Origin of the sequence: Aurantibacter aestuarii (assembly GCF_003008425.1) — a bacterium.
GTDB lineage: Bacteria > Bacteroidota > Bacteroidia > Flavobacteriales > Flavobacteriaceae > Aurantibacter > Aurantibacter aestuarii.
The window spans coordinates 57,672-115,342 of the sequence record NZ_PXOQ01000006.1 but is presented as its reverse complement, the minus strand read 5'-3'; the positions used below and the strand labels follow the sequence as shown (position 1 = coordinate 115,342).

Sequence of the window (57,671 nt, the reverse complement as noted above, 5' to 3'; positions counted from 1 at the left end):
CATGTTGCTCCTGCTCTACTCCAACTTAAAGTATCTTGCCCAAAATGGCATTGCAAATGCAATAAAGATTTCCCGCTAACATCACCTAAAGCATTTAATTCATAAGGCATTAAGGACGTTTCACCTTTCTTAAAAGCCTCTAATTTATACATCTCACTCTTAGCATGTACATCGACTTTAGTGTTCCATGTCGCTTTATTGGTTTCGAAATAAGTGTTTTGTATACTCATAAATTTTACTAATGATTGCTCTAAAATAACACATAAAGTTCAATTTAGATTTCTAACTTTACATAAATTCTATTTTATGAAACTATACCTATCACTACTAACTACTATGTTTTGCTTTTTATCTTGTAAACAAAGCGAAAAACAAAACACAGAGCCTGTAAAGGAATTAACGGTTGCCGAAAAAATTGCAGAAGCTCATGGCATTAACCACTGGAATAAAGTAACCGAGTTAACATTTACTTTTAATGTCGATAAAAATTCTACACATTACGACCGTACGTGGATCTGGAAACCAAAAACCAATCAAGTCACTGCCATTTCTAAAACGGAAACGATTACTTATTTAAGAGCAGAAGTAGATAGCTTAAGCCAAAGAGCCGATCAAGGTTTTATAAACGATAAATTCTGGTTATTACCAGCATTTCAACTGGTTTGGGATTCGGGAACTTCAATTTCTGAACCTGTAAAAGTACAAGCGCCAATAAGTAAAAAGGATTTAAACAAAATCACCTTATTATACACTGGAGATGGCGGCTACACACCAGGTGATGCTTATGATATTTATTATAATGACGATTTTTTAATTGAAGAATGGATTTTTAGACAAAAAAATAATCCAGAACCAAGTATGACTACTGCTTTTGGAGATTACAAAACCATAAACAACATCACTTTCCCAACAAGTAGCACTAAAGCAGAAGGAAATTGGAAATTACACTTTACAAATCTAGAAGTTAAAACCGAATGATTTTCAATACTTTAAATAATATGCAACGCTTTAACATTTGTTAAAGCGTTTTTCTTTTATTTCAAACGTTTTATTTCTAAGCTTATAATTCTTATTTTTGAGAGAATCATAAAACCATACCTAGTGACGACATACAAATCTGGTCTAGAATACGCTAAACATTTAGACCAAAACGACACTTTAGCTCACTTTAGAAGTCAATTTCATATCCCAAAAGATAAAAACGGAAACGATTTAATTTATTTCTGCGGAAATTCTTTAGGGCTTCAACCTAAAAACACTAAAAGTTACATAGATCAAGAATTAGATGATTGGGCACGTTTAGGTGTCGAAGGTCATACCGAAGGTAAAAATCCGTGGTTACATTATCACGAGTTTTTAACCGAAACTATGGCGGACATTGTTGGTGCTAAAAACAAGGAAGTGGTTGTTATGAATTCCCTTACGGCAAACCTTCATTTTATGATGGTTAGTTTTTACCAACCAACCCCTAAACGTTATAAAATTTTAATAGAAGCCGATGCGTTTCCAAGCGATAAGTATGCGGTAGAATCGCAATTACGCCACCATGGTTATGACGATAAAGAAGGTTTAATACTGTGGAAAGCGAGAAAAGGTGAAGAATTAGCCAATTATGAGGATTTAGAACACATTCTAAACGAGCATGGCAATGAAATTGCTTTAGTAATGATTGGCGGCGTAAATTACTACACTGGTCAATTTTTCGACCTAAAACGAATTACAAATCTAGGCCACCAACATGGCTGCATGGTTGGTTTCGATTGTGCGCATGGCGCAGGAAATGTCAACTTAGATTTACACAATTCTGGAGCCGATTTTGCAGTGTGGTGTACTTACAAATACTTAAATTCTGGACCAGGAAGTTTGTCTGGTGCATTTGTGCACGAGCGTCACGCTAATAATAAAGACTTAAACCGATTTACAGGTTGGTGGAGTCATAACAAACAAACACGTTTTAGAATGCGTGATGAATTCGACCAATTACCTGGTGCCGAAGGTTGGCAATTAAGTAATCCGCCCATTTTATCTATGGCAGCAATTAGAGCGTCTTTAGATGTGGTAAAAGAAGCTGGGTTTAATAACATGCTTGAAAAATCTAAAGAGTTAACCAATTACTTTGAATTTTTAATAAATGGTTTAAATAATTCCGATATTAAAATTATAACACCAAGTCATCCAAAAGAACGCGGTTGCCAATTATCTATTCAAGTTAAAAATGCCGACAGAAGTTTACACGATAAATTAACCCAAGCTGGTGTAATTACAGATTGGCGCGAACCAGATGTCATTCGTTGTGCTCCTGTACCATTATACAATTCTTTTCAAGATGTGTATAATATGGTAGAGAAATTAAAAAATATCTTATAAAAATTTTGAACCCATATTACAAAATAATTAAAGATGAAGAAATTTTAGTTAAAATAAAGACTAAAAGCGATATTGGTTTTTGGCAATACCAATTATTTGGATGGTTAAGTTTATTTATGGAAAGAGGACATGATTTCTTTCTAATTACAGAAAAAAAAGTCCTACTTATTATAAAAGACGAACTAAAATTTAATCAAGAGTATTCAGATTTTTCTAAAATTGAATTTAATTCAAAGAGTGATATAGTAACTTTTCAAGATGTAAATTCTAATCTTCAAAAAATGTCATTAACTCAATTAAAATTAGATTATGATGATTATCAATATTTAAAACAGAAGTTAAAAAACTAAAGTTCCTTTATAATATAGAACTAAAATGTCTCCTCGAGCATTATTGAAATTCAAATATATTTGAATTGAAGATAGCAATCGCAGCTTAACGAGAGGTTTATAGTGAAGAACAATTTTTGATATTAAAACAGGTCTCGACTGCGCTCGAACAAACAACATAAAAATGGAGAACAAACAAAACATACTAATTATTGGCGCAGGACTTTGCGGAAGCTTATTAGCGCTTCGCATGGGACAACGCGGCTACAATGTTACCGTTTACGAAATGCGTCCAGATCTTAGAAAAACAGATATTTCTGCTGGTCGCTCTATTAACTTAGCGTTTTCAGATCGCGGTAATAAAGCCATGAAACTGGTAGGCATAGAAGATAAAGTAAAAGCACTTTGTATTCCTATGAATGGGCGAATGATTCATGATAAAGAAGGCAATACCTTTATGTCCAATTATAGCGGTCGAGATCATGAATACATTAACTCTATTTCTCGTGGCGGATTAAATGCCTTGCTTTTAGATGAAGCTGAAGCTTTAGAAAACGTCACCATTCATTTTAATAAAAAATGTAAGTCGGTAAACTTTGAAAATACCACAGCCCATTTTCAAGATTACAATACAAAAGAAGAATTTGTAGAAGATGCAGATATTATAATTGCTACAGATGGCGCAGGATCTGCTTTACGTAAAAGCTATTATTTAGGTAAAAAATTTCTATTTAGCTATTCGCAAAACTATTTAACGCATGGCTATAAGGAGTTAAGTATTCTTCCTTCAGAAACTGGTGACTATAAAACTTTTAAAAATGCATTACATATTTGGCCAAGAGGCGATTTTATGGTGATTGCATTACCAAATTTAGATGGTAGTTTTACGGTAACTCTATTTTTAAGTTATGATGAAGGCGAATATAACTTTAACAATTTAACGACACCGGAAATGGTCACCGAGTTCTTTAAAAAAGAATTCCCAGATGCGTTAGAACTAATGCCTAATTTAGTTGAAGACTTTTTCGAAAATCCAACAGCACCATTAGGAACCGTAAAATGTTCCCCATGGAATTTTAAAGGAAATACCTTACTTATGGGCGATTCAGCTCATGCAATTGTGCCTTTTTACGGACAAGGTATGAATGCTTCTTTTGAAGATGTTGTAGAATTTGATGCTATTTTACATCAACACAAAGATTTAAAACTAGACAAATCGGGTTGGGAAACTATTTTTAAAACCTATTCTAAAACCCGTAAAAAAGATACCGATGCTATTGCCGATTTAGCCATAGACAACTTTCACGAAATGAAAGATCATGTTGGTCAGGCTATATTTCAGGAAAAACGAAAAATTGAAATGGCTCTTGAAAAAGCCTTTCCAGAAGAGTATTCCTCTAAATATAGCTTAGTGACTTTTAATGAGCACATTGGCTACAGGGAAGCCATGTTACGTGGTAGAGCGCAAGACAAAGCTATTCTAAATATGTTAGCAGATAATGACATTACTGCAACAAATTTAGAAGATCAAACCTATTTAAAAACACTTTTAGATAAAGTGAAAAATGAAACCAATAATATATTAGATGATGATAATGTGGCAAAAACCATGCATCACTAAATTAATGTAACAATTGGATTAATTTAACAATGTGAAAATTTGACAATGTAACAATTACGTTTTTGTCACTTCGAGTGTTTTAAATTGAAGCGATAGCGGAAAATTAAAATGTATCGAGAAGTATTATGATTAAAGTTTAAAGGAAAAATTGATGAGAATCTGAAACAAGTTCAGATTTACCATGTGAAATAATATCATTGTCATGCTGAATCTATTTCAGCATCGCATAATAAGAGTAAAATAAAAAGTCTTTGAAGTGAATTCTGATTAATCTAAATACAGAATAGTCAATTATACAAACGTCATGCTGAACTTGTTTCAGCATCACATAAAATAAAAAATCATAAGAACAAGATTATGGCAGAAAAAATAGTAACACCAAGAGGCGCATATCCACACGTAAAACAAGTGGGCGATTTCATATTTGTATCAGGAACAAGTTCTAGACGACCAGACAACACCATTGCAGGCGTTGAATTAATTGACGATATGAACACCAAAAAGTTAGATGCTTATGTTCAAACACAGGAAGTGCTAAAAAACATTGAGCGCAACCTTGCTAAAGTTGGCGCAACGTTAAAAGATGTGGTCGATGTCACCTCTTTTTTAGTAAACATGAATGACTTTGCAGATTACAACAAAGCCTATGGCGAGTTTTTCGAAAAAGAAACCGGACCAACACGTACAACCGTTGCAGTTCACCAATTACCTCATCCAGATTTAGTGATTGAGATTAAGGTGATGGCGTACAAACCGGTAAAATAATTTAGCAATTAGCTAATTTGAAAATGTACCAATGAAAATGTCTCCTCGAGCATTATTGAAATTCAAATATATTTGAATTGAAAATAGCAAGCGCAGCTTAACGAGAGGTTAATTTAAAGTCTTAATTCTATTCTTGGTTCTAAAATCTGTTAATGAAATGAACATAAAAAACTACATAAACGGCGAATTTAAAAATCCAGTAAATAACACTTGGATAGACAATTACAACCCAAGTGATGGCATGATTTATAGTCAAATTCCTAATTCCTCTAGAGAAGACGTTGAGCTAGCCTATTGTTCTGCTAAATCTGCTTTTAAGCAGTGGTCAAAAACTACTTTAGAAGAACGCAGCCGTATCCTTATAAAAATTTCAGAATTAATAGAAGCCAATTTAGAGCGTTTAGCAGAAGCTGAAAGCAAAGACAACGGAAAACCCATTAGCTTAGCCAAAGCTGTAGATATTCCGCGTTCGGCAAGTAATTTTAGGTTTTTTGGTAATGCTATTACGCAATTTGCAAGCGAAAGTCACGAAAGCGTTGGTCAAGACGCTATAAATTACACCTTACGTCAATCTATTGGTGTAGTAGGTTGTATTTCACCATGGAATTTACCTTTGTATTTATTTACCTGGAAAATTGCACCTGCGTTAGCAGCAGGAAATTGTGTAGTAGCAAAACCAAGCGAAGTCACACCAATGACTGCTTATTTATTAGGCGAAATTTGCAACGAAGCTGGCTTACCAAAAGGTGTTTTAAATATTGTGCATGGTTTAGGAACCACAACAGGACAAGCCATTATAGAACATGAAGACATCAAAGCCATTAGTTTTACTGGTGGAACAGCAACTGGAGCACACATTGCACGTGTGGCAGCGCCTATGTTTAAAAAGTTATCTTTAGAATTAGGCGGAAAAAACCCAAACATCATTTTTGCAGATTGTAATTATGATGATATGTTAGAAACCACAGTACGTTCGTCGTTTGCTAATCAAGGTCAGATTTGTTTATGCGGAAGCCGAATTTTTGTGGAAGCCTCGATTTACGAAAAATTTAAAACCGATTTTGTAGCAAAAGTAAAAGCTTTAAATGTTGGTCATCCATCTAAAAAAGACACAAATATTGGCGCTTTGGTTTCTAAACCACACCTAGAAAAAGTAAAAGAATACATACAAATAGCTAAAGATGAAGGCGGAAAAATTCTTTGTGGAGGAAACGAGATCTTAGTTGAAGGTTTTGAAAATGGCTACTATTTAGAACCTACAGTTATAGAAGTCCCAACTGATGATTGCCGCGTCAACCAAGAAGAGATTTTTGGACCTGTGGTAACGATTATGCCTTTTGAGACTGAAGCCGAAGTTTTAGACATGACAAACAAAGTAAAATACGGATTATCGGCAACCTTATGGACTAACAACCTAACCAGAACCATGCAAATGAGTAACCAATTACAAGCAGGTATTGTTTGGGTAAACACTTGGATGATGCGCGATTTAAGAACACCTTTTGGTGGCGTAAAAGCATCTGGTGTTGGTCGTGAAGGTGGTTTTGAAGCTTTACGCTTTTTTACTGAGCCTAAAAATGTGTGTATAAAGTATTAAAGTAACGAAATGTCTCCTCGAGCATTATTGAAATTCAAATATATTTGAATTGAAGATAGCAAGCGCAGCTTAACGAGAGGTTAATTATGAAAACGTATTATGTTTACATTTTGAAATGTTCAGACGGGTTAACTTATACTGGAATAACAAATAACATAATTAGACGATTTGAAGAACACCAAAACGGATTAAATAAAACCTGTTTTACATACAAAAGAAGACCTTTAGAATTAATATTTCAACAAGAGTTTAACAGCGTAGAACAAGCAATATATTTTGAAAAGAAAATAAAAAAATGGAGTGCTAAAAAGAAATATGCATTAGCAAATGGGAATTTTGATTTATTACAAATTTTATCAGAATGTAGAAATGTAACTCACTCTAAATATAAACCAGAAAATGATTGAGGTCTCGACTGCGCTCGACCTGACAAAAATAAAAATTATGAACTTAGACTTAAACAATAAACACGCATTAGTTTGCGGTAGTACAGCAGGAATTGGAAAAGCAACTGCAATAGCTTTAGCCGAAGAAGGCGCTATTGTAACCCTTATTGCAAGAAACGAAGACAAATTAAAAGCGACTTTAGCCGAGTTACCTCAGCATAGAAATCATGATTATATTGTGGCAGATTTTTCTAATCCTTCGGAATTAAAAACCAAGGTTTCTGAATTTATAGCTAACAATCACGGATTTCATGTGTTGGTAAATAATACTGGCGGACCAAAAGGCGGACCTGTATTTGCAGCTGAAGTAGATGAATTTGAAAGTGCATTTACCCAACATTTAAAATGTAATCACGTATTGGCTCAAGCGGTTGTTCCGTTTATGAAAGAAGAGAAATACGGTAGAATTGTTAACGTCATTTCAACATCGGTGAAGCAACCTTTAGACGGACTTGGAGTAAGTAATACTATTCGTGGCGCTGTAGCTAATTGGAGTAAAACTTTAGCTAACGAGCTGGGCCAATTCGGAATTACAGTAAACAATATACTTCCTGGAGCTACAGGAACAGAGCGTTTAACAGAAATTATTAAAAATAAATCGGCTAAAACTAGAGTAACAGAAGATGAAGCCAGCAACGCTATGAAAAATGCAGTTCCTGCAAAGCGTTTTGCTAAGCCTGAAGAATTAGCTGCAGCCATTACATTTTTAGCGAGTGGAAAAGCAGCGTACATAAATGGTATAAATCTTCCAGTTGATGGTGGAAGAACCAAAAGTTTATAATCTTATCTTTTAAAATAAGTGTTTTAAACTATTGTTATGAGCAGTAATTAATTAATTTATTATTGCTAATTTTATTGAATTGAAGAATTTGCGTTAAGGATTGAGCAATTGTTTAAGCTCTTTTTAGGCGTCACCTTGAGCGGAGTCGAAAGGTTGCACCTAAAAAAGCGAGTTGCGAAAGCCTGACCCTTTAGGGTAACGCCCAAAATATGAAACTATGAGTAATTTAGTATCTCCTTTAAATTTTAAAGCCTGGATTGAGGAAAATCGTCATCTTTTAAAACCGCCAGTTGGAAATAAAGTGGTTTGGAAAGACGGAGAATTTATAGTTATGGTAGTTGGCGGACCAAATAACCGTAAGGATTATCACTATAATGAAACGCCAGAATTTTTCTATCAGGTTGAAGGCGATATTGTGCTTAAAATTATTGATAATGGTGTGCCAAAAGACGTGCATATTAAGGAAGGTGATATTTATTTACTGCCTTCTAAAGTACCACATTCTCCACAACGAGGCGCTAATACGGTTGGTTTGGTTATAGAATACCAGAGACCTGAAGGAATGCGTGATGCCCTACTTTGGTTTTGCGAATCTTGTACTACTAAATTGTATGAAGAAGATTTTACAGTAAAAAATATTGAAACCGACATGCCTATAATTTTTGATAAATATTATGGTGATCAACTAAAACGTACCTGCCCTAACTGCGGAGATGTTATGGAAGCACCAAATAAAGTAAAGATTGATTAGGCAGTAGGCAAAAATTAAAATAGTTTTAAACATCTTATGGAAAAACGTAAACTAAGAATAAACGGACATTCGCACTTATTACCTTATCCTGAGGAAATCCCTCAGTTTATGAAAGATAAAGGTATTTTTTGGGTTGATAAAGACCGAAAATACATGTTACAAAAGGACTGGAATCGACCTATTACAGATTCGTCGTTTTTTTTAGATGAAAAGTTAGCGTGGATGGAGCGTTTTAAAATTGACCATGCGGTGGTTTTAAACCTGTCTCAGTTATACGGAAACGGTTTACGTGTGGAAGAAATGAAGCAAGCTTTACGTTTTCAAAACGATTTTAACGCAAAAGTACAACGTGAAAACCCTAGTAAATTTACAACTGGTTTTGTGGTGCATCCGGGTTTTGTACGCGGTGCTTGTTGGGAAATTGAACGTTGTGTTGAAGAATTAGGTATGCAATTATTATGCCTGCCAACACATTACATGGATACTATTGGAACGTGGCGATGTATTTTTGATGAAGAAAATGAGCCTATTTTTGAATTGGCTAACAAGTACAATTTAGCAGTAGAAATTCACCCATACGATGGTGAGAAATTTATAAAATTAGAAAACACTTCTTGGCGTTTTCATTTAATTTGGATGTTGGCACAATGTGCAGATGCCTATCATTTTTTAACTTTAAATGGTTATCAAGATAAATATCCAAATATGCGAACTTGTTTTGCGCATGGTGGACAATTAGCACAAATAAATTTAGGACGTCGTATTCAAGGTTTTGATGGTAGACCCGATTTATTTGAAGGCAAAAGTCACCCTAGAAAAGCCGTAGGACATAAAAACATCTTTTTTGACACCTTAGTGCATGACACTGGTGGTTTACAGCTTTTAATTAAAAATCAAGGTTCTAAGCAAGTCCTTATGGGCTTAGATGATCCTTATCCTTTAGGTGAAATGGAAAGTGAAAAACAAGCTTCTTATCCTGGTAAAATTTTAGATTTAGCTATAGACCGTTCTATTATTACTAAAGTGGAGCGTGATGCTATTTGGGAAGACAACGTTATTCAATGGTTATGTGGCGATGACCAAGCTGCTAAAGATAAATTAGTGAAAAGAATTTTGGGGTAAGGTTATTTATAAAACACTTTGTTGAGTTGTCATGTCGACGTATGGAGACATCACATTATTTGATTTTTGTACAAGTAACTATATTAACATAAAATCTAAGTTATGCTTTATAATTATTTTGTCTACATCGTCACTAATGAATACAGAACAACGCTATATATTGGAGTTACAAATAATATTCAAAACAGATTAGCTCAACATTATTTTGACAGTAACAATGCCAAAAAATCGTTCGCAGGTAAATATAATTGTATCTATTTAATATATTATGAAGGCTTTAATTATCCTAAAGATGCTATATACAGAGAAAAACAATTAAAAAAATGGCGCAGAGAAAAGAAGAACTTATTAATTAGTAATTTCAATCCGAAATGGGAAACACTAAATAATGAAATTATTTAAAATTAATATACTTGTGCGATTTCTCCTAACGTCGAAATGACAACCAATATAGTTTTATAGTCATGTCGAAGTATTGAGACATCACATTCGTTGCTCTTAAAAGCTTTATTGAGATCCTGTTTTTATATGTTTTATGTGATTTATTCCGCTGATTTAACGATTCTCTACTCTTCGAAATGACTAAATAAGGTAAATTAGACTAAAGGCTTAAAAATTCTTAAATTTGAATTATTTTATTAAACTATGTACTTCCTACCAGAAAAATTAGACGAATACGTTGTGGCACATTCTGAAAATGAACCCGAATTATTGCAGCAATTAACGCGTGAAACCTACCAGAAAATATTACAACCGATTATGCTTTCTGGACCTTATCAAGGTCGTGTATTAAGTATGATTTCTAAACTAGTACGCCCAAAAACCATATTAGAATTAGGGACCTTTACCGGTTATGCTACGCTGTGTTTAGCGGAAGGTTTACAAAAAGATGGCGAAATACACACCATAGATATTAATGAAGAGTTAGAAGACTTCCAACGTAAGTATTTTGACTTGTCTGGGTTTGGTTCTCAAATCTACCAACATATTGGTAGCGCATTAGATATTATACCGAAATTGGAAAGTAAATTTGACTTGGTTTTTATTGATGCCGATAAACCCAACTATGTTAATTACTTCAATTTAATTATAGACCAACTTAATCCTAGTGGTATTATACTTTCTGATAATGTATTATGGCATGGAAAAGTGGTGGAACCTTTAAAGGATAAGGATATTTCTACCAAAGTACTTTTAGATTATAACGAGCTTCTTAAAAATGATCCACGTGTAGAGACTGTACTTTTACCTATTCGTGATGGATTAACAATAAGCCGTAAAAAATAAAAAACCACTAAACAAGATTTCTAAAGATATTGTTTTACTATAAGCAATGGGTTAATGTACAGAATTTTTAGATTTAGAAGCAGCATTATAAACTTAGATTAAATCCAAAAATTGTTAAATTAGCATTATTGCGATTATAAAGTATTAGATTTAGTATTTTTACTTTCCAACAAATTCATTTTCTTCTGTTTCATCTGATGAAAATCTTGCAATTATCATTGGTATTACCAGACAAACTATTCCGATAATTGATTTTAAATCGAAATCTTCTATGAAATTCATTACAATTAAATAAACTCCACAAATCAAAAAAATTACATTAACCAATTTTTTGTTCCAACCAAAACCTCCAACTACGTATGCGGTTCCTATTAGAGTAAACATTCCCGCGTTTAGAATTTGATTTATTTCTTCACTGTAATTCAAAAACCAATTTGATATTTTTCCTACTAAAAGAATTCCAATAAGTATCAGAAAAATTTTATGTAATTTTTTTTTCATTTCAATTGCACTCTATTTTACTTTTGTGAGAAATATTTTTCTACTTACATTTTTCGTCTTACCGAGCCTGTAAATTCTTCTAAGTCGTCTTTAACTTTGTTTAGTTCGTCGTTAATGTCTTTAGTAACATTAGTATCGCCAACTTGTTTTTCAACACTTTTAGTGATCTCATATTTAATATCGTTCGTGGCATTCTTCACCTGTTTGATCCCTTTTCCTAAACCACGAGCAATTTCAGGAATTTTATCGGCACCAAACACCATAACCACGATAAGTAAAATAAATCCTATTTCACCACCGCTTATAAATAATAATGTTGTTGCATGTATCACGCTACAAATATAGTAAGATGTTTTGATACAAATGAAAAAGCCGACAAAATTTGTCGGCTTTTAACTTATTAAGTAAACAATCAATTATTAGGTTTACTTTTTATTCTTCATTTTATCAAATTCGCTCATTTCAGCTTTTGCTGGCCATGAATTATTTGTTGTATCCACATCTGCAGTTTCCTCGTTAGGATCTACCATGATGCTTACTATTTTCTTTTCAGAAGCTATAGCTTTACTCACTTCTTTATCGTTTAATCTCCAGATTTCTGCTGGATAAGTTTCTGTCATTTTAGTACCATCTTCGTAAGTATACTCTACAATAATTGGCATTACTAATGGTCCTGGTTTTTCAAAAGTCACATTATAGAAATACTTAGGATTTTTTAAACTTTTACGCTCTGCTGGTGTAAAGTTATCCATGACGTAAGATTTTAAAGACTGAGAATTATCTAATACATTAGCTTTATTAGACATCTTATCTTCATCACTACCTTCTTCAACCATATAAACTAACGCAGGAATATCTTTTTCTGCCATATTATAACGTTGTGCCATGTTTTTCACCATATCTTTTGGCGTTTCGGCTACTTTAAAGGTTTTTACTTCTTTAATAGCAATATCTGTATAATCTGTAGTATAGAACCAACCTCTCCAGAACCAATCTAAATCTACCGCAGAAGCATCTTCCATAGTTCTAAAGAAATCTTCTGGTGTAGGATGTTTAAACATCCAACGGTTAGCATATTCTCTAAACGCATAGTCAAACAACTCACGTCCCATAATAGTTTCTCTTAAAATATTTAAACCTGTTGCTGGTTTTCCATAAGCATTATTTCCAAACTGGTAGGTATTTAAACCTTTAGACATTATTGGTGCAATATAATTTTGATCGCCACCCATATAAGACACTATTTTTGCTGCTGGACCACGACGTGATGGATACTTTGCATCGCCTTTAGATAATGCTTTTGGATACCACTCACCAAAATCCTGTTCTGCTACATATTGCACAAAAGTATTTAATCCTTCATCCATCCATGTCCACTGGCGCTCGTCACTATTTACAATCATTGGGAAAAAGTTATGTCCAACTTCATGTATTATTACACTCATCATTCCGTATTTAGTTCTATCGTCATAAGAACCATCTTTTTCCGGACGACCATAATTCCAACAAATCATTGGATACTCCATACCTTGCTGTCTTGCATGTACTGAAATAGCTTTATGGTAAGGATAATCGAATGTCATACGAGAATAAGACTTTAGAGTACTTGCAACTGCTTTAGTAGACCAGTCTTCCCATAGTGGGTTTCCTTCTTTAGGATATAATGACACTGCCATAACATCTTTGTCTCCTATTTTAACAGCCATCATGTCAAAAATAAATTTACGAGAAGTCGCAAATCCATAATCACGAACGTTTTTTGCACTAAATTTCCAAGTTTTAGTTTTAGTTGCTTTTTTCTTTTCAGCTTTTTCAGCTTCTTTTTGAGTAACAATTACAACCGGCTCATCATAAGATTTTTTAGCCTTTTCGTAACGCTCCATCATTTTATCTGAAAACACATCTTTGCGATTAGTTAACACACCTGTAGCATCTAAAATATGATCTTCTGGCACAGTAATATTAACATCAAAATCTCCAAATGGCAACGCAAACTCATCACGTCCCCAGAATTGAGAGTTTTGCCATCCTTCTACATCATTGTATACTGCCATTCTTGGATAGAATTGAGCAATAACATATAAACGGTTATCATCTTCTGGGAAATATTCAAAACCTGAACGCCCACCATCTTTAATGTAATCGTTTATATTATAATTCCATTTAATAGAAAATGAAAATTTATCACCAGTTTTCATTGGTTCTGGTAATTCAACTCGCATCATTGTTCTGTTAATAGTGTGAGGTAATGGTTTACCATTTTTATCTTTAACAAATTCAATATTAAAACCACCTTCAAAAGGTTCTCCTAAAAAGTCTTTTGCAAATGAAGAAGCTTGTTGTACTTGTCGTACACCACTACCTTCAATTAAAGGCGACTTAGAATCTTTTGCTCTAACATTCTGGTCTAATTGTACCCAAAGGTATTTTAACACGTCTGGTGAATTGTTTGTGTAAGTAATCGTTTCTTCTCCAAAAAGTTTTGCTTTTACATCATCTATAACAATATCCATTTTGTAATCTGCCTGTTGTTGGTAATAAGCATGACCTGGAGCTCCAGACGCTGCTCTATACTCGTTTGGCGTAGAAAACTCTTGGTAAAGTTGTCTAAACTTGTTGGTGTTTGAATGACTTGGTTGTGGTTCTTTCTTTTGTTGTTCGTCTTGTGCTATAGCAGTAGCAGATACGAATAAAACAGAAAGTAGTAGATACTTAAATGCTTTCATTTTATAAATTTAGTTACTTAATCGCGTGAATTTAACACTATTTAAGAGATTGGTATAATGTTAATTAAAGTTTAACATTCCTTTATCGTTTTGAGGAATTAAGATAAAAGTCTTATTACGTCCATTAATTTTAGTTCTAACAATGTTTTTTTGATCTTCAAACAAGTCAAAAAGCGTCTTATTTTCAATATGAAATGTTTTTATTTCTGAAATATTTTCAATCTCATAATAAATGTAAAGTATATCATCATCGTATTCTTTACCAATATAAATTGGTGTTTGTAATACACCATTAATTTCTATTGGCATTTTGGATAAAATGTATTTGTTAATCACTTTATCAATTTCTTTTTCATCTTTACCGCTATCTAATCTAATAGCATCATCATAACGTTCTCGTAATAAACGCTCAAAATCGTCTATAAAAATTCTTGTAATAATTTGCACCGATTTTTTTTCTTTGACATACTCAATTTCTGTTATACTTACATAATATTTGTGAAGTGCTACAGAAGTAAATAATAAAGTAAAACCTGTAATTAGGATTAGTTTGTGAAGGAATTTCATGTAAATTATTAATTAGTTTTAAACTAATAACAAAAAGTATTCCGAATACTTTCTATTTATTAATTTGCTGCAAATATAAGGCATAATACTTTTCAAGAAATAAAACAGTGTTTAGATCTAAAGTTCTGGTTTGGGCAATAAAATTGGGCTGGTCTGAGCAATACAAAAAGAACTCTTCTCTTTTATCTTCAGGTAACTCATAAGATTCAAAAAAAGTTGCAGCAAATTGAGATTTAATTTTCTCTAAAAGTGATGTTTTATTTTCTAGTAAAACGCGTTGTTTTAATTCTTTAGTTCTTCCTGTTATGGCATTAATTATGGGGTTTATTTGCAAACCAACCCCACCACCTCCAAAACCACCACCGACTGTAGGCATAAAGTTAGAGGCCTCTTTTAAACGTCTAGCACTTTGAGTTAGAGGTTTACCAGTATAGCCAGGGATACCAACATCTGCAAAATTAATTTGCTTTTTATTACCTTGGTTTGCCACATCAAGACTTAAATTTCCCGTTAAAACTTTTCCAAGGGTTACCTCATCTAGATCATTTACAAATGTCTCTAAAACAGTAGACAAGTATTTACTCTTATAGATAATAGGTGTCACAACAACTTCTTTTAATTTATATAAAATTGAAGAAAACACAATCGTGTCGTTAGTTTTTACTTTTATTTTAAAATCTCCAGTTACAGTTGTTACAGCGTAATAATTTGAAGTTTTATTAATTACATGAATACCATCAAGATCATCTTTCCCTTCTATTTTACCAGAAATTTCTATGATTTGACTACTACCTAAAATTGGTATTATAAAAAAGATAATAAAAACATATTTCATCTCTTATTTCTTTTCTTCCAAAAACATTTTACTTTTCATGTTTAGGTATTCAATTAGATGTAGTTCTTTACCTCTTAATAATAAATTATGATCCAAATCTTTTTCAGCATAAGCAATAAATTCCTGAACACTGTCTTCGGGAATATTAAAATTTGCTATGTAGTAGTTGGTAGAATATTTATTTTCAAGTTTTAAAGCTTTTATTCTTAATTCGTTAGCTTCTTGTCGTCTTTCTATTTCTTTTTTATCGCTTTTAAATAATCCAGCCACTAGTTTAACAATTGCCATACCATCTGCCATGTTGTAAAATTGTCCCTGTCTTGTTATAATATTATCTGCAGCTGTTTTATAGTCTGCAGAAAATTGATCTTTACTCATATCAATAGAATTTAAACCAACATCTATATCAGTATTAAACACCTCAATATCTTCAACATCTTTATCTAAATCTCCAGACAAGCCATCTTCTAAAACTGTAACTTCATCTAAGTTATTTACCAGTTCTACTAGAAAAACTTTAATAGACTTGTTTTTTAAATCTTTTTCGGTAATTGTTATTTTTTGATTTTGTATTAATAATGATGAAAATTCTAAAACGTCTTTTTCTGCAACCTGAATTACGAACTTTCCTTCTTCATCTGTTATAGTTCCTTTATTTGAAGATAAATTAAAAACCGTTATACCATCTTTTTCAGCTAGATTAAAAAATATCTGTCCATTAATCTCTTGACGATTTATAGATTGAGAAAAACCCAGTGTTACAGAGAAAAAGTATAATAGAATAATATAGAAGTAAGTCTGTTTCATGGTTTGGATTTTTTGGTTATATAAAGTACGCTCAAATCTTCGTATTTATTAGTGATAATGCTTGTAATTTTTTGTTAAAAGTGTAAGTTTACCTTATAAAAGACGAATTTAAGAATGAAAAATATCCTTCTGGCAAGTACCTCTACACTTTTTAATGGAGATTATTTAGACTATCTGCTACCTGTTTTAAAAACACATTTTAAAAACTGTAAAACTATTTTATTTATTCCTTATGCAAGACCTGGCGGAATTAGTTATGACGCCTATACAAAAAAAGCTTCAGACGCTTTTAAAATAATTGACATAGAGATAAAAGGTTTACATGAATTTAAACATCCTGTCGAAGCGATTAAAAATGCGGAAGGTATGTTTACTGGTGGAGGCAACACTTTTGTGTTACTTAATGAGCTCTACAAGAATAACTGTGTCGATATATTAAAAAACGTTATTTCAGATGGAACACCTTATCTAGGCACGAGTGCAGGAAGTAATATCTGTGGGCAAAACATAAAAACCACAAACGATATGCCTATTGTTTATCCACCAAGTTTTAATGCCTTACAGCTGGTACCTTTTAATATTAATCCGCACTATTTGGATCCAGAAGTTAATAGTAAGCATATGGGAGAAACCAGAGAGACAAGGATTAATGAATTTCACACTCAAAACAACCTTCCTGTTATTGGTTTAAGAGAAGGAAGCTGGTTAGAAGTTAAAAATGAGACTATACTTTTAAAAGGAAATTTAGAAGCGCGGATTTTTGAAAAAGACCAAAAACCTTACGAAATAAAACCAGATACTCTAATAACATTTTAAATAAAAAAAGCCTCACCATTAAGTGAAGCTTTTAGAGCGAGAGACCGGGTTTACTTCGGCTACGCTCTGTATAAACTTCTCATCCTAAATTTTAATCACATCAAAATTAAAGCATAAAAAAAGCTTCACCGTAAAGTGAAGCTTTTTTGAGCGAGAGACCGGGTTCGAACCGGCGACATTCAGCTTGGAAGGCTGACGCTCTACCAACTGAGCTACTCTCGCATTTCCGGATGCAAATATAATAACAAATTTAATTCCTGCAACTCATTTTACAATTTCTTTAAAAAATGATAGCCTAAAATATTAAAACCTTCATTGTAATAAAATTTATGGGACGGATGGTTAGTTACATAAGTATTTAATTCTATGGTTTTTACCTGTTTTTCTTCCGCATAAAGATAAAGCCATTTAAAAAAATCTTTTCCAAAACCTTTGTTTCTATGTGCATCCTCTATATAAAAATGATCTATTTCTATACTTTTTCCCACATAATGCCTAGTCATAAACCATAACCCACACATTCCAATAAGCTTATCATCTAAAAAAAAACCAATACACTCATAATTCTGACTAAACATTTCAGAAATTCGGTTTTCAAGAACTGTTTTATCAACTTTATAATCGTTTAATATCTCAAAATAAGTAATAATTTTATCACTATCTTTTTTCATTAATTTTTTATACACTACAGACATAAGTCGTTTTTTAAGTAAAAATAATTAAGTTTATATAAATGAAATCTATTGACTCCTCTAAAATTTTCATTAAAACTATTAATCCTGAAGAAACTTATGAGGTTAGACTACCCGTATTAAGACCTGGAAAACCCATAGAATCCTGTAAATTTGATGGAGACAATTTAAATACAACATTCCATATTGGACTGTTTTATACTGATAAATTAGTTGCAGTTGCAAGTTATATGGGCAATAGTAACCTGCATTTTTCAGCATCTAAACAATACCAGTTAAGAGGTATGGCAGTTCTACATCAATACCAAGGTTTAGGTTTAGGTAACTTACTTCTAAAAAAAGGTGAAGAACATTGTAAAATTAAACAAGCAGATTTAATTTGGTTTAATGCACGCGAGAACGCTGTAAACTTTTACAAACGAAACAACTACCATGAAACTGGTGCCTATTTTAATATTGAAGGTGTTGGTACACACATTATGATGTCTAAAAATTTACTTAAAACTACTTTTAACAAGTCTTAAAATTTGTAGTTTTATAATCTAATCAACCCAATTTAGTATCATGAGAGGTAAAAATTTTAAATATCGTATTCTAATAGGTCTTGCCATAGCCGCTTTTTTTTATTTTAAAAAATGTAGTCAACAAGAAGTTAACCCATACACAGGAAGACAGCAAACCATTTCTATGACTACCGAACAGGAAATCCAAATGGGTTTACAAAGTGCACCTACTATGGCACAGCAACATGGAGGTTTGTATCCAAATGAAAATTTTCAAGGATTAGTAGATCAAGTGGGTGCTAAACTGGTTAATAATAGTATTGCAAAACAAACGCCATACAAATATGAGTTTCATCTTTTAGCAGATCCTAACACAATCAATGCGTTTGCTTTGCCTGGAGGACAAATATTTATTACTTATGCGCTCTTCTCACAGTTAGAGAATGAAGACCAACTTGCAGGAGTTTTAGGTCATGAAATAGGTCATGTCCTTGGAAAACATAGTGCAGAACGTATAGCAGAAAGCGAATATTGGCAAGGTTTATCGACCGCGGGAGCAGTTGGTGCAGACGCAGGAAACATAGTTGGTCAAATTGGACAAAATACATTATTAAAAAACGGACGTGGAGATGAGTTGGAAAGTGACGATTTAGGTGTTTTATTTATGATAAAAGCAGGCTATAATCCGCATGAAATGATTGGTGTTATGGAAATTTTAAAAGCAGCAGCCGGACCAAACAGGCAACCAGAATTTCAAAGCACGCATCCGGACCCAGATAATCGCATTGAAAAAATTAAAGCCTCCATAACGAAATATAGGAAGTCTCCAGAAATCCAGTTAGAAAACCAAGGATTTTTTGATTAATCTACAATTACAATAATTACCAAACAGCCTAAGCCATTAGGCTGTTCTTTTTTAATATATTTGCAATTCAAATCTTTACAGAATGAATAAAAAAGTCATATTAATGATTCTTGATGGTTGGGGAAAATCTCCTGATCCAAAAGTTTCAGCTATCGATCAAGCTAATACACCATTCATAGACAGTTTATATGAAAAATTTCCAAATGCCCAATTAAGAACCGATGGTTTACATGTAGGGTTACCTGAAGGACAAATGGGTAATAGTGAAGTTGGACACATGAATTTGGGTGCTGGACGTATCGTTTATCAAGATTTAGTAAAGATTAATTTAGCGGTTCAAAATAACACCTTAAAAGATGAACCTGCACTTAAAAATGCATTGGAATACGCCAAGACTAATGGTAAAGATGTTCATTTATTAGGGCTTTTAAGTGATGGTGGCGTTCATTCTCATATAAGTCATTTAAAAGGTTTAATTGACGTTTGTGAAAACATGGGCTTAGAAAAGACATTTATTCATGCCTTTTCAGATGGCCGAGATGTCGACCCAAAATCTGGTATAGGGTTTATAGAAGACATAGAGCAGTATACTAAAAATAAACATACACAAATTGCCTCTGTAACAGGTCGTTATTATGCAATGGACAGAGATAACCGTTGGGAACGAATTAAGGTGGCTTATGATGGATTAGTTCACAACATTGGAGAAAAAAGTCAGGACTTAACAGGAAGTATACAAAAGCAATACGACAATACTGTTACGGATGAGTTTATAACACCTATTATTAAAACAGACGCAAATGACGCTCCTTTAACACAAGTTAAAGATGGTGATGTGGTTGTATTTTTTAATTACAGAACAGATCGCGGGAGGGAGCTTACCAATGCTCTATCTCAAAATGATTTTAGCGATTTGTTAATGAAAAAACTCGATTTGCGTTATGTAACCATGACCAGTTACGATGATACTTTTAACGGTATTGATGTTATTTATAAAAAAGACAATTTAAAAGATACTTTAGGTGAAGTTTTAGCAGCACACCAGAAAAAACAAATTCGAATTGCCGAAACTGAAAAATACCCACATGTAACATTTTTCTTTTCTGGTGGACAAGAAGAACCTTTTGAAGGTGAAGAACGTATTTTACGAAACTCTCCAAAAGTTGCTACTTACGATTTAAAAGCAGAAATGAGTGCATACGAACTTACAGATGCTTTAGTTCCTGAATTGGAAAAGGGCGAAGTGGATTTTGTTTGTTTAAATTTTGCCAATGGAGATATGGTTGGACATACAGGTAGCATGCCTGCAGCTATAAAAGCGTGTGAGACCGTAGATGCCTGTGCTAAAACTATTATTGAAACCGGTTTAATGAGTGGATATACCACTTTATTAATTGCCGACCACGGTAACTGTGAAACCATGATTAATCCAGATGGTACACCAAATACTGCTCACACGACCAATCCAGTGCCATTAATTTTAATAGACCCTGAATTAGAACATATTAACGATGGGGTTTTGGGAGACATTGCCCCTACTATTTTAAAACTTATAGGTGTTGAGCAGCCAGAAGCTATGACACAACAACCATTAATATAGCTGTTATGAATTTAACCAACTCTAAAATAATAGCAATAGATTTTGATGGCACCATTGTAGAGGATGCATATCCTAACATTGGTAATGAACGTATGTTTGCATTCGAAACGCTTAAAAGACTTCAAAGCGATGGACATAGGCTAATTTTATGGACCTACAGACACGGTAAAAAATTAGATGAAGCAGTTACATTTTGTAAAGAAAATGGAGTAGAATTTTATGCGGTAAATAAAAGCTTTCCAGAAGAAGAGTTTGATGGTTCGGTAAGCCGAAAAGTGAATGCAGATTTATTTATAGACGATAGAAATTTAGGAGGCGTATTAGGCTGGGGTGAAATTTACCAACTCCTTACCAACGAAAAACCTCCAAAACAGAAAAAGAAAAAAGGCTTTTTTAGATTTTAAGTTAAGCAGATGATTATAGCAAAAACATTAGAAGAAATTGAATTAATGCGTGAAAGTGCATTAATTGTATCAAGAACACTTGGAGAAGTTGCAAAAGCCATAAAACCTGGTGTAACTACTTTGCAATTAGATAAAATTGCGGAAGAATACATCCGTTCTCAAGGAGCTATTCCTGGTTTTTTAGGATTGTACGATTTCCCTAACACCTTATGTATGAGCCCTAATTCTCAGGTTGTACATGGTATTCCAAATAACACACCATTAGAAGAAGGTGATATTATTTCGGTAGATTGTGGTGCTATAAAAAACGGTTTTTATGGAGACCATGCTTATACGTTTGCTGTAGGTGAAATTGACCTAGAAACTGAAAAGCTTTTAGCAGTAACCAAACAGTCTTTGTACGAAGGAATCAAAGAGTTTAAGATTGGCAATCGTGTTGGAGATGTTGGCTATGCTATTCAAAAATATTGTGAAGATCATGGCTATGGAGTCGTTAGAGAATTAGTGGGTCATGGATTAGGGCGTGTCATGCATGAAGATCCTGAAATGCCAAATTATGGTAAACGTGGACGAGGTAAAAAGTTTATTGAAGGTATGGTAGTAGCTATTGAACCTATGATAAATTTAGGAACCAAAAATATTAAACAACATCGTGATGGCTGGACTATTACCACTAAAGATAATAAACCAAGTGCACACTTTGAACACGATGTGGCTATTGTAAATGGTAAACCCGAATTACTATCGACTTTTAAATATATTTATGATGCATTAGGTATTGTGTCAAATGAAGAAGATGAGTTTAGAGCTATAAAACTTTAAATTATGAAAGTAAAACATATTCTTGCGGTATTAATCTCTGGTTTTGCACTAAGTATTATCTCGGCAGTCTTTAAAATTCTACATTTACAGTTTGCACAAGAAGCTTTAATATTAGCTACTCTATTAATTGTAATAGGTTTTATATTGTTAATTATTAAGCTTTTCACTTCAAAAAAGTTTAAAGATTTTTTAAACTCTTAATCTCCTTTTGAAAAAGCTTTTTAAATATATTTTAAATAAAGTTCCAAGACCTTTATTAATTCGATTAAGCTATATCGTTAAACCTATTTTAGCACTAGTTTTAAAAGGCAATACTTATACAGATCCTATAGACGGAAAAAGTTTTAAGAGCTTTTTACCATATGGTTATGGCAATCAACGTAACAATGTTTTATCGCCATCTACATTATCTTTAGAACGTCATAGACTATTATGGTTATACTTGCTACATGAAACGGATTTTCTTCAGCCTAAAAATACTTCAACTGTAAAAAAAGATGTCTTACATTTTGCTCCAGAACAATGTTTTTTAAAACGATTTAAAGCTTTAGAGCATATTAACTACACCACAACCGATTTAGAATCTCCTATTGCCGATGTAAAAGCTGACATCTGTAATTTACCTTTTCAAAATGAGTCTTATGATGTTATTTTTTGTAATCATGTGTTAGAACATATACCAGACGATACCAAAGCAATGCAAGAATTATATCGCGTTTTAAAACCTGGCGGAATGGCTATTTTGCAAATCCCACAAGATTTAAATAGAGACATTACTTTTGAAGATGATTCTATTACCGATAAAGACGAACGCGCAAAAATTTTTGGGCAATACGACCATGTGCGAATTTATGGTCGTGATTATTTTGATAAATTAAGACACATCGGTTTTAAAGTAGATGAAGTAGATTACACTGCACAACTTCCTGAAGAAGACATTAAAAAATATTGTTTAGCAAAAGGGGAAATTATTCCTGTGGTATACAAGTAATAAATTTATCATTTACTCAATCGGGAAACCATTAAAAGATAATACTTCTATCTGTTTCATATAATTTTCAAAAATAACATAAGCCTTAAGCTGCTTTTTACGAGCTAAAAATTGTTTTATGTGCTCTAAGTCCATTGCTTGCAAAGCAGTTGCGTAACCATCTGCCAACATACAATTATTAGCTATTACAGAAACACTTAATATATTTGTTTTAGCAGGATAACCAGTTTTTGTGTTTATTATGTGCGCATATCGATTCCCCAAACTATCGGTTTTGAATTTTCTATAAACACCCGAAGTTGCCATAGATTCGTTTTGTAAACTAATAACCTTATTGTAACTGGATTCACCGTTAAAATCTGGGTTTTGAATACCAATTTTCCAATGCGCTTCTTTATTAAGATTGTTACCAGACACTCTTATTTCTCCTCCAATTTCAACAAGGAAATTACTTATGTCTTTAGCTAATAAAAATTCTGCTATAACATCTATACCATAGCCTTTTGCTATAGCATTAAAATCTAAATAGCCTTGGTTTGGTTTTACTACTTTATTATTATGTAGAGTGACTTTGTTAAATCCAACAAAACGCATTAAACTATCTATACTAGAGCTATCTATTGCTTTGGTATTTGTTTCAGAACCAAAATTCCAAAAATTAACTAAACTACCTATAGTGGGATCAAAAACACCTTCAGTTTCTCTATATATCTTTTTTGAAGCATTAAAAACAGTTATAAAATAATTGTCTAAACTATAGTTTTCGTTTCTATTTAATTTTGAAATTTTAGAGTTTTCTTGATAGTTAGACATAGAGTTGTTAATCTCTTTAAACAGACTATCTATATCTTTTGTAAAATCTCTAGACTTTTGATCATAGTATTGAATATTATAACTGGTACCAAAAACTGGTCCACTCAATTTTATTAATTCTAGCGTGTTTTGGCATCCCATAAAGAGTAAACACAACCATACATACAAAATATACTTCATATCAATTTAAATTCATATCTAAAACCTGGATACCGTTATATTCAATAAGATAAGCTTCATTTAAATAAATAGGTAAATCTTCACCATCAGGATTTCCTAAACCAACACCTGCATAAAGTACCTTAGCATCTTTTTCATAGGCATGCTTTTTAAAAGATTCCATCCAAACCACGTCATAGTTGTTGGCGTTATCTGGTAACATTACAGCTTTTACTATAACAAAATAATACTGTTTATTTTTATCCATACAAACAAATTGAGGATGCCTTTTTAATTTACTATTAATAGCTATAAATTCGAAACCTCTTTGCTCTAAATCTTTCCCAACATGATTCATGGCTAGATTATGCAATTCTTGTGCTGATAATGCTTTTCTCATAATTCAAAATTACAATTTAAAGCTTATTAATTATAAGTTATTACAAAAAAAAGCCCAACACATAAGTGTTGGGCTTTAACTTTATAAGGACTTAAAAAACTTAGTTAACTATAAGTTTTCTAAACATGGTATTTGAACCACTGTTAATTTTAACCACATAAACACCAGTAGCTAAAGATGCTAAATTAAGTGTTTGGTTAAACTTAGAACCAGAAGCATTAAAATTCTTATTTAAAACTGAACGACCTCTAATATCATATAAATTAACATTTACGTCGTTAGATGTATTAAAACCAATAGTTAAAGAACCATTTGATGGGTTTGGATACATTACAAAACTATCGAAAGTAAAATCTTCTGTACTTAAGAAAGCCATATTACCGAAATAATAAGTTCCATTTAAACCAGATGCAAAGTTACCTGTTACTTTCCAATCAGAACCAAAAGCTGTAATAGTAGCCGATACGGTTTCTAAAGAAGCACCATTATCTTTACCTATTTGAAGGTTAGCTCTAGAATCTCCTGTAGCTGCTTCCCAACCTGCTAATTCTGCTTCTGAGAAGTAGAAAGAAATTTGTGTAGAGCCTACAGCTGAATCCGCACTAGGTGTAATTGTATAAGCTTTATCTGTTACTAACGCTGGTGCTATACTACCATTAAATGGTTGAGCTGAAGTACCTGCTCTTGATACTGCAACCGTAGTACAATCGTAACTAAAGCCATCTAATACATTAACATTTAAAATTGCATTATCTGAAATAGTATCTAATCCATAAGCCTCTCCTGAGCCAATTAAATTTATTTGGTCTTCTGAAGTTCCTGCATTTACTGCAGTTTGAATATCGGCAGGTCCTGGAGCAGAAACTTCAAAGTTATCCACTACTAAACCACCTGCCCAGCCAGCTTCATCATTATAATGTACTGATAAATTTACTACTTGACCTGCAAAAGCACTTAAATCAATATTAACAGTTGCAAATGGAATGTTAGACTCATCTCCTGTCCCAGTATTTGCTAAAATTGCAGCATTTGGCCAAGTCGCACCACCATCTGTAGATAGTTGTACAGAAGCAATCCCACCATAGGTATCACTAAATGCGTAATCTAAACTGATACTTGCATTTGATATTCCTGCTAAATCAATTGAATTATTATAAGCCATTCTTTCATTAGACATATCACAGTTACAATCATCATCATTAACATATGCATAAGTTGTCGTATTTGACTCATCTGTATTAAAGAATCCTGCATCGGCAATAGTTGCATTTGTCGCTAAAGCAAAATTAGTTGCTGAAGGAGCACCTGTTACAGTCCAATTACCAAAACCAGATTCAAAATCATCAGAAGCAATTGTAACCGGAGCACCTCCAAATAAAGGATCAACATCATCATCTTCAATTGTTAATGTAAATACTGAGTTTCCTGCAGTAGCATCACCTCCATTAGCATTCACAGTAAACTCAATTGTTGCATTTTCGTTACCTTCTCCAAAACTATCATTAAAAATTCTCAAAGTCACTGTTTGAGGAGCTGTCGATCCAGCTGCAAAATTTACTGTAGGAGTTAAAAGCTCAAAATCTTCTAAATTAGTTGCCGTTCCTCCAGTTACTGATAAGTTAACAGTAGCGTTATTTGAAGGGGCATCACCAATATTTAAATCAATTGTAAAATCTGTAAAAGAACAGTCAGAACCTTCAATCACATTAGTTAAAGATGAAGCAAAAGAAATTACAGGACCAGAATCACCAGTTGTTGAATTTGGTAATTCTGTTCTTCCTGGAGAATTTTGTAAAACTACAATCATTCTAGCTACTTGGTCTGTGGTAAATATGTCCATACAAGAATCGTCTGTATAATCCATATAGTTTTCAACCATATCTCTGTCTGCATCAGTTGTACAAGAATCTACAGTTGGACAACCAAAGTTTGAACCACCTGCATTGGGAGTATCTGCGCAAAAATCGTCTGCTCCGCAACCACCATCACCCCAAATATGGCGTAAACCAATCCAGTGTCCAATTTCATGTGTTAAAGTACGACCTTGATTATATGGTGCTCCTCCTGGGTAAGGCATTGCAGTAGAACCTATAGAACTAAATAAACAAACAACACCATCTGTATTAACAGCTCCACCAGAACCTGCTGGCATCCCTGGTAATGTAGAATTATCAGGAAATTGTGCATATCCTAATAAACCACCACTTAGGTTTCCAGTCCAAATATTTGCATACATAGTTCTATCCCATTGAGTAGCTGGTTTAATGTTGTTTTCAAAATCTGCTTGCCCTAAAGTACCTGGATAACCAAACACTCGATTAATTCCTGGCTCTGCTAAAGGGCTTCCAGATGGGTCCACAGCTGCAGGCACAAATTGGATATCTGAATCTGCATCACGACCATCCCAGAAACCACCATCAGCACCTGCTAAATTTGCAAAATCAATATTTAACTGGTCAATTTGTGCATTTATTTGAGCCTGACTAAGGTTGGCTGCATCACTTGCTGAACCTGAAACAACATGAAATATAATTGGAATATTATAAGTGGCTTGAACAAAATTTCCTGTAGCTTTTTGCTGAGCGATATTTTGTTTATACTCTTGAACTAATGGAGCTAACCAATCTTCAAAACGTTGTCTTGCTTCAGGAGATGTGTGCTGTGCATTTATTTCGTCTGTAATACATTTAACAACACCTGTTTGATTGTAGAAATTCTGATTTTCTTGATTTAATGCAACTCCTATACCAGGTATTTGATTAACCTTAGATTGCACTGGTTTATTATTTTTTAAGTCTTGTGTACTTTTAAAGCTAGAATTTTGTGCAATTGAAGCTGAAAATGAAACAGACAATAAAAATAATAAACTCAATAGAGTAGTTTTTCTCATAATGAACGTTTTATAAATTAAAATTTTGTTAAAATTACTAATTGCTAAATATATGTAAATATTTAACATAAAAAAAACCGCAAAATGGTTTTTGCGGTTTTTTTATCATATTCTTAAAAATTAGCCTCCAAAGTCATCAAATCTGATGTTCTCATCTGGAATACCAAAATCTTCTCCCATTTTTTGAACAGCCTTGTTCATTAAAGGTGGTCCACAGAAATAAAGTTCAATATCTTCTGGCGTTTCGTGGTGATTTAAATAATTGTCTATTACACAATTATGAATAAATCCTACAAAACCGTCACCTGGTGCATCAATATTCTCTTTAACTTTCCAATTATCTTCCTCCATTGGTTCAGATAAAGCTAAATAAAATTTAAAGTTAGGGAATTCGTTTTCTAACTGCTTAAAGTGATCTAAATAGAATAACTCTCTTTTAGAACGTCCTCCATACCAATACGTAACTTTACGACCAGTACGCAATGTTTTGAATAAGTGATATAAGTGAGAACGCATTGGTGCCATACCAGCTCCTCCACCAACATAAAGCATTTCTGCTTCAGATTCGTTAATAAAAAACTCTCCATAAGGTCCAGAGATAACACATTTATCTCCTTTCTTTAAGTTGAAAATATAAGATGAAGCAACCCCTGGGTTAACATCCATCCATCCGTTTTTGTTACGATCCCATGGTGGCGTAGCAATACGAACATTTAGCATAATCTCACGCCCTTCTGCAGGGTAAGAAGCCATAGAATAAGCTCTTTCCACAGTTTCGGTGTTTTTCATTACTAAAGGCCATAAGTTAAACTTATCCCACTCAGCTTGAAATTTATCCGGTGTATCATGCTCTTCTGGGTGAGCAGTAATATCCATATCCTTGAAATTAACTGTACATTCAGGAATTTCAATTTGAATATATCCTCCAGCTTTGTAGCCCATATCCTCAGGGATTTCAACTACAAACTCTTTAATAAAAGAAGCTACATTATAATTACGTACTACAGTTGCTTCCCATTTCTTAATTCCAAATACCTCTTCTGGAATTGTAATTTCCATATCCTGCTTTACTTTTACCTGACAAGATAAACGAGCTCCATGAGCTAATTCTTTTCTTGAAAAGTGAGGTGTTTCAGTTGGTAGAGCTTCTCCTCCACCAGATAATACATGACATTCACATTGAATACATGTACCACCACCACCACAAGCAGATGGTAAAAATATTTTGTTACTTCCTAAAGTAGATAGTAAAGTGCTTCCTGAAGCAACTTCAATCTCTCTTTCACCATTAATTAAAATCTTTACGGGACCTGATGGTGATAATTTTTGTTTTACAAATAGTAATAGTGATACCAACACTAATAATATTATTAAAAACGCGACAACAGTTGTTGCGACTGTTCCAAATGTTCCTGCTAAAATCATACTACTTTATTGTTTTAGTGTTATTAGCTAATTCTTTATCTTCTTCTGAAATCATTTTAACTTCAGCAGCTTGTTCTTTTGTTTCAGCATTTTCTTCTTCACCGCCTGTTAACATTCCTCCAAAACTTAAGAATCCAATACCCATTAACCCGGTAATGATGAATGTAATCCCTAAACCTCTTAAAGGTGCTGGCACATTACTATATCTAATTTTCTCACGAATAGCTGCAATAGCAAGAATTGCTAAAAACCAACCAATTCCTGAAGAAATACCATAATTGAAAGCCAAACTTAAGGTTTCAATTTCTCTAGACTGCATAAATAAAGATCCTCCTAAAATAGCACAGTTTACTGCAATTAATGGAAGAAAAATACCTAATGAGTTGTATAATGAAGGTGAAAATTTTTCAACTACAATCTCTACTAACTGTACCATGGTTGCAATGGTTGCAATGAACATGATGAATGAAAGAAAGCTTAAGTCGTAAGTTGCATATTCTTCGCCTAACCATTTTAAGGCTCCAGGCTGTAATAAATATTGATCTAATAACCAGTTAATAGGAACTGTAATAGCTAATACAAAAATTACAGCTGCTCCTAAACCTACCGCAGTAGCTACTTTTTTAGATACGGCTAAGTATGAACACATACCTAAGAAAACCGCAAACACCATATTGTCAATAAAAATTGACTTAAAAAATAATTCGATGTGCTCTATCATTGTTATTTATTTTAAATTTCTTAAAAAGACGTATTAGTCTTCAATTAAAGCTTTATTTCTACTACGTTGTACCCAAATAATTAGACCTACAATAATTAAGGCCATAGGTGGCATTAACATAAATCCGTTATTCTCGTAACCAATACTGTATACACCTGTTTTTTCAATTGGATCTCCTAAAACTGGAATTCCGAATAATGTACCAGAACCCAATAATTCTCTAAAGAATCCAACAATAACTAAGATGATTGCATACCCTAAAGCATTACCAATACCATCCAGAAAAGATCTCCAAGGTCCGTTACCTAAAGCGAAAGCTTCAAAACGTCCCATAATGATACAGTTGGTAATAATTAAACCTACGAAAACCGAAAGTGTTTTACTTAGCTCGTAAGCAAAAGCTTTTAAAACTTGGTCAACTATAATTACTAAAGCTGCAACAACGATAAGTTGTACAATAATTCTAATTTTTGAAGGAATAATGTTACGCATTAAAGAGATAACAACGTTACCAATTCCTAATACAAAAAGTACTGCAATACCCATTACTAAAGATGCTTTAAGCTCTGCTGTAATAGCTAATGCCGAACAAATACCTAATACCTGTATGGTAATTGGGTTATTATCTGTTAATGGGTCTGTAATTAGAACACCATCTTTTTTTGAAAGTAATCCCATGTTAGTTCGTTTTGTTTTTTAAGTTTTCAAAATAAGGCAGATATAATTTTAAATCTGCTTTTATCATAGCCGACACACCATCTCCTGTAATTGTTGCTCCCGCAAGTGCATCAACTTCATAGTCGTCTTTATCTTCATTTTTAGGATCGTTATTACCTTTTGCTACAGTGATTCCTTTAAATACACCATTTTCGGTTAACAAACGCTCTCCATAAAAATCGTCCATAAAATAACGTTGCTTAATGTTGGCTCCTAATCCAGGAGTTTCTCCTTTATGATCAAAATAAGTACCTCTAACAATCATATTTTCATCTAAAGCCACAAAACCCCATATAGCATCCCATAAACCTTTACCTCTTATAGGTGCTACGTAAACAGTTTTACCGTCTTGTTCTCCAACAAATAAAGGTAATTTTCTAGGCTTACCTTCCTTAGCTAATGCCTGTTGCTTTTTAATATCTATTAAATAAGGCTCTTGACCATTATTAGCAGCTTTATACTCTTCACGATTTTGCTCCTTAATAATTTTACCATCTTTAACTTCTAGTACAATTTGTTCTTTAATAGTTGTTTTAAAGACATCTTCTACTTTATCGGTAGATACAAAAACGATATCAGATTCGCCATTCTCATTTACTCCTAAAGCATAAAGAATATTTTGTTGTTTTTCTTTTTCTTCATTTGCAGTAATTGTCCCTTTAAGAGAAGATGCTGTAAATGCTAATAAAGAACCAACAACGACTACCATTGCTACTGCAAAGATGATCGTATATGAATTTTTATCTGTATTAATTGCCATAATTATGCTGTTTTAACTTTTAAACGTTTCATTCGTTTCTTCACATTACCTTGAACCACATAGTGATCAATAGTTGGAGCGAATACGTTCATTAATAAAATTGCTAAAAATACACCTTCTGGGTAAGCTGGATTAAATACACGTATCATGATAGAAATAAATCCTATTAAGAAACCATAAATCCACTTTCCTTTATTGGTTTGCGATGCAGAAACCGGGTCTGTTGCCATGTAAACTGCTCCAAAAAGTATTGAACCAATAATTAAATGTTGCCAGAATGGCACACTCATTAGTCCATAAAACTTACTAGACTCTCCAATCCAACCAGCATCAACAACTCCATTAAAAATAAGTCCCATAATTAAAGCACCTATAACTGTACTAAAAATAATTCTCCAGCTTCCTACTTTTGTAAATATTAAAATAGCTGCTCCAAGAATAATTAACAATTTTGAGGTTTCTCCTACAGAACCTGGAATAAATCCAAAGAACATATCCATATAATCTATTCCTGCCAGACTACTGTTTTGAGCATAAGCTCCTAATAAAGTTTCTCCTGAAATAGCATCTGCAGTTCCTGCACGCTCTACTGCTTCATGAACCCATACTTTATCTCCCGACATCCAAGTTGGATATGCAAAGAATAAAAAGGCACGAATAGTAAGAGCTGGATTAAGAATATTCATTCCTGTACCACCAAAAACCTCTTTACCTATAACAACTCCAAATACTACCGCAACAGCAAGCATCCATAATGGAATGTCAATAGGTACGATTAATGGCACTAACATTCCTGTTACTAAGTAGCCTTCTTCAACTTCATGACCTTTTATAATAGCAAATATAAATTCTACTAAAAGTCCTACTCCATAAGACACAATAACTAATGGTAAAACCGTCCATGCACCAATTACAAAGTTATCCCACGTTAAGAAGTTTCCAAATAAAGACGCTTCCGTCGCAATGCCTTTTGCTGCATCAATTGCCGCATAGTGCTGGTAACCTGCATTAAAGATACCAAATAGCAAACATGGCACTAAAGCCATAATTACAATATTCATGGTACGCTTTAAATCGTCTGCCGCCTTAATGTGCGTTCCTCCATGAGTGGTCTCATTTGGCAAGTATAAAAAGGTATGAATGGCGTTAAATGCTGGCGCCATTTTTGTACCCTGATACTTTAATTTTAAATTATGTAAATTACTTTTCAATCCCATAACTATCCTATTTCTTTATACATTAAATCTAAACCTTCTCTAATGATTTTTTGATGTGGCTGTTTAGACACACAAATAAATTCTGTTAGAGCAAAATCTTCCGGCGCAACTTCGTACATTCCTAAAGCTTCCATTTCATCTAAATCCTGATATTTACAAGCTTTTAAGATTTGTAAAGGAAAAATATCTAACGGAAACACTTCTTCATAGCTACCTGTGGTAACAAATGCACGGTGCTCTCCATTTGTATTAGTGTTTAGGTCGAATTTTTTATTAGGCATTAACCAAGAAAAGGTTAAAGCTCTAGAGGTTGACACTTTATTAAAAATTGGCTTATTCCATCCGAAAAATTCGTAATCATCACCTTCTGGAATTACGGTAATCACATTACTGTAGTAATCTAAATTCCCATCAGGTTTTACTTGTTTTCCAGACAATACATTACCAGAAATAATACGGTCATTCCCATCCTGTTCCACTCCATTATCATAAACCATTGTAGACACCTCAGCACCGATTTTAGTTTTAAAATAACGAGGTTTTTTAACTGATGAACCTGCAAAAGCAATGATACGCTCTGCATTAAACTTACCAGTTAGTAATAACTCTCCAATAATTACTAAATCCTGAGGCGAAACTGTCCAAACAACTTCTCCTTTATTGATAGGATCTAATTTATTTATTTGAGTACCTACATTTCCTGAAGGATGCGGGCCAGAAACTTTGTGTAAAGTGATATCGCTTAAGTTAGCGAATGGAGAATTAGATTTTTTCCCTACACTTACATGTACTTTACCTGCAGTTAATTTTGCAAGAGCAGAAACAGCTGCCTGAAGCTCTGCTTCTTTACCTGCTAAAGTATAATCTAAATCTGCTGCTAAAGGTGCACTTGCGTAAGCCGATACAAAAATTGATTTTGGCTCTGAACTTGGCTTAGCAATTACGTCGTAAGGACGTTGTTTAACAAAAGCCCAAGCACCAGATTCCAATAAACGAGTTTTGATAGCTTCTGCATTTGCTGAAGCTTCTAACTTTCCAAAATCATGAAATTCTTGAGTTTTGTCAGCTTGAATTTTGATTGCCAAAACCTTACGCTTTTCACCACGTATAATTTCTACAACTTCTCCTGAAACCGGCGATGCAAATTTGATTGATTCGTTTGCTTTATCGAAAAATAAGGTTGAACCAGCTTTAACTTTTTCACCAACTTTAGCGACAAGCTTTGGTGTAACCAGATGAAAATCTTCAGGGCGAACAACATAAAAATTGCTTAAAATAGCAGTTTCTGTAGTTAGTTCTGCTTGCCCTACAAGCTTTATATCCAGTCCTTTAGAAATTTTAATGTCCTTTGACATATGAAATTTTAGTATTAATGGTTATACTGAATTTGATTATAAAAATCCGTGCGAATTTACGAACTAAATCGCTAAAAATTAGTATTACAAATAGGTATCTCCTTTATTTATAATTAATCTAAATAAAGAAATATACTAAGGCACAAATTTTGTTTATCTTTACTTTTCTAAACACATATCTATTAAAAAAATGTTTAAACAAATAACCTTTTTAGTTTTATTTCTTTTCGGTACCACGGTTTTTAGTCAGGTTGAAGAAGTTCAAGCTCCAAATTATATTAAGACCATAACCTTTAAAGGTAATACTCCAGAAAGCCAGCTTCCTGTTTTAAGTTTAGGAGATTTTGTGGTTTTAGAATTTGATGCATTAAATGGTAATGAAGAAGATTATTATTACCGAATTGAACATTACAATTACGACTGGACACCTTCGGTTTTAGCTAAAGCAGAATTTTTAAATGGTTTTGACAAACAGAGAATTCGAAATTATGAAAATTCATTAAATACCTATCAGATTTATTCGCATTACAAGCTTCAAATTCCAAACCAGTACACACAGGGATTAACAAAGTCAGGGAATTATATGATTTTTATTTATAATGATGAAGACACTGTTGTATTTTCCAGAAAATTTATGATTCATGAGAATGGTGCAAACGTAGGGCTTCAAATAAAAAGATCTCGAGACGTAAGTAAGATAGATACTAAACAAACGGTAGATATTGTAATTAACCCAATTAATATTCAGCTTAATAATCCAACCCAAACGGTTAAAACATTAATTGTGCAAAACAATAATTTGAACACCGCTATTTCTGGAATAAAACCACAATATATTTTAGGTAACGAATTAACTTATAGATATATAAAAGAAACAAGTTTTGATGCAGGAAATGAATTTTTCTATTTTGAAAATAAAGATGTTAGGGTCGCTATTAACGGTGTTCAATTTGTGGAATTGAATGATATATATGAAAATATTTTATTCACAAATATTCCTAGAAAAAATCAACGTTACACCTATAACCCAGATATTAACGGTAATTTTTTGATAACCGCTATAGATGTGGACAATATCAATATAGAAGCCGATTATGTGTTTGTACATTTCTCTTTAGCTATGGAGCAACTCCCTAAAGGAAAATCCTTACACGTTTATGGCAACTTTAATAATTATCAAATTACAGACGAAACTAAAATGAACTATTATAAAAATGAATTAATTTATTCTACACCTGTACTTTTAAAACAAGGTTTTTATAATTACAAGTATGTTGTTGTAGATGATAAAACCAAAAAAGTCGATGAAAATTTTGTTTGTGGAAATTTCTGGCAAACAGAGAATAGCTATAAAGTTTTAGTTTATTACAGAGATTTAGGAGCCCGATATGATCGCTTAATAGGTTTTGGAGAAACCAGCTCGGTAAATATTACAAATTAAACTTATAATTTAGTTAAAAATCAGCCAGTTAAAAGAGATAAAAAATATTTTTATTAAATTAGCTTAGCAAACGTGTTAAAAAAATGGTTGAACAAATTACAAGTGGTATAAAAATTTCTGTTGAAACGTTTTTTGAAGGTACATTTTACAAAAACTATAAAATAAATTTTGCATTTGGTTATCAAGTTACAATAACCAACCAAAGTAAGCATACTGTACAACTTAACGCAAGACATTGGACCATAATGGATGCGCTTAATGATACTATTGAAGTGGAAGGCGATGGTGTTATAGGCAAAAAACCTGTTTTAAATCCCGGAGATTCTCACACATATAATTCTGGCTGTTTATTAACTGGACCTATTGGCGCAATGCGTGGCTATTACAAAATGGTAAATTTAAATAGCACTAAAACTTTTAACGTTGCAATACCTACCTTTAAATTAAGTGCGCCATATGCACTTAATTAACATCTAATTTTTTCTTTATTTCTTTCCTACATAATTATTAAATTCCGAAGTATTTTCCATTTCTAGAATTGCTCATAAAAACGCCTGAAAACTATATACAGTAGTCTTAAAAGATTAAAGTGCTTTCAGAAAGAAAAGCCATCTTACCTTAACCTCAATTTTCAGAAAAAAATTGGTAACTTTGTCCATATTTATAAATAAAAAAACATAATATATTATGGGTAAAGGATTTTTTAATGTGCCAATTGCGGTAAATGAACCAGTAAAAAGTTATGCTCCAGGATCGCCAGAACGTAAAGCGGTACTAGAAGCATACGATACATACTTTAATAGCAAAACTGATGTACCAATGTACATTAATGGAAAAGATGTTACTACAGGAAACACCCGCACTATGTCACCTCCACATGACCATAAACATATTGTAGGAACCTATCATTTAGCAGAAAAAAAACACGTCGATGAAGCTATAGCAACCGCATTAGAAGCTCGTAAAAAATGGAGTCTAATGCCATGGGAACAGCGCGCAGGTATTTTCTTAAAAGCAGCAGAATTAGTTGCAGGTCCATACCGAGCAAAAATTAATGCAGCTACTATGATTGCTCAATCTAAAACAGTACACCAAGCAGAAATTGATTCGGCATGTGAGCTTGTTGACTTTTTACGTTTTAACGTACAGTATATGACCGATATTTATCATGACCAGCCAGAAAGTACTAGTGATGCTTGGAACCGATTAGAATATCGTCCTTTAGAAGGGTTTACTTACGCTGTGACACCATTTAATTTTACTGCTATTGCTGGAAATCTTCCTGCATGTATGGCTTTAATGGGTAACGTTGTAGTTTGGAAACCAAGTGACAGCCAGATCTTTTCAGCAAAAGTAATTATGGATATTTTTGAAGAAGCTGGAGTTCCTGCTGGTGTTATTAATGTTGTTTTTGGAGACCCAAAAATGATTACAGATACTGTTTTGGCAAGTCCGGATTTTTCTGGTTTACACTTTACAGGTTCAACTTATGTGTTTAAAGAACTATGGAAACAAATTGGAAACAATATTCATAATTATAAAACATACCCAAAAATAGTTGGAGAAACTGGAGGTAAAGATTTTATTGTAGCCCATAAAACCGCAGATGCTAAACAAGTAGCAACCGCTATTGTAAGAGGTGCTTTTGAATTTCAAGGTCAAAAATGTAGTGCAGCATCTCGTGCTTACATAGCTAAGGGGATTTGGGATGATGTGAAGAAGTTTGTAATTGAAGATTTAAAGTCGTTTAAACAAGGCTCCCCTGCAGATACTAATAATTTTGTTACTGCAGTTATTCATGAAGGTTCTTTCGACAAATTAGCTAAATATATAGATGAAGCAAAAGCAGACGCTAAAGTAGAAGTTATTGCTGGTGGAAATTATGATAAGAGCAAAGGTTACTTTATAGAGCCTACAGTTTTATTAACTACAGATCCTAAATATAAAACCATGAGCGAAGAGCTTTTTGGTCCCGTTATTACTATTTATGTGTATGAAGATGACAAATACTCTGAAACCTTAAAACTAGTAGACCAAACAAGTGATTACGCATTAACAGGAGCCATTATTTCTAAAGATCGCTATGCAATTACTGAAGCAACTGAAGCATTACAAAACTGCGCAGGTAACTTCTATATAAACGACAAGCCAACAGGAGCTGTTGTAGGACAACAACCTTTTGGAGGTGCTAGAGGTTCAGGAACTAATGATAAAGCTGGTAGCGCTTTAAATTTATTACGTTGGGTTTCACCAAGAATGATAAAAGAAACTTTTGTAACTCCTATAGATTACAGATATCCTTTTTTAGGAGAATAGTTTAAAATACACCTAAAATATATGATAAGCACCCTAATTAGTTAGGGTGCTTTTTTTTACAAAACAATTTAGAGTACAAAAGCCATCCTTATTTCTTAAAAATAAAAAAGTCTGCACAAAAGATGTACAGACTTTTAAAGATGTGGGGAGAGCAGGATTCGAACCTGCGAAGACGTAGTCAGCAGATTTACAGTCTGCCCTCGTTGGCCGCTTGAGTATCTCCCCAAAAGCGAATGCAAATATATTATATGTAATTTAAAAAGCAAGAAAAAACGCCTCAAAATTTGAGACGTTTTCCTTAATTTTTACTTTGTAGTATTTTAAAGCGAGTAAATAACCCTAAAAGTTACAAAACGTGGCTGTATAAAATACTCTGTAGAACTTACGAATAATGCGTTATTAGATGTGTTGTTCTGAGATTTGGTATTTAATAGGTTGGTTGCTTTAACTTCATATTCCCATTTACTATCCTGATCCTTTCTATAGGCTAATGAAGCATTCCAAAAGTCAAACGTGTTTATTGAAGTTTCACTATTTCTAAAATCATTATATGTGTAATCTGTTTTAAATGTAAATGACTTCAATATTAGTGCGTCAAATTCAACTGAAGGTGCATGAGTGTAAAACTTTGAACGTGTACTACCTTGGTCATTATCATTAATGGTATAATTATAACTTACATTAAAATTTGGTGCTTCTCTAAAGTTAGATCTTAAACCAACTCTATAATTTTGCGTATAATTTTCATTAACTGTTCTCCGAGTGTTGATAAACTGATTAAACTTAGAATAATTAAATGTTCCATTTGCGCTTGCTCTTAACTTACCAAATGCTCTTTCAAAACGACCAAAAGCTGTTACAGTCTCATCAGCAAAGTTTGAATTAAATGGAGCTCCAATACTTACAACACTACCTGGTTCAAATAAAGATTGATTCCTAATATTATCAATACTCTTGTTGTAGTTTATGTTTGCCGTAACATTAGTATAGTTAAACATGTTAAAGCTAAAGTATGTTAGATTTAGATTGTGAGACAACGAATTTTCTAACTCAGGATTTCCTGCATTTAAAGAATTATAATTGTTTAAAACTAAACCTCTTGCTAGTTGAGAAACATCTGTAAAATTGGTTTGTGTTCTATAATTAAAAATTAACTGTTCACTATTTTTTAACTGCAATCTCATATTAAAATCTGGCAAAACTCTTGTGAAAGTTTGTTTATACTCTTCATTAAACTGAGTGTTTGTTGCAGCGTATGCATGTGCAGAAAACCCAGGTGTAAATGTAAATTTTCCGGTTTTTAGTCGGTAATGAAACCCTAAATAAACATCACTAAACAAATAATTTACATCGTTAAAATCCAATCCATCGTTAATACTAGGTGTACTATTATTTGTCTCTCCACTATCCAAATTTTGAAATAAATTACTATTAAAGTCTTGTACACTTTGAATAGTTCCTAGTGTAAAATTAATATCACTTTTTTTATTTAAAATATTCCAATAATCTACCTTTACATCGAGTTGATTTGATTTAACTTCTTTTTCCTGAGCTATATCGTAACCATTTTGATTAGGATCGAAACCCAAAGCTGTTCCTGTGTTGGCATAAGTCGCATTTTGTTCTATAAATGCGTTGTAAAAAGGATCCTCTTTCGATAACAAATGCTGTCCTTCAAAAGCAAATATGTTTTTTTCATTTAAAGTATAGTAATAGTTTAAACTTTGCTTAATGCTATAGGGATTATTACTTTCTATTTGATCTAAATCACCAATAACAGAAGATGCAAAATTTTGGTTTTGAGTCTCATTAGATAATTTGCCTATAATATCGTAATCTAACTGATTGCTCGCGTTTGGCTTATATTTAGCACTTAACTTAACCATACCCAAATCGCTTTTTTGCTCAGTTAAACTCTGCGTCTGCTCATTTGGAATCCCTAAATTATCATCTGTATAAATTTTAGAACTATTTTCTTGTAAATCAATTCGGCTACTTGAAAAAATAACAAAGCCTCCTAAATCTAAAGTTTTTTTAGGTGCGTAACTAAAATTTAAAGCTCCGAATTTATTATTAATATCCTTCGCTCTATTATTTTGCAACTGAAGAAAACCTAAATCATTTCCACCTAAATTAATATTAGTACCACTTTTTGTACTAGGTTGCTGGAAGCCGCCTGAAAAATTGAAAAAATCTCTTCTTGAAAAGGCAGTTTCTCCAATATTATTTAAATCGCCAATAAAATTGATACTATATGTTGGACTGTAATAAAAAAGTTTTGGTTGCGCTAAGTACAAATCCTGATTTGTGGCCACACCTGCTCCTGCTGTAACAGTACCAAACCAAAAATTCTTTTTACCTTCTTTAAGCTTAATGTTAATTGCAATATTATCTTGATTATTTGTAACACCGCCCAATTGTCCTACTTCAGAATAATTTTTAAGAACCTGCACCTTATCGACAGCATCTGCAGGAATATTTTTTGTTGCAAGCTTTGAGTCTCCATCAAAAAAATCTTTGCCTTCAACCATAACTTTACCTACCTTTTTTCCTTCAACTTCAATTTCACCATCATCGTTAACCTCTACGCCTGGCAACTTTTTAAGGACATCCTCAAGTTTTCGCTCTGTACCGCTTTTAAAAGAATCTGCATTATAGATTAAGGTATCACCACTTATAGTGACTGGCATTTCATAGGTAAGCTCTACTTCATTTAAAGCACTATCTTCAAAAAGTGAAAAATCCTTAACTAGACTGTTCTCTTGAGTAGAAATTTCTTCAGTTTTGGTTTTCATCCCAATATAACTTACTTGAACATTATAGGTTGAATTGGCTTCTAAACTTAATTTGAATTTACCTTTATCGTTAGTTATGGCGTAAGCATCCATTTTGTTTGTGGCTTTGTTAATAGCCACAATATTAGCGAGCTCCAGAGGTTGACCAATACTGTCCTTAATGACACCTGTAAAGCTCACTTGAGCAACACTAATTGTAGTTACAAATAGCGTTGCTAAAAAAAATATATATTTCATTTGGTTGAATTTAATATAACTAGTAAAGATTATCTACGTCCACCGCCTCTTCCGCCACGACCACCGTAAATTTCTCTCATTTCTTCCATTTTCTTTTTAACGATATCTGCGTATTCTTGCTTTGTAACCTTAGTTCCTTTTTTAGGTTTTTCTATTTCAGTCTTCTCTGAAGGATTTAAAGTTATAGAAGTACATAAAATGGTTGTTCTACCAGAGTTTACTTCTAAAATTAACCCAGGTAATCCAGCATACTCACTTGGACCATTGTTAATTGGGACTTGCAAAGTATACCAAGCTGTAACTTCTACTTCTTTTGGCATTTCTATACCTTCCATAAAAGCCGATGTTGCGGTTTTAGTGGTGTCTTTTGCTTTTTCGGTTTGTTCTTTTTCTTCGTTCTTCTTCTCATCTCCTCTTTTTCTTCTCATGTTTGAAAAATCAAATTCATCCACAGGCTTCATTGCAGTCGCCTTAAAACACGTATATTGCCCAATTTGTTTCGTCTCTCCAGTCATTTCCCATTTTAACTGCGGAATAGAATCTGAAATTAAAAATTGTTTTCCGAAGAATTCTTGCTCTTGCAGAATAACATTATCCTTCACGTTTTTATATTGATCTCCAGCTGAAAAACTTCCCATCATGGCACCAAAACCACCTGAACCCGGAGCGTCTAATTGCTCTTCTTCCTTAAAGATTGATTCTGTTTTATTAAATGTTAATATGTAGGTTTTTTCTAAAAATGATTTCATGCGATCCATTATCATTTTTTTACGTTCTGGAGACATTTCTTTTCCGCCCCACTGGTCCAGATCAACCGTTGTTTTAGAAACGTATGTAGCTTTACCTGTAAACTCCTTTTGAGCTATACCATTTTGAGTTATTAAAGTAATAACTAGTAATAAGATGATTTTTAAACTTTTTTTCATTGTCATTATATATTGCTTACACTTTTTAGACTACCTTTAGACTGTTTTGTTAACTCTACACCTGTTAAGATTTTGTTAAAATAATTTACTTGCCTCAAGAGTTAACACCAAAATTAATTTAAATAGGAACTATCATATTAAAAGTATAAAATGAAAACTAATCTTATTTTAATACTCCTTTTATTTATTTCCACGAGTTATTCCCAGGTAACTGCGGACTTAATTGAAGTGATTTCAACACCTAGAGACTCTATGGTGAGTATAGATAATTTTGACTATTCCTACTATTTAAACGATAAATCTTTAAAAAAACAGAATCCTTATACGACTTTCAATTATAGCAACTTGTCTTTAGGACCTGTAGAAAGTATTAACACATTTAACCCTTTAAAAACATTTATTTTTTATAAAGACACTAATGCTTTGGTAGTTTTAGATAATAGATTGTCCGAAATTTCGATTACAAATTTTAACACATTGCCAGATTTTAAAATGGTATCCTTAATTACACCGACACAAAAAAACTTTGTATGGTTATTTAATCAAATTACATTAAAGTTAGAACAATTTAATTACCTCACTAAGGAAACGACTTTTTCTACAAATCCTATTACTAAAAAAATACTAGATATTACTAGCGATTATAATTATATATGGTTACTTACTGAAGATAATTTAACTTGTTATAATTATAGAGGAATAGTTGAGTATAGTTTTAAAAATGAAGGTTTTGAGGAAATTGCATCATTTAATGAACATCTTATTTTAAGAAAGAAGGAAATGCTAATATTTTACAATAAAAGCACTAAAACATTTGAGTCTATACCTCTCGAACATCAACTGATAAATTCTTTTTTTGTATCGCAACAAAACCTTTATATTTACGAGCTAAATAAAATTTACAAATACAAATTAAACTTTTAAATATGCACGTTGCTATAGCAGGAAACATTGGAGCAGGAAAAACAACACTTACTAAATTATTAGCAAAGCATTTTAATTGGGAAGCACAACTTGAAGATGTTGTTGACAATCCGTATTTGGATGATTTTTACAACCAAATGGAGCGCTGGAGTTTTAACCTGCAAGTCTACTTTTTAAATAGTCGTTTTAGACAGGTAGCACAAATAAAAGAAAGCGGTAAAGACATTATACAAGATAGAACTATTTACGAGGATGCTCATATTTTTGCACCAAACTTACATGCAATGGGCTTAATGACCAATAGAGATTTTGAAAATTATAAGTCTTTATTTGACCTAATGGAGAGTTTTGTAGATGGGCCCGATTTACTTATATATTTACGTAGTAGCATTTCAAACTTGGTTGCCCAAATACACAAGCGTGGCAGAGATTATGAAAACTCTATAAGTATTGATTATTTAAGCCGATTAAATGAACGCTATGAAGCATTTATACAAGGGTACACAAAAGGAAAGTTGTTAATTATTGATGTAGATAATTTAGATTTTGTAGCTAAACCTGAAGATTTAGGGAGCATTATTAACCGTATTGATGCTGAAATAAACGGACTTTTTTAATTTAGACTATAAAACCAGATTTTTTTGCATGTGCCTTAGCTTCATTACTGTCTTTTACTAAGAGAATAGGAACTTCGTTATAACTATCGGCTAGTGTTTTAACTCGTATCATTTTCTTTTTATGCTTTACACTTCTTAAATAAATAGCTAATATTCTTTTAGGAAATGCTTTTGCAATTTCAATATAAATGTCAATATCCTTTTCACCACTATCTCCAATAAGTATAAATGGTAAATCGGGATAAGTTTTTAGAAGATTAACAATTTCTTTTTGTTTCTGAGGTTTATCTTTTAAACGTTTTCTATTTAAAAAATCGCTAAAACTCCTTAGTAAAATAGGTCCTTTTGGAAAATTATTTTGTTTCAAGAAAAACTCAAGATACCTGTATAAATTCCATGGACTGTGACTTACATAAAAAATAGGATTAGCATTATCTCCAGTAATTCCTTGATGTAATAAATGATAAAATTCTGCAGCACCTTCTAGAGGCAAACGACGCTTAACATTTTTAAATACTGTATTGTATATAACACGCCATTTTAAGGTTGAAACAACTCCTGTATGCAAAATGGTATCATCAATATCACTAGCCACACCAAATACCGCTTTTTTAGACGGTATAAGCATCTCTCCTGGAAATCGATTTTGGTTCTGTATAGTGCGGTTGATATTAACATCATCATAAGATAATTCAAATTGCAACCAACCTTCCTCATTAGTTAAAGATTTTAAATCTTCTAAACTGGTATCAAACTTATAGTAACCATTATTATCTGTTACAGCCTTTAATATTTTATTATTTGGGAGTTTTAAATTTAATTTGGTGTTTTTAATTTCATCAGTTTCAAAGGTTTTATAGGTATTAATAACCATTGAAAAAATATTCTTTCTCATTAAATCAATAGACTCGTCTTCTAGAGCGCGACCTCTTGCAAAAAAATGCGAATTTGAGCCGTAACTATGGAAAGCAATAATTTGTAAAGGATCTTTAGAGAACCAACCCATGAAACTTTTTTAGAGATTTAATGAAACATTAAAATTAATAAAAAAACCATACAACTGTATGGTTTTTTTTGAATAAGACTTAAAACAATGTTTTATTATTCGCTTTTATCTTTAATTTTTATTTTAACGCCTTCTACATCTTTAAGTTGATCTCTAACCTCTTCTTCTGTTCCGGTAAAAGTTTTATTTTCTGTAGTGGTTTTTCCGTTTAACGTTTTAGTGATAGTCACTTCTGCTGTAACCTGATCATTTTCCTCATTTTTAATCATTTCAACAGAGGTTTGAGTACTGTTTTCTAAATTTAAAGTTTCAGCATCTATAATCTTTATGGTTTCGCCTTCTTTTAAAATGGTACGCTCTCCATTTTCATCAATAAATATATTGACTTCTCGATCTTCTATAACGGTTTCACTATGGTTACCCAAGATAGGAGCGATAACTAAACCTATTAAACACGTTAATTTAATTAAGATATTCATGGAAGGACCAGAAGTGTCTTTAAATGGATCTCCAACAGTATCTCCAGTTACAGCAGCTTTATGAGCATCACTACCTTTATAAGTCATTTCACCATTAATCATTACTCCTGCTTCAAAAGATTTTTTGGCATTATCCCAAGCGCCTCCTGCGTTATTTTGAAATATTGCCCATAACACACCACTTACGGTAACACCTGCCATGTACCCACCAAGCATTTCAGCAATAGCCAAATGACTCATTCCAAATAGTAATGGTATAAAGGCAATTGCAAGTGGGAAACCAATAGTTAACAAACCTGGCAACATCATTTCCTTCAAAGAGGCTTCAGTAGAAATAGCAACGCACTTATCATATTCTGGTTTACCAGTACCTTCCATAATTCCTGGAATAGACTTAAACTGTCTTCTCACTTCATAAACCATTTCCATAGCTGCTTTTCCTACAGCATTCATGGCTAATGCAGAAAAAACCACTGGTATCATACCTCCAACAAACAACATAGCTAATACAGGTGCTTTAAAAATATTTATCCCATCAATACCTGTAAATGTCACATAAGCTGCAAAAAGAGCTAATGAGGTTAATGCTGCAGAAGCTATAGCAAAACCTTTTCCTGTGGCTGCTGTAGTGTTTCCTACCGAGTCTAAAATATCAGTGCGTTCTCTAACTATTGGATCTTGCTCACTCATCTCTGCAATACCACCAGCATTATCACTAATAGGACCAAATGCATCAATTGCTAATTGCATAGCAGTTGTTGCCATCATTGCAGATGCTGCTAGTGCCACACCATAAAATCCTGCCAATGCATAAGATGCCCAAATTGCTCCAGCAAATAATAATATTGAAGGAAACGTAGAAATCATTCCTGTTGCTAAACCTGCTATAATATTAGTTCCTGCACCCGTACTCGATTTTTGAACAATAGCTAAAATTGGCTTTTTACCTAAACCTGTATAATATTCTGTAATAGAAGAAATAACTCCGCCTACAAAAAGACCTACTAAGGTAGCATAGAATACGCGCATTGATGAAATTTCAATATAGCCTTCACCAAAAAATTTCATACGCATGGTTTCTGGCAACATATACATACAAAGTCCATAACAAGATATTGCTACTAATATTATAGAAGTCCAGTTACCTAGATTTAAAGCTCCCATAACCTGAGCTTCTTTAGCTTCATTTGATTTAATTTTAACTAATAGCGTACCTATAATTGAAATTATAATTCCAACACCAGCAATAGACATTGGCAGTAAAATTGGACCGATACCACTAAAACCAAATTCAGTGATATTTCCACCCATATCCCTTATCACATAATTTCCTAAAACCATAGCTGCAAGAACAGTCGCTACGTAACTCCCAAACAAATCGGCTCCCATACCTGCCACATCACCAACATTATCTCCAACGTTATCTGCAATAGTTGCCGGGTTTCTTGGGTCGTCTTCTGGAATCCCCGCTTCAACCTTACCTACTAAATCTGCACCTACATCAGCCGCTTTAGTATAAATACCTCCACCAACTCTCGCGAAAAGCGCAATACTCTCTGCTCCTAAAGAAAAACCAGCTAAAGTTTCTAAAACAATAGTCATTGCTTGTGTAGACGTCCATTGACTATCCATAAAAAAAGCATAAAAAAGCAAGAAAAAACCTGTTAGTCCTAGAACAGCAAGTCCTGCCACTCCTAAACCCATTACCGTACCTCCACCAAAAGAAATATTTAATGCTTTAGGCAAACTTGTTTTAGCTGCTTGAGTTGTTCTAACATTCGTTTTTGTTGCTATTTTCATCCCAATATTTCCAGCAAATGCAGAGAATATAGCTCCAAAAATAAACGCCACTACTATTAACCAATGAGTAGTGTCTATAAAATACGCAACGATTGCAAGTAAAGCACTTACAATTACAACAAAAATGGCCAATAATTTATATTCGGCTTTTAGAAACGCTAGAGCACCTTCATAAATATAATCTGAAATTTCTTTCATTTTGCCATCTCCAGCATCTTGTTTTAATACCCAAGTTTTTTTAACTAGCATATATAATAAGCCAATAACTGCCATAAGAATTGGCATGTAGATCATTAATGATTCCATAAATTTTATTTTTGATTAGTATTAGATTCTTCTAATGTACTAAATTCAAAAATACTTATAAAATATTTTTAAAATCATATTATAGAAATACAACTATTGAGAATATAATAATTAAGACTTCTGAAAAAGATAAAAAAAAAGCCTTTCAAAACTTGAAAGGCTTAAATATTAAATAAAGAAACAATTATATCTTAAAGTCTCCTTTTGCTTTATGCTCACTAGATTCGTAACGTTCCACACATTTTTGAACGATATCGTAAGCTTCTTTTGCGTCTCCCCAACTTCCGATGTCCACTTTTTTCTTCTCTAAATCTTTATAAACCTGAAAGAAGTGTGTTATTTCATCTAATCTGTGTGGATTAATGTCTGATATATCGTTTTTCTTACTCCAAATAGGGTCTGAAACAGGTACACATACAATTTTTTCATCAGGACCTTTTTCATCAGCCATGTGAAACACTCCAATTGGCTTAATTTCAACTACGCACATTGGAAACGTTGGTTCATGACCTAAAACTAAAACATCTAATGGATCTCCATCTAAAGCCAGAGTTTCTGGTATAAAACCATAATCTCCAGGATACATCATTGAAGAAAAAAGCATACGATCGAAACGTATTTTCTTTAATTCAAAATCATATTCATATTTATTACGACTTCCTTTTGGAATTTCTACCAAAGCATCAAAACTTACTTTACCTGCTGGACTCATTTACTCTATTTTATAAATTTTTAAGTCTGCAAAAGTAGTAAATCTAAATATGTTTAAAAAATGAATACCTATAAATTTAATTGAAACTATTTTAATAAAGCATTAAAACTTTATTTACCGCCATTAGCTTGTAAATCGGCAATACACTGCGCATCTAATTGAGGAATATTTCCTCCACTTACCATACCCATAATTCCAGAACCTGTTTCTGCTTGCCAAAACATTAAACAAGTATCTACATCACAATGTTTAGGATGCGCTTGGTCTTCGTGTTGCGATTGTAAAGGACTTCCTAGATCTGTTAATCCAAATATATGACCAAATTCGTGCTGTATTACGGTAGATTCTATATCACTTCTTTCTGGCTCAAACGCACTATCACTTAACCCATGAATAGTCTCTTCAAATATTACAAATGAAGTATTTTTATATGCTGTACCTAAAACAACGCTATTTCCCGAATTACCTGAAGATGCTCCATCAGAAAAATAGGCCCAAACGGCAATTTGATTTTCTGTACTAAATGCAGTTCTATTTGCATTTTCTATATCTATAATTTGCTGAATAGTATAGGTCGATAGGTTTGGTGAAGGAATAGACCTTTGCTGTACCGTAATTCCATTAGGCTTAAATGTTCTATTATTCAAGAATGTCACAAAATTATTGACAGCAGTTGTTGTAGGTTGAAAGCCTTCCACATAGACAATTTCAACGACCATACTTGTAAATTTATCTGCTGAAAGCAGTCCATTTGCTGAAGCACCCACAGAAAGGTTGTTTGAGGTGGATGTACTGTTTGTAGAACTGTTCGAGTTAGAGTTAGTTGCTGAACTTGAGTCATCGTCCTTAGAGCAGGACGTACTAAAGATAATAAAAAAACTAAGTAGTAATAAATTTTTCATTGTATAAAAGAATTTATTAAACTTACACAACATCATTAAAAAACTATGATAAGGTCTTGTTAATTTTTTGACTTTCGTGTTTAGAAATAAAATCCAAATGCTCCAGTTACTCCAAATTTTCTAGCATCGGGATTATCTAAGTAATTACCTCTAAAATTAAAATCTATTCTAAAAACCTTAAAAATATTCGCGATTCCAAAACTGTATTCATAATACGCTTCTTTATTAGGAGCATTATAAGGCAATCCTGATGCATTTATTGCTCTGTTTTCATCAGAAATATCACCTACAACTCCTCTAAATCCAACAATCTCTCTCCAGTTTAGCTTCTTTAGAAAAGGAATTCTTGAAAAAATACGCCCGTTAAAATTATGCTCTAAATGTAGCGTAAGATACTCGTCGGTTACAAATTCATAAAAATCCAGATTAGAAAAGGTATTATAAATAGAAAAATAAGTCTGATTTCCAGGAACAATACTCATTAAGCCTAACGGAATTTGACCAAAAGTTTTCCCCGCTTCTATAGACGAAGTTAAACGTCCTAGTCCTCCTACAGCCCAAGGTTGTGTATAAGAAAATTGGTATTTAGTATAATTAAAATCACTTCCTAAAAACCCTTCATCGCCTTTTGTAACTTGCGCAAATAAGGTTGCAAAATCGTCATTTTTAGTTTTGCGCTCTACACCAAATCCAGTCATTTCACGTTTTGGAAAATAAGTGAGCGATAATGTCGTTTCAAATTGTTGTATTTCGCCCTCTATAGTTCCATCCGGTTTAAAATAGTCTAAACTAAAGGTTTTAGATGCAGACTCTAAGGTTCTGTATGTACCACTTAAACGCGTAATAAAATTTCGTGCAGGTTCTAATTCTAACGCTAAAGTTGATAGATTGATATTGGTTAGTTTATCGTTTGCTCCTGTACCAATGACGGACGAAGATGCTAAACTACGACCTAGAACGTCTGTACTTGTTGTTAAACTTGCACCAATTTGTTCAACATCACGCCTGTTACCACCAGAAATAATTAATCGGGATTTCTTATCTAAAAGCCACTTTCCAGAAATACCGTATTTAAACTTATTGTCTCTAAACCCATAAGCCGTAAATCCTTCTAAACGCCATAAATCGTTTTGACCAAAATAGGTACGTCCTCCTGCTCTAAGTCGGACTCCTTCAACTTCATTAAATCCAAATGTAGAAAATATAGGTCCGTAATCTAAATTTAGCTCATCAAACTCTATATAACCAGAAGCCAAGATGCTACCAATATTATATAAACGTTTAAATTTTTTTGTTTTTTTTAGAGAATCCAGCATCACATAAACACCTTTTTCATCTTTACTTAGCTGCTCCAGACGTTTTTTATTCCAAAACTCGTCATCTTGATTATAAAGATCTTCATCGAAACTGTATACTTTTTTAGAGTAAAAATCCTTTTCCTTTTTGATATCAAATTGATAATTATCGTATAGCGTTGTTCGTTTTCCGTAAATACCTTTAGACTCCTCTTTTTTATTGAAAGCAAAATCCGACATAAAATAATCACGTTTAATAAGAAATACAGAATCATTTAAAACATCAAATTCTTGCTCGATATAAATTTCTTTAACCCAATTTATATTAGCACTTTTAGACGCTTGCATATTAATTTTTTTAATAGCAAACGTGGTGTCTGCCACCCAAAAATCACCTTTAAAGGTTAACTCATTTTTTCGACGTGGATAATATATAATGTTATAACACCACTTATTATCAATAAACGTACTATCTGCTAATACATAGTTATAGGTGTTTATACCTGTTCTTGATAATGGACTGGTAAAACTTTTATCGAAAAATTTTAAATAGTTTTCATAAATGTCATATTCACTATATAAATCATCTATAAAATCTATTATGGTTTGATTATTACTAAATCCAGAATTCTTATTCCCACGCAAGATTTCTCTTTTTTCATTAAGAATATTATCTCCATAAACCTCACTTGCTGCTTCATTAATAAACATTGGCAAATAGGTTTTACCTGTTACTTTTGAGGTGTCAACTTGGTCAAAAACAAATTCCATACCTCTAAACAGCTTACTTTTTATAGTAGCACTGTCAATAGTATTTAAATCGAATTCTACTTTTTCGTATTTATCGTATTGATATTGTTTGTATTTATTTAAACCATTAGTTCGTTTATTGGCCCATATTTTTCTTAAAATATCTATCGCTGGATTATTTTTTTTGGACTGTTTCCCAGTAACAATAACTACCTCATTTAAAGCTGCAACTTCTTCTTTTAAAATTATTTTTAAATCGTAATTAGCCCCTTTTTTTAAAGGAACTTCTTTAGTTTCATAACTTACAAAAGAAACAATAAGCGTTTCCCAAGTTTGGTCGTCCTCCATATAAAACTTACCATTCTCATTGGTAATAACTCCTTTTGTAGAGTTTTTAAATATGACATTTGCAAATGGAACAGGCTCGTTCATTTCGTCTAAGACATAACCACTAACTTTGGTTTGTGCCATAAGAAACGAACTGCAAAAAAGAATTAATAATACAAAATAGGTTTTCATAGCTATGGGTTAGGCAAAAAAAAGCTTCATTAACTACAAGTTAATGAAGCTTATATGCTTACGAAAATAATAAATTATTTTTTATACATTACTTTTTTAACAGCCTTAATCACACTTTCATGATTAGGTAACCACTCCGCTAATAATACTGGCGAATATGGTGCTGGGGTGTCTGCTGTATTAATTTTAACAACAGGAGCATCTAGATAATCAAATGCTTCAGACTGTACTATATAGGTTAGCTCTGTTGACACATTTCCAAATGGCCAAGCTTCTTCAAGAACTACTAAACGATTCGTTTTTTTAACAGACTCTAAAACTGTCTTCTTATCTAATGGCCTTACTGTTCTTAAGTCGATAATTTCACAAGAGATACCATCTTTCTCTAGTTCTTCAGCAGCCTTGTAAGCTTCTTTAATAATTTTACCAAAGGATACAATAGTTACATCGGTACCTTCGCGCTTAATTTCGGCAACACCTAAAGGAATTGTATATTCACCTTCTGGCACTTCACCTTTATCTCCATACATTTGCTCACTTTCCATAAAAATTACTGGATCGTCATCGCGTATTGCCGACTTTAATAAGCCTTTAGCATCGTAAGGATTTGATGGTACTACAACTTTTAAACCAGGTGTGTTTGCAAACCAGTTCTCAAAAGCCTGAGAGTGTGTTGCTGCTAATTGACCCGCAGAAGCGGTTGGGCCACGAAAAACAATAGGACATTTAAACTGACCGCCAGACATTTGTCTAATTTTAGCGGCATTATTAATAATTTGATCAATTCCAACTAACGAGAAATTAAAAGTCATATACTCTACTATTGGACGGTTTCCTGTCATAGTAGAACCAATTGCTATACCAGCAAAACCTAACTCAGCAATTGGTGTATCGATAACACGTTTTGCTCCAAACTCATCAAGCATACCTTTAGACGCTTTATAAGCACCATTATATTCAGCAACCTCTTCCCCCATTAAATAAATGCTCTCATCTCTGCGCATTTCTTCACTCATGGCTTCACAAATGGCTTCTCTAAATTGAATTGTCTTCATAAATCAAATATTGTGACGCGAAAATAAGGATAAATCAAAAAATATAAGTTAAACTTTTATTTAAAATTTATTATGCATGCATAGGAAATTAATTGAAAATGTTTTATTTTCGTAATCTCGTAATTATTTCAGCATTAATTTTGTAATCCTACAAAAATAACGGAATTTTACGCGTGAGAACAGATAATTTATTAAAAGTTAACCTATGAAAATTTTAGTATGTATTAGTCACGTACCAGATACGACTTCAAAAATTAATTTTACAGAAAACGACACCAAGTTTGACACTAATGGTGTGCAATATGTTATTAATCCTAATGATGAGTTTGGTTTAACACGCGCTATGTGGTTTAAAGAAAAACAAGGTGCAAGCGTAGATGTCGTAAATGTTGGAGGAAAAGAAACAGAACCTACATTAAGAAAAGCATTAGCTATTGGAGCAGATAATGCTATTAGGGTAGATGTTGAAGCAAAAGACGGTTTCCAAGTTGCTAAGGAATTAGCAAAAGTTGTTAAAGATGGTGGCTATGATTTAGTGATTGCTGGTCGTGAATCTATAGACTATAATGGCGGTATGGTTCCAGGGATGTTAGCAGAATTAACAGATGCTAATTTTGTAACCAATTGTATTTCTTTAGAAATAGATGGTTCAAACGCTAAGGCAGTTAGAGAGATAGACGGCGGAAAAGAGACTGTTTCTACTAGTTTACCATTGGTTATAGCAGGTCAAAAAGGTTTAGTGGAAGAAAACGATTTACGTATTCCAAACATGAGAGGGATTATGACTGCAAGGACGAAACCTTTAAATGTTGTTGAAGCAGCATCTGCTGAAACAGAAACCAGCTCCTTAAGTTTTGAAAAACCAGCACCAAAAGGCGCAGTAAAACTTGTGGATGCAGATAATTTAGACGAGTTAGTTAACTTACTTCATAACGAAGCTAAAGTAATTTAGTCACATCTTAAATAATTCCGAACTTGTTTCGGAACCTTAGGAAATTTAAGAAAAGTTTAATGAGATCCTGAAACAAGTTCAGGATGACAAAAAATTATAAAGATGTCAGTTTTAGTATATACAGAATCAGAAAACGGAAAATTTAAAAAAACAGCTTTTGAAGCAGCGTCTTACGCTAAAGCAGTAGCTGAACAAATGGGAACAACAGTGACCGCTATCGCAATAAACTCTAATGATGTTTCCGCATTAGGAACTTATGGTGTAGATAAAGTACTAAATGTTTCTAACGCAAACCTAAAACCTTTCAACGCAAAATCTTATGCATCAGCTATTAAACAAGCTGCCGAAAAGGAGGGTTCTAAAGTTGTGGTTTTAAGCCAAACTGCAGACAGTAAGTATTTGGCTCCAATCTTAGCCGTAAATTTAGATGCAGGTTACGCTTCTAATGTTGTAGAAACACCAAGTAACACTTCTCCATTTACAGTTAAAAGAACAGCATTTACTAATAAAGCTTTCAATAATACAGCTATAAATACTGAAGTTAAAATAGTTGGTTTATCTAATAATTCATTTGGTTTAAAAGAGGTGTCTGCAAGTGCAACTTCAGAGGATTTTTCACCTTCAATCCCAAATAACGGTGTTACTGTAGAATCTGTAGATAAAGCAACAGACAAAGTTTCTATTGCAGATGCAGAAATTGTTGTGTCGGCCGGAAGAGGATTAAAAGGTCCTGAAAATTGGGGTATGGTTGAAGAATTAGCAGAAGTTTTAGGTGCAGCAACTGCATGTTCAAAACCTGTAAGTGATTTAGGCTGGAGACCTCATGGAGAACATGTAGGACAAACAGGTAAGCCGGTTGCTTCCAACTTATATATTGCTATTGGTATATCTGGTGCAATTCAACATTTAGCTGGTATTAATGCATCAAAAGTAAAAGTAGTTATTAATACAGATCCTGAAGCACCTTTCTTTAAAGCTGCAGATTACGGTGTGATTGGAGATGCTTTTGAGGTAGTCCCACAATTAATTGAAAAATTAAAAGAATTTAAAGCGGCAAACGCTTAAATTTATTTTAAGTTCTATATCAAAGAACTGTTTAAATTTTATTATTTTACAATTCTGAAAACTTTCAGTTTGGTAAAGTCCTAATTTAAACAGTTCTTTGTCTTTTAATATATTATGAGTTTAGTTAGATTAAACATAAAAGGCATTTCATACAGCCAAACTCAAAATGGTGCGTATGCATTAATACTTAGTGAGGTAGATGGCGAAAGAAAACTACCTATTGTTATTGGAGCTTTTGAAGCGCAAAGTATTGCTATTGCTCTAGAAAAAGAAATTCGACCACCAAGACCACTCACCCACGATTTATTTAAAAGCTTCTCCGACAGGTTTGACATTGTTGTTAAACAAGTTATAATCCATAAACTTGTTGATGGTGTTTTTTATTCAAGTTTAATTTGCGAACGCGATAAAATTGAAGAAATTATAGACGCCAGAACCAGTGATGCTATTGCTTTAGCCCTACGATTTAACTCTCCTATTTTCACTTATAAAAACATACTAGATAAAGCCGGGATTTATTTAAAAGGAGAACAAATTAAAAATGATAATCCATTAGATATTGAAGACGACCCTATTTTAAGTGAAGTACTTTTAGTTGATGACGAGGACAATGAACCTAAAGACCACTTAAAATCTAAATCTTTAGAAGAACTAAACCTTTTATTAGATGAGGCTGTTAACAATGAAGATTACGAAAAAGCGGCTCAAATAAGAGACGAGATTTCAAAAAGATAATACGCTATGAAAATCCATTTGCTCTTTTTAGCCCTTTTCTGTTTATGTGCACACCAACTTACTGCACAAGAATTAGAACAAAAATGGGTCTCTAACAATACGTCTCAGGATATCAATGCTATTGATTTTTCAGACAACACTTTTACTTTAACCAAAAACGACTCAGTGATTGGTAGCGGTGATTATATGTTTCAAAACAATTTAATTATTGCTTACTTTACTCAACCTAAGGATACGATAAGACGTTTTAAAATCTCAAGTTTAACAGATACTACTCTTGTTTTAACTGAAAATTCTAAAACTTTTAAGTTCCTTCCAACTATTGAGAAAGAAACAATTATTCCTGAAAGTCAAATTGTCCCTATCATTCCTAGTCAGGGTTTTACTTTTAGTAGTCTATGGCGCGGTGCTTTAGGTATGTTTGCTTTAGTTTTTATCGCGTTTCTGTTTAGTAATAACAGACGCGCCATTAATTGGAAAACCGTTGGTATCGGACTTGCCTTTCAGTTGTTAATAGCTGTTGGTGTGTTAAAAATTGGTTTTGTAAAAACTATTTTTGAAAAAATTGGTGGTTTATTTATAAGTGTATTAGACTTTACTAGAGCCGGAAGCAAGTTTTTATTTGAAGGCTTAGTAGTAGATATGGACACCTTTGGTTTTATTTTTGCTTTTCAGGTATTACCAACAATTATCTTTTTCTCTGCACTAACTTCGGTTTTATTCTATTTAGGATTAATTCAAAAATTAGTGAAGTTAATGGCTATGCTATTAACAAAACTCCTTAAAATTTCTGGAGCTGAAAGTTTAAGTGTTGCCGGAAATATCTTTTTAGGTCAAACTGAAGCACCTTTACTTATAAAAGCCTATTTAGAAAAAATGACCAAGTCTGAAATTTTATTGGTTATGATAGGTGGCATGGCTACTGTAGCCGGAGCTGTTTTAGCAGCATATATTGGGTTTTTAGGTGGTGAAGATGAAGCACTAAAATTATTTTATGCCAAACATTTATTAGCAGCATCTGTTATGGCTGCTCCCGGTGCTATTGTAATTTCTAAAATATTATATCCACAAACCGAAAAAATTAATACTGAAGTTGAAGTTTCTAAAGAAAAAATTGGAAGTAACATATTAGATGCTATCGCTAACGGAACCACAGAAGGTTTAAGATTAGCTGTTAATGTAGGTGCTATGCTATTAGTTTTTGTAGCTTTTATTGCTATGGCTAATGGAATTTTAGGTGGAATAGCTGCTTTTGATGGATTAACAGTTGAAAGTCTAAATATTAACTGGAAGTTTACGTCTTTAAATACTGTTATTGCCAACAATACGCCTTATGATGGACTGTCTCTAGAATTTATTTTAGGTTATGCATTCGCACCACTAATGTGGCTTATTGGAGTAGCCAAAGAAGATATGGCGCTTATGGGACAATTACTTGGTATAAAATTAGCTGCCAGCGAGTTTATAGGTTACATACAATTAGCCGAACTTAAAGATGTGGCGAATGCTACACATCTTAAATTTGAAAAATCCATTATCATGGCCACTTATATGCTATGTGGTTTTGCTAATTTTGCCTCTATAGGAATTCAAATTGGAGGCATTGGCTCATTAGCACCAGGACAACGTAAAACATTATCTAAATTTGGTATTAAAGCTTTAATTGGTGGAACTATAGCATCATTAATCTCTGCAACTATTGCAGGTATGATTATTGGTTAAAGAAGTTAATAACTTTATAATATCTCTAAGGGTAAAACAATAGCGTTTTACCCTTATTTTTTATTTTTACATTCAATTACTGTTATATATTTTATGAAACAATATCACGACTTAGTAAAACATGTTTTAGAGCATGGAAATGAAAAAGGAGATCGTACAGGAACAGGCACCAAAAGTGTATTTGGATACCAAATGCGTTTCGATTTAAGTGAAGGTTTTCCTATGGTGACTACTAAAAAACTTCATTTAAAATCTATTATATATGAATTGTTATGGTTTCTAAAAGGTGATACTAATATTAATTATTTAACTGAAAATGGTGTAAGAATCTGGAATGAATGGGCAGATGAAAATGGCGATTTAGGCCCTGTGTATGGACACCAATGGAGAAACTGGAACAGTGATGATATTGATCAGATTAAAGAAATTGTTACTACTTTAAAAAACAATCCTAACAGTCGAAGAATGCTGGTTTCAGCATGGAACCCTTCCGTTTTACCAGATACTTCAAAATCTTTTGATGAAAACGTAGCAAATGGTAAAGCCGCATTACCACCATGTCATGCCTTTTTTCAATTTTATGTGGCTAATGGAAAATTAAGTTGTCAATTATACCAAAGAAGTGCCGATATTTTTCTTGGAGTTCCTTTTAATATTGCTAGTTACGCATTGTTCACCATGATGATGGCTCAAGTTTGTGGGTACGAGGCTGGAGAATTTATACATACGTTTGGAGATGCACATATCTATAACAATCATATAGAACAATTAGAACTGCAATTGTCCCGCGACTGCAGACCTTTACCTAAAATGATATTAAATCCAAATATAACAGATATTTTTGATTTTAAATTTGAGGATTTTACCTTAACCGATTATAACCCACATCCACATATTAAAGGTAAAGTGGCTATTTAAAAATAAAACCTTTAAAATAACAATACTCTTTTTAATGAAATATTTTTTAATCTCCATTTTAATATTGTGTTCAATCTTAAAAATTCAAGCACAAAATGACACATTTACCTTAGAAGAATTAGAAGAAAAAAGCAAAAAATCTTCAAGGAAAGAAGCCGATAAAAATACTGTGCCATTTAGTAAAGTAGGAAAAGTACCACTATATCCTGGTTGTGACGTTAAAGGTTCTAATATTGAAAAAAAGGACTGCATGAGTTCTAAAATTGCTCAATTTATTGAAGAGAATTTCGATAATGACATGGCACAAAACCTAGGATTACCAACTGGCCCAACTAGAATAATCTCTGTTTTTAAAATTAATACAAAAGGAGAGATTGTTGACATTAGAGCAAGAGCAGAGCACATTTTATTGGAAAAGGAGATTGTTAGGGTTTTAAATTTAATGCCAAAATTTACTGCTCCAGGTTATGTGGAAGATGAACCTGTTATAGTACCTTACAGTCTACCTGTTAAAATTATGATTGAAGAACAAAAGGATAAAGATGAG

Annotated in this window: 56 protein-coding genes and 2 tRNA genes (2 of these 58 cut by a window edge); 31 read left to right on the top strand and 27 right to left on the bottom strand. The window is 32.9% G+C overall.

Annotation, left to right across the window (positions count from 1 at the left end; translation table 11 throughout):
• Positions 1-230, bottom strand: partial view of a class I SAM-dependent methyltransferase gene (locus tag C7H52_RS00580; RefSeq protein ID WP_106461936.1) — the 5' end (the start) only. The gene continues 571 nt to the left of window position 1, outside the view; the window shows 230 of its 801 coding nt (coding positions 1-230); its start codon is at positions 228-230; the stop codon falls past the left edge of the window.
• 76 nt (positions 231-306) lie between these two features.
• On the opposite strand from C7H52_RS00580, the gene C7H52_RS00575 reads away from it, so the two are divergent.
• The 12 genes from C7H52_RS00575 to C7H52_RS00525 all read left to right on the top strand — a co-directional run bounded on the left by C7H52_RS00575 (position 307) and on the right by C7H52_RS00525 (position 11,066).
• The gene (locus C7H52_RS00575; RefSeq protein WP_106461935.1) at positions 307-978 is read left to right on the top strand and encodes a hypothetical protein; all 672 of its coding nucleotides are present in this window, start codon (positions 307-309) and stop codon (positions 976-978) included.
• A gap of 123 nt (positions 979-1,101) precedes the next feature.
• Positions 1,102-2,367, top strand: coding sequence for a kynureninase (gene kynU / locus C7H52_RS00570; RefSeq protein WP_106461934.1), 1,266 nt, complete (start codon positions 1,102-1,104; stop codon positions 2,365-2,367).
• A gap of 5 nt (positions 2,368-2,372) precedes the next feature.
• On the top strand, positions 2,373-2,717 hold the full coding sequence (locus C7H52_RS00565) for a hypothetical protein (protein WP_106461933.1): 345 nt from the start codon (positions 2,373-2,375) through the stop codon (positions 2,715-2,717).
• 163 nt (positions 2,718-2,880) lie between these two features.
• Complete coding sequence (locus C7H52_RS00560; RefSeq protein WP_106461932.1) at positions 2,881-4,317, top strand: FAD-dependent oxidoreductase; 1,437 nt, start codon at positions 2,881-2,883, stop codon at positions 4,315-4,317.
• Between the two features lie 357 nt (positions 4,318-4,674).
• On the top strand, positions 4,675-5,082 hold the full coding sequence (locus C7H52_RS00555) for a RidA family protein (RefSeq protein WP_106461931.1): 408 nt from the start codon (positions 4,675-4,677) through the stop codon (positions 5,080-5,082).
• A gap of 157 nt (positions 5,083-5,239) precedes the next feature.
• Positions 5,240-6,679, top strand: coding sequence for an aldehyde dehydrogenase (locus C7H52_RS00550; RefSeq protein WP_106462062.1), 1,440 nt, complete (start codon positions 5,240-5,242; stop codon positions 6,677-6,679).
• An 86-nt stretch (positions 6,680-6,765) separates the two neighbouring features.
• The gene (locus tag C7H52_RS00545; RefSeq protein WP_106461930.1) at positions 6,766-7,086 is read left to right on the top strand and encodes a GIY-YIG nuclease family protein; all 321 of its coding nucleotides are present in this window, start codon (positions 6,766-6,768) and stop codon (positions 7,084-7,086) included.
• A gap of 37 nt (positions 7,087-7,123) precedes the next feature.
• Positions 7,124-7,906, top strand: coding sequence for an SDR family oxidoreductase (locus tag C7H52_RS00540; RefSeq protein WP_106462061.1), 783 nt, complete (start codon positions 7,124-7,126; stop codon positions 7,904-7,906).
• 217 nt (positions 7,907-8,123) lie between these two features.
• Entirely contained in the window at positions 8,124-8,657 is a 534-nt protein-coding gene (locus C7H52_RS00535) for a 3-hydroxyanthranilate 3,4-dioxygenase (protein ID WP_106461929.1), read from the top strand.
• A 36-nt stretch (positions 8,658-8,693) separates the two neighbouring features.
• Positions 8,694-9,779 carry an amidohydrolase family protein gene (locus C7H52_RS00530; protein ID WP_106461928.1) on the top strand — a complete coding sequence of 362 codons (1,086 nt, stop codon included), beginning with the start codon at positions 8,694-8,696 and terminating at the stop codon, positions 9,777-9,779.
• 102 nt (positions 9,780-9,881) lie between these two features.
• Entirely contained in the window at positions 9,882-10,181 is a 300-nt protein-coding gene (locus tag C7H52_RS13515; RefSeq protein WP_221405025.1) for a GIY-YIG nuclease family protein, read from the top strand.
• A gap of 243 nt (positions 10,182-10,424) precedes the next feature.
• Positions 10,425-11,066, top strand: a complete 642-nt coding sequence (locus C7H52_RS00525; protein ID WP_106461927.1) for an O-methyltransferase — start codon at positions 10,425-10,427, stop codon at positions 11,064-11,066.
• Between the two features lie 159 nt (positions 11,067-11,225).
• Here C7H52_RS00525 and C7H52_RS00520 read toward each other — a convergent pair whose 3' ends face one another.
• The 6 genes from C7H52_RS00520 to C7H52_RS00495 form a co-directional block, all read right to left on the bottom strand.
• Positions 11,226-11,567, bottom strand: coding sequence for a hypothetical protein (locus C7H52_RS00520; RefSeq protein WP_106461926.1), 342 nt, complete (start codon positions 11,565-11,567; stop codon positions 11,226-11,228).
• Positions 11,568-11,611: 44 nt separating this feature from the next.
• Positions 11,612-11,899 (bottom strand): Sec-independent protein translocase subunit TatA/TatB, encoded by a 288-nt coding sequence (locus C7H52_RS00515; RefSeq protein ID WP_106461925.1) that lies wholly within the window; start codon positions 11,897-11,899, stop codon positions 11,612-11,614.
• Between the two features lie 93 nt (positions 11,900-11,992).
• Positions 11,993-14,293, bottom strand: coding sequence for a M1 family metallopeptidase (locus tag C7H52_RS00510; RefSeq protein ID WP_106461924.1), 2,301 nt, complete (start codon positions 14,291-14,293; stop codon positions 11,993-11,995).
• Between the two features lie 60 nt (positions 14,294-14,353).
• A complete protein-coding gene (locus C7H52_RS00505) occupies positions 14,354-14,860 on the bottom strand; it encodes a DUF6702 family protein (RefSeq protein ID WP_106461923.1) in 507 nt (168 codons plus the stop codon).
• A 52-nt stretch (positions 14,861-14,912) separates the two neighbouring features.
• Positions 14,913-15,695 carry a hypothetical protein gene (locus tag C7H52_RS00500; RefSeq protein ID WP_106461922.1) on the bottom strand — a complete coding sequence of 261 codons (783 nt, stop codon included), beginning with the start codon at positions 15,693-15,695 and terminating at the stop codon, positions 14,913-14,915.
• 3 nt (positions 15,696-15,698) lie between these two features.
• Positions 15,699-16,502 carry a carboxypeptidase-like regulatory domain-containing protein gene (locus C7H52_RS00495; RefSeq protein WP_106461921.1) on the bottom strand — a complete coding sequence of 268 codons (804 nt, stop codon included), beginning with the start codon at positions 16,500-16,502 and terminating at the stop codon, positions 15,699-15,701.
• 114 nt (positions 16,503-16,616) lie between these two features.
• On the opposite strand from C7H52_RS00495, the gene pepE reads away from it, so the two are divergent.
• Positions 16,617-17,318 (top strand): dipeptidase PepE, encoded by a 702-nt coding sequence (gene pepE / locus C7H52_RS00490; RefSeq protein ID WP_106461920.1) that lies wholly within the window; start codon positions 16,617-16,619, stop codon positions 17,316-17,318.
• 149 nt (positions 17,319-17,467) lie between these two features.
• On the opposite strand, the gene C7H52_RS00485 is transcribed toward pepE, so the two are convergent.
• Together C7H52_RS00485 and C7H52_RS00480 are read right to left on the bottom strand one after the other, a co-directional pair.
• A tRNA-Gly gene (locus C7H52_RS00485) sits at positions 17,468-17,540 on the bottom strand.
• 47 nt (positions 17,541-17,587) lie between these two features.
• Positions 17,588-17,989 carry a GNAT family N-acetyltransferase gene (locus tag C7H52_RS00480; protein ID WP_245918506.1) on the bottom strand — a complete coding sequence of 134 codons (402 nt, stop codon included), beginning with the start codon at positions 17,987-17,989 and terminating at the stop codon, positions 17,588-17,590.
• Positions 17,990-18,051: 62 nt separating this feature from the next.
• Here C7H52_RS00480 and C7H52_RS00475 point away from each other — a divergent pair, with 62 nt between their 5' ends.
• From C7H52_RS00475 to C7H52_RS00445, 7 genes are all read left to right on the top strand, one after another.
• Positions 18,052-18,534: a GNAT family N-acetyltransferase gene (locus C7H52_RS00475; protein ID WP_106461918.1), complete on the top strand. Its 483-nt coding sequence runs from the start codon at positions 18,052-18,054 to the stop codon at positions 18,532-18,534.
• A 40-nt stretch (positions 18,535-18,574) separates the two neighbouring features.
• Complete coding sequence (locus tag C7H52_RS00470) at positions 18,575-19,378, top strand: M48 family metalloprotease (RefSeq protein WP_106461917.1); 804 nt, start codon at positions 18,575-18,577, stop codon at positions 19,376-19,378.
• A gap of 82 nt (positions 19,379-19,460) precedes the next feature.
• Positions 19,461-20,978: a 2,3-bisphosphoglycerate-independent phosphoglycerate mutase gene (gpmI, locus tag C7H52_RS00465; RefSeq protein WP_106461916.1), complete on the top strand. Its 1,518-nt coding sequence runs from the start codon at positions 19,461-19,463 to the stop codon at positions 20,976-20,978.
• 5 nt (positions 20,979-20,983) lie between these two features.
• Positions 20,984-21,382, top strand: coding sequence for a BT0820 family HAD-type phosphatase (locus tag C7H52_RS00460; RefSeq protein WP_106461915.1), 399 nt, complete (start codon positions 20,984-20,986; stop codon positions 21,380-21,382).
• Positions 21,383-21,391: 9 nt separating this feature from the next.
• Positions 21,392-22,204, top strand: coding sequence for a type I methionyl aminopeptidase (gene map, locus C7H52_RS00455; protein ID WP_106461914.1), 813 nt, complete (start codon positions 21,392-21,394; stop codon positions 22,202-22,204).
• A 3-nt stretch (positions 22,205-22,207) separates the two neighbouring features.
• Positions 22,208-22,405, top strand: a complete 198-nt coding sequence (locus C7H52_RS00450; protein WP_106461913.1) for a gliding motility protein GldL — start codon at positions 22,208-22,210, stop codon at positions 22,403-22,405.
• 7 nt (positions 22,406-22,412) lie between these two features.
• Entirely contained in the window at positions 22,413-23,195 is a 783-nt protein-coding gene (locus tag C7H52_RS00445; RefSeq protein WP_106461912.1) for a class I SAM-dependent methyltransferase, read from the top strand.
• Between the two features lie 12 nt (positions 23,196-23,207).
• On the opposite strand, the gene C7H52_RS00440 is transcribed toward C7H52_RS00445, so the two are convergent.
• From C7H52_RS00440 to C7H52_RS00400, 9 genes are all read right to left on the bottom strand, one after another.
• On the bottom strand, positions 23,208-24,188 hold the full coding sequence (locus C7H52_RS00440; RefSeq protein ID WP_106461911.1) for an FAD:protein FMN transferase: 981 nt from the start codon (positions 24,186-24,188) through the stop codon (positions 23,208-23,210).
• Position 24,189: 1 nt separating this feature from the next.
• A complete protein-coding gene (locus C7H52_RS00435; RefSeq protein ID WP_106461910.1) occupies positions 24,190-24,567 on the bottom strand; it encodes a Na(+)-translocating NADH-quinone reductase subunit F in 378 nt (125 codons plus the stop codon).
• A gap of 100 nt (positions 24,568-24,667) precedes the next feature.
• Positions 24,668-27,457 (bottom strand): T9SS type A sorting domain-containing protein, encoded by a 2,790-nt coding sequence (locus C7H52_RS00430; RefSeq protein WP_181256190.1) that lies wholly within the window; start codon positions 27,455-27,457, stop codon positions 24,668-24,670.
• Positions 27,458-27,577: 120 nt separating this feature from the next.
• Entirely contained in the window at positions 27,578-28,882 is a 1,305-nt protein-coding gene (nqrF, locus tag C7H52_RS00425; RefSeq protein ID WP_106461908.1) for an NADH:ubiquinone reductase (Na(+)-transporting) subunit F, read from the bottom strand.
• A gap of 1 nt (position 28,883) precedes the next feature.
• Positions 28,884-29,603 carry an NADH:ubiquinone reductase (Na(+)-transporting) subunit E gene (gene nqrE, locus C7H52_RS00420; RefSeq protein WP_106461907.1) on the bottom strand — a complete coding sequence of 240 codons (720 nt, stop codon included), beginning with the start codon at positions 29,601-29,603 and terminating at the stop codon, positions 28,884-28,886.
• Between the two features lie 33 nt (positions 29,604-29,636).
• Positions 29,637-30,281, bottom strand: a complete 645-nt coding sequence (locus C7H52_RS00415; protein WP_106461906.1) for an NADH:ubiquinone reductase (Na(+)-transporting) subunit D — start codon at positions 30,279-30,281, stop codon at positions 29,637-29,639.
• A gap of 1 nt (position 30,282) precedes the next feature.
• Positions 30,283-31,080 (bottom strand): Na(+)-translocating NADH-quinone reductase subunit C, encoded by a 798-nt coding sequence (locus C7H52_RS00410; protein WP_106461905.1) that lies wholly within the window; start codon positions 31,078-31,080, stop codon positions 30,283-30,285.
• Positions 31,081-31,082: 2 nt separating this feature from the next.
• Positions 31,083-32,297, bottom strand: coding sequence for an NADH:ubiquinone reductase (Na(+)-transporting) subunit B (locus tag C7H52_RS00405; RefSeq protein WP_106461904.1), 1,215 nt, complete (start codon positions 32,295-32,297; stop codon positions 31,083-31,085).
• A gap of 2 nt (positions 32,298-32,299) precedes the next feature.
• A complete protein-coding gene (locus C7H52_RS00400; protein ID WP_106461903.1) occupies positions 32,300-33,652 on the bottom strand; it encodes a Na(+)-translocating NADH-quinone reductase subunit A in 1,353 nt (450 codons plus the stop codon).
• Between the two features lie 190 nt (positions 33,653-33,842).
• On the opposite strand from C7H52_RS00400, the gene C7H52_RS00395 reads away from it, so the two are divergent.
• From C7H52_RS00395 to pruA, 3 genes are all read left to right on the top strand, one after another.
• Entirely contained in the window at positions 33,843-35,093 is a 1,251-nt protein-coding gene (locus C7H52_RS00395) for a type IX secretion system plug protein (RefSeq protein ID WP_106461902.1), read from the top strand.
• An 83-nt stretch (positions 35,094-35,176) separates the two neighbouring features.
• The gene (gene apaG, locus C7H52_RS00390) at positions 35,177-35,563 is read left to right on the top strand and encodes a Co2+/Mg2+ efflux protein ApaG (protein WP_106461901.1); all 387 of its coding nucleotides are present in this window, start codon (positions 35,177-35,179) and stop codon (positions 35,561-35,563) included.
• Positions 35,564-35,780: 217 nt separating this feature from the next.
• The gene (gene pruA / locus C7H52_RS00385) at positions 35,781-37,409 is read left to right on the top strand and encodes an L-glutamate gamma-semialdehyde dehydrogenase (RefSeq protein WP_106461900.1); all 1,629 of its coding nucleotides are present in this window, start codon (positions 35,781-35,783) and stop codon (positions 37,407-37,409) included.
• Positions 37,410-37,552: 143 nt separating this feature from the next.
• On the opposite strand, the gene C7H52_RS00380 is transcribed toward pruA, so the two are convergent.
• The 3 genes from C7H52_RS00380 to C7H52_RS00370 form a co-directional block, all read right to left on the bottom strand.
• A tRNA-Tyr gene (locus C7H52_RS00380) sits at positions 37,553-37,634 on the bottom strand.
• Positions 37,635-37,729: 95 nt separating this feature from the next.
• A complete protein-coding gene (locus C7H52_RS00375) occupies positions 37,730-40,441 on the bottom strand; it encodes a TonB-dependent receptor (RefSeq protein ID WP_106461899.1) in 2,712 nt (903 codons plus the stop codon).
• Between the two features lie 29 nt (positions 40,442-40,470).
• Positions 40,471-41,367 (bottom strand): GLPGLI family protein, encoded by an 897-nt coding sequence (locus C7H52_RS00370; RefSeq protein ID WP_106461898.1) that lies wholly within the window; start codon positions 41,365-41,367, stop codon positions 40,471-40,473.
• Between the two features lie 150 nt (positions 41,368-41,517).
• Here C7H52_RS00370 and C7H52_RS00365 point away from each other — a divergent pair, with 150 nt between their 5' ends.
• Positions 41,518-42,291, top strand: a complete 774-nt coding sequence (locus C7H52_RS00365; RefSeq protein ID WP_106461897.1) for a hypothetical protein — start codon at positions 41,518-41,520, stop codon at positions 42,289-42,291.
• A 2-nt stretch (positions 42,292-42,293) separates the two neighbouring features.
• A complete protein-coding gene (locus C7H52_RS00360; protein WP_106461896.1) occupies positions 42,294-42,908 on the top strand; it encodes a deoxynucleoside kinase in 615 nt (204 codons plus the stop codon).
• Between the two features lies 1 nt (position 42,909).
• Here C7H52_RS00360 and C7H52_RS00355 read toward each other — a convergent pair whose 3' ends face one another.
• The 6 genes from C7H52_RS00355 to C7H52_RS00330 all read right to left on the bottom strand — a co-directional run bounded on the left by C7H52_RS00355 (position 42,910) and on the right by C7H52_RS00330 (position 51,732).
• Positions 42,910-43,914, bottom strand: a complete 1,005-nt coding sequence (locus C7H52_RS00355) for an App1 family protein (protein WP_106461895.1) — start codon at positions 43,912-43,914, stop codon at positions 42,910-42,912.
• A gap of 95 nt (positions 43,915-44,009) precedes the next feature.
• Positions 44,010-46,499, bottom strand: a complete 2,490-nt coding sequence (locus C7H52_RS00350; RefSeq protein ID WP_106461894.1) for a sodium-translocating pyrophosphatase — start codon at positions 46,497-46,499, stop codon at positions 44,010-44,012.
• A 184-nt stretch (positions 46,500-46,683) separates the two neighbouring features.
• Complete coding sequence (locus C7H52_RS00345; RefSeq protein WP_106461893.1) at positions 46,684-47,211, bottom strand: inorganic diphosphatase; 528 nt, start codon at positions 47,209-47,211, stop codon at positions 46,684-46,686.
• Positions 47,212-47,321: 110 nt separating this feature from the next.
• On the bottom strand, positions 47,322-48,113 hold the full coding sequence (locus tag C7H52_RS00340) for a membrane metalloprotease (RefSeq protein ID WP_106461892.1): 792 nt from the start codon (positions 48,111-48,113) through the stop codon (positions 47,322-47,324).
• An 80-nt stretch (positions 48,114-48,193) separates the two neighbouring features.
• Positions 48,194-50,677: a DUF5686 and carboxypeptidase-like regulatory domain-containing protein gene (locus C7H52_RS00335; RefSeq protein WP_106461891.1), complete on the bottom strand. Its 2,484-nt coding sequence runs from the start codon at positions 50,675-50,677 to the stop codon at positions 48,194-48,196.
• 74 nt (positions 50,678-50,751) lie between these two features.
• Positions 50,752-51,732 carry a pyruvate dehydrogenase complex E1 component subunit beta gene (locus C7H52_RS00330; protein WP_106461890.1) on the bottom strand — a complete coding sequence of 327 codons (981 nt, stop codon included), beginning with the start codon at positions 51,730-51,732 and terminating at the stop codon, positions 50,752-50,754.
• 205 nt (positions 51,733-51,937) lie between these two features.
• On the opposite strand from C7H52_RS00330, the gene C7H52_RS00325 reads away from it, so the two are divergent.
• The 6 genes from C7H52_RS00325 to C7H52_RS00300 all read left to right on the top strand — a co-directional run.
• Positions 51,938-52,684, top strand: coding sequence for an electron transfer flavoprotein subunit beta/FixA family protein (locus tag C7H52_RS00325; protein WP_106461889.1), 747 nt, complete (start codon positions 51,938-51,940; stop codon positions 52,682-52,684).
• A 102-nt stretch (positions 52,685-52,786) separates the two neighbouring features.
• Positions 52,787-53,749, top strand: a complete 963-nt coding sequence (locus C7H52_RS00320; RefSeq protein ID WP_106461888.1) for an electron transfer flavoprotein subunit alpha/FixB family protein — start codon at positions 52,787-52,789, stop codon at positions 53,747-53,749.
• Positions 53,750-53,863: 114 nt separating this feature from the next.
• A complete protein-coding gene (locus C7H52_RS00315; protein ID WP_106461887.1) occupies positions 53,864-54,484 on the top strand; it encodes a bifunctional nuclease family protein in 621 nt (206 codons plus the stop codon).
• 6 nt (positions 54,485-54,490) lie between these two features.
• Complete coding sequence (locus tag C7H52_RS00310; protein WP_106461886.1) at positions 54,491-56,206, top strand: NupC/NupG family nucleoside CNT transporter; 1,716 nt, start codon at positions 54,491-54,493, stop codon at positions 56,204-56,206.
• A gap of 93 nt (positions 56,207-56,299) precedes the next feature.
• Positions 56,300-57,124 (top strand): thymidylate synthase, encoded by an 825-nt coding sequence (locus C7H52_RS00305; protein WP_106461885.1) that lies wholly within the window; start codon positions 56,300-56,302, stop codon positions 57,122-57,124.
• Positions 57,125-57,158: 34 nt separating this feature from the next.
• Positions 57,159-57,671, top strand: the 5' portion of a protein-coding gene (locus C7H52_RS00300) for a hypothetical protein (RefSeq protein ID WP_106461884.1). It continues 342 nt past the right edge of the window; only the first 513 of its 855 coding nucleotides appear in the window; it begins with the start codon at positions 57,159-57,161; the stop codon falls past the right edge of the window.

Bases quoted from the DNA above. Each gene is read 5' to 3' on its own strand.
- C7H52_RS00575 (WP_106461935.1), top strand. From the start codon at position 307: ATGAAACTATACCTATCACTACTAACTACTATGTTTTGCTTTTTATCT.
- C7H52_RS00560 (WP_106461932.1), top strand. From the start codon at position 2,881: ATGGAGAACAAACAAAACATACTAATTATTGGCGCAGGACTTTGCGGA.
- C7H52_RS00555 (WP_106461931.1), top strand. From the start codon at position 4,675: ATGGCAGAAAAAATAGTAACACCAAGAGGCGCATATCCACACGTAAAA.
- C7H52_RS00550 (WP_106462062.1), top strand. From the start codon at position 5,240: ATGAACATAAAAAACTACATAAACGGCGAATTTAAAAATCCAGTAAAT.
- C7H52_RS00545 (WP_106461930.1), top strand. From the start codon at position 6,766: ATGAAAACGTATTATGTTTACATTTTGAAATGTTCAGACGGGTTAACT.
- C7H52_RS00540 (WP_106462061.1), top strand. From the start codon at position 7,124: ATGAACTTAGACTTAAACAATAAACACGCATTAGTTTGCGGTAGTACA.
- C7H52_RS00535 (WP_106461929.1), top strand. From the start codon at position 8,124: ATGAGTAATTTAGTATCTCCTTTAAATTTTAAAGCCTGGATTGAGGAA.
- C7H52_RS00530 (WP_106461928.1), top strand. From the start codon at position 8,694: ATGGAAAAACGTAAACTAAGAATAAACGGACATTCGCACTTATTACCT.
- C7H52_RS13515 (WP_221405025.1), top strand. From the start codon at position 9,882: ATGCTTTATAATTATTTTGTCTACATCGTCACTAATGAATACAGAACA.
- C7H52_RS00525 (WP_106461927.1), top strand. From the start codon at position 10,425: ATGTACTTCCTACCAGAAAAATTAGACGAATACGTTGTGGCACATTCT.
- C7H52_RS00520 (WP_106461926.1), bottom strand. From the start codon at position 11,567: ATGAAAAAAAAATTACATAAAATTTTTCTGATACTTATTGGAATTCTT.
- C7H52_RS00510 (WP_106461924.1), bottom strand. From the start codon at position 14,293: ATGAAAGCATTTAAGTATCTACTACTTTCTGTTTTATTCGTATCTGCT.
- C7H52_RS00505 (WP_106461923.1), bottom strand. From the start codon at position 14,860: ATGAAATTCCTTCACAAACTAATCCTAATTACAGGTTTTACTTTATTA.
- C7H52_RS00500 (WP_106461922.1), bottom strand. From the start codon at position 15,695: ATGAAATATGTTTTTATTATCTTTTTTATAATACCAATTTTAGGTAGT.
- C7H52_RS00495 (WP_106461921.1), bottom strand. From the start codon at position 16,502: ATGAAACAGACTTACTTCTATATTATTCTATTATACTTTTTCTCTGTA.
- pepE (WP_106461920.1), top strand. From the start codon at position 16,617: ATGAAAAATATCCTTCTGGCAAGTACCTCTACACTTTTTAATGGAGAT.
- C7H52_RS00480 (WP_245918506.1), bottom strand. From the start codon at position 17,989: ATGAAAAAAGATAGTGATAAAATTATTACTTATTTTGAGATATTAAAC.
- C7H52_RS00475 (WP_106461918.1), top strand. From the start codon at position 18,052: ATGAAATCTATTGACTCCTCTAAAATTTTCATTAAAACTATTAATCCT.
- C7H52_RS00470 (WP_106461917.1), top strand. From the start codon at position 18,575: ATGAGAGGTAAAAATTTTAAATATCGTATTCTAATAGGTCTTGCCATA.
- gpmI (WP_106461916.1), top strand. From the start codon at position 19,461: ATGAATAAAAAAGTCATATTAATGATTCTTGATGGTTGGGGAAAATCT.
- C7H52_RS00460 (WP_106461915.1), top strand. From the start codon at position 20,984: ATGAATTTAACCAACTCTAAAATAATAGCAATAGATTTTGATGGCACC.
- map (WP_106461914.1), top strand. From the start codon at position 21,392: ATGATTATAGCAAAAACATTAGAAGAAATTGAATTAATGCGTGAAAGT.
- C7H52_RS00450 (WP_106461913.1), top strand. From the start codon at position 22,208: ATGAAAGTAAAACATATTCTTGCGGTATTAATCTCTGGTTTTGCACTA.
- C7H52_RS00440 (WP_106461911.1), bottom strand. From the start codon at position 24,188: ATGAAGTATATTTTGTATGTATGGTTGTGTTTACTCTTTATGGGATGC.
- C7H52_RS00435 (WP_106461910.1), bottom strand. From the start codon at position 24,567: ATGAGAAAAGCATTATCAGCACAAGAATTGCATAATCTAGCCATGAAT.
- C7H52_RS00430 (WP_181256190.1), bottom strand. From the start codon at position 27,457: ATGAGAAAAACTACTCTATTGAGTTTATTATTTTTATTGTCTGTTTCA.
- nqrF (WP_106461908.1), bottom strand. From the start codon at position 28,882: ATGATTTTAGCAGGAACATTTGGAACAGTCGCAACAACTGTTGTCGCG.
- nqrE (WP_106461907.1), bottom strand. From the start codon at position 29,603: ATGATAGAGCACATCGAATTATTTTTTAAGTCAATTTTTATTGACAAT.
- C7H52_RS00415 (WP_106461906.1), bottom strand. From the start codon at position 30,281: ATGGGATTACTTTCAAAAAAAGATGGTGTTCTAATTACAGACCCATTA.
- C7H52_RS00410 (WP_106461905.1), bottom strand. From the start codon at position 31,080: ATGGCAATTAATACAGATAAAAATTCATATACGATCATCTTTGCAGTA.
- C7H52_RS00405 (WP_106461904.1), bottom strand. From the start codon at position 32,297: ATGGGATTGAAAAGTAATTTACATAATTTAAAATTAAAGTATCAGGGT.
- C7H52_RS00400 (WP_106461903.1), bottom strand. From the start codon at position 33,652: ATGTCAAAGGACATTAAAATTTCTAAAGGACTGGATATAAAGCTTGTA.
- C7H52_RS00395 (WP_106461902.1), top strand. From the start codon at position 33,843: ATGTTTAAACAAATAACCTTTTTAGTTTTATTTCTTTTCGGTACCACG.
- apaG (WP_106461901.1), top strand. From the start codon at position 35,177: ATGGTTGAACAAATTACAAGTGGTATAAAAATTTCTGTTGAAACGTTT.
- pruA (WP_106461900.1), top strand. From the start codon at position 35,781: ATGGGTAAAGGATTTTTTAATGTGCCAATTGCGGTAAATGAACCAGTA.
- C7H52_RS00375 (WP_106461899.1), bottom strand. From the start codon at position 40,441: ATGAAATATATATTTTTTTTAGCAACGCTATTTGTAACTACAATTAGT.
- C7H52_RS00370 (WP_106461898.1), bottom strand. From the start codon at position 41,367: ATGAAAAAAAGTTTAAAAATCATCTTATTACTAGTTATTACTTTAATA.
- C7H52_RS00365 (WP_106461897.1), top strand. From the start codon at position 41,518: ATGAAAACTAATCTTATTTTAATACTCCTTTTATTTATTTCCACGAGT.
- C7H52_RS00360 (WP_106461896.1), top strand. From the start codon at position 42,294: ATGCACGTTGCTATAGCAGGAAACATTGGAGCAGGAAAAACAACACTT.
- C7H52_RS00355 (WP_106461895.1), bottom strand. From the start codon at position 43,914: ATGGGTTGGTTCTCTAAAGATCCTTTACAAATTATTGCTTTCCATAGT.
- C7H52_RS00350 (WP_106461894.1), bottom strand. From the start codon at position 46,499: ATGGAATCATTAATGATCTACATGCCAATTCTTATGGCAGTTATTGGC.
- C7H52_RS00345 (WP_106461893.1), bottom strand. From the start codon at position 47,211: ATGAGTCCAGCAGGTAAAGTAAGTTTTGATGCTTTGGTAGAAATTCCA.
- C7H52_RS00340 (WP_106461892.1), bottom strand. From the start codon at position 48,113: ATGAAAAATTTATTACTACTTAGTTTTTTTATTATCTTTAGTACGTCC.
- C7H52_RS00335 (WP_106461891.1), bottom strand. From the start codon at position 50,677: ATGAAAACCTATTTTGTATTATTAATTCTTTTTTGCAGTTCGTTTCTT.
- C7H52_RS00330 (WP_106461890.1), bottom strand. From the start codon at position 51,732: ATGAAGACAATTCAATTTAGAGAAGCCATTTGTGAAGCCATGAGTGAA.
- C7H52_RS00325 (WP_106461889.1), top strand. From the start codon at position 51,938: ATGAAAATTTTAGTATGTATTAGTCACGTACCAGATACGACTTCAAAA.
- C7H52_RS00320 (WP_106461888.1), top strand. From the start codon at position 52,787: ATGTCAGTTTTAGTATATACAGAATCAGAAAACGGAAAATTTAAAAAA.
- C7H52_RS00315 (WP_106461887.1), top strand. From the start codon at position 53,864: ATGAGTTTAGTTAGATTAAACATAAAAGGCATTTCATACAGCCAAACT.
- C7H52_RS00310 (WP_106461886.1), top strand. From the start codon at position 54,491: ATGAAAATCCATTTGCTCTTTTTAGCCCTTTTCTGTTTATGTGCACAC.
- C7H52_RS00305 (WP_106461885.1), top strand. From the start codon at position 56,300: ATGAAACAATATCACGACTTAGTAAAACATGTTTTAGAGCATGGAAAT.